The sequence below is a fragment of the Asaia astilbis JCM 15831 genome (assembly GCF_000613845.1).
GTDB lineage: Bacteria > Pseudomonadota > Alphaproteobacteria > Acetobacterales > Acetobacteraceae > Asaia > Asaia astilbis.
Map to the genome: position 1 here is coordinate 170,779 of NZ_BAJT01000002.1, position 57,671 is coordinate 228,449.

46 protein-coding genes and 4 pseudogenes (2 of these 50 only partly in view) are annotated in these 57,671 nt (G+C 57.5%); 21 read left to right on the top strand and 29 right to left on the bottom strand.

Annotated features, from left to right (window positions below):
• The 7 genes from JCM15831_RS02210 to JCM15831_RS02235 form a co-directional block, all read right to left on the bottom strand.
• Window positions 1-605, bottom strand: the 5' portion of a protein-coding gene (locus tag JCM15831_RS02210) for an MFS transporter (RefSeq protein WP_025822406.1). It extends 586 nt beyond the left edge of the window; 605 of the gene's 1,191 nt are visible here — the first part of the coding sequence; the start codon lies at window positions 603-605; its stop codon lies beyond the left edge, outside the window.
• A gap of 102 nt (window positions 606-707) precedes the next feature.
• Window positions 708-1,829: an amidohydrolase family protein gene (locus tag JCM15831_RS02215; protein WP_025822408.1), complete on the bottom strand. Its 1,122-nt coding sequence runs from the start codon at window positions 1,827-1,829 to the stop codon at window positions 708-710.
• Between the two features lie 21 nt (window positions 1,830-1,850).
• Window positions 1,851-3,158 carry a type I glutamate--ammonia ligase gene (locus tag JCM15831_RS02220; protein WP_035773705.1) on the bottom strand — a complete coding sequence of 436 codons (1,308 nt, stop codon included), beginning with the start codon at window positions 3,156-3,158 and terminating at the stop codon, window positions 1,851-1,853.
• A gap of 36 nt (window positions 3,159-3,194) precedes the next feature.
• The gene (locus JCM15831_RS15965; protein ID WP_232227944.1) at window positions 3,195-4,799 is read right to left on the bottom strand and encodes a TonB-dependent receptor; all 1,605 of its coding nucleotides are present in this window, start codon (window positions 4,797-4,799) and stop codon (window positions 3,195-3,197) included.
• A complete protein-coding gene (locus JCM15831_RS21795; protein WP_198024218.1) occupies window positions 4,744-5,232 on the bottom strand; it encodes a TonB-dependent receptor plug domain-containing protein in 489 nt (162 codons plus the stop codon). Before JCM15831_RS21795 ends, JCM15831_RS15965 begins: the two co-directional genes overlap by 56 nt.
• A gap of 1,007 nt (window positions 5,233-6,239) precedes the next feature.
• Entirely contained in the window at window positions 6,240-8,486 is a 2,247-nt protein-coding gene (locus JCM15831_RS02230) for a TonB-dependent receptor (RefSeq protein ID WP_025822412.1), read from the bottom strand.
• A 97-nt stretch (window positions 8,487-8,583) separates the two neighbouring features.
• Window positions 8,584-9,021 (bottom strand): hypothetical protein, encoded by a 438-nt coding sequence (locus JCM15831_RS02235; RefSeq protein ID WP_035773648.1) that lies wholly within the window; start codon window positions 9,019-9,021, stop codon window positions 8,584-8,586.
• A gap of 450 nt (window positions 9,022-9,471) precedes the next feature.
• On the opposite strand from JCM15831_RS02235, the gene JCM15831_RS02240 reads away from it, so the two are divergent.
• Window positions 9,472-11,685 (top strand): TonB-dependent receptor, encoded by a 2,214-nt coding sequence (locus JCM15831_RS02240; RefSeq protein WP_232227945.1) that lies wholly within the window; start codon window positions 9,472-9,474, stop codon window positions 11,683-11,685.
• 86 nt (window positions 11,686-11,771) lie between these two features.
• Here the strand turns inward: JCM15831_RS02240 and JCM15831_RS02245 are convergent, their stop codons facing one another.
• Window positions 11,772-13,526, bottom strand: a complete 1,755-nt coding sequence (locus tag JCM15831_RS02245) for a hypothetical protein (RefSeq protein ID WP_025822418.1) — start codon at window positions 13,524-13,526, stop codon at window positions 11,772-11,774.
• Window positions 13,527-13,896: 370 nt separating this feature from the next.
• Entirely contained in the window at window positions 13,897-14,676 is a 780-nt protein-coding gene (locus JCM15831_RS02250) for a GolD/DthD family dehydrogenase (RefSeq protein WP_025822420.1), read from the bottom strand.
• 168 nt (window positions 14,677-14,844) lie between these two features.
• Here JCM15831_RS02250 and JCM15831_RS15970 point away from each other — a divergent pair, with 168 nt between their 5' ends.
• From JCM15831_RS15970 to JCM15831_RS02275, 5 genes are all read left to right on the top strand, one after another.
• Window positions 14,845-15,441 (top strand): CreA family protein, encoded by a 597-nt coding sequence (locus JCM15831_RS15970; RefSeq protein WP_198024219.1) that lies wholly within the window; start codon window positions 14,845-14,847, stop codon window positions 15,439-15,441.
• Between the two features lie 137 nt (window positions 15,442-15,578).
• The gene (locus JCM15831_RS02260; RefSeq protein WP_025822424.1) at window positions 15,579-15,791 is read left to right on the top strand and encodes a CsbD family protein; all 213 of its coding nucleotides are present in this window, start codon (window positions 15,579-15,581) and stop codon (window positions 15,789-15,791) included.
• A 107-nt stretch (window positions 15,792-15,898) separates the two neighbouring features.
• Window positions 15,899-16,597 carry an SIMPL domain-containing protein gene (locus JCM15831_RS02265; protein ID WP_025822426.1) on the top strand — a complete coding sequence of 233 codons (699 nt, stop codon included), beginning with the start codon at window positions 15,899-15,901 and terminating at the stop codon, window positions 16,595-16,597.
• Between the two features lie 195 nt (window positions 16,598-16,792).
• Window positions 16,793-17,335 carry a hypothetical protein gene (locus JCM15831_RS02270; RefSeq protein WP_156938704.1) on the top strand — a complete coding sequence of 181 codons (543 nt, stop codon included), beginning with the start codon at window positions 16,793-16,795 and terminating at the stop codon, window positions 17,333-17,335.
• 620 nt (window positions 17,336-17,955) lie between these two features.
• Window positions 17,956-18,474 carry a hypothetical protein gene (locus JCM15831_RS02275; RefSeq protein WP_025822430.1) on the top strand — a complete coding sequence of 173 codons (519 nt, stop codon included), beginning with the start codon at window positions 17,956-17,958 and terminating at the stop codon, window positions 18,472-18,474.
• Window positions 18,475-18,546: 72 nt separating this feature from the next.
• Here the strand turns inward: JCM15831_RS02275 and JCM15831_RS02280 are convergent, their stop codons facing one another.
• Genes JCM15831_RS02280 through JCM15831_RS02295 form a run of 4 tightly spaced genes read right to left on the bottom strand, consistent with a single transcriptional unit; the run spans window position 18,547 to window position 23,183 of the window.
• Window positions 18,547-19,479, bottom strand: a complete 933-nt coding sequence (locus JCM15831_RS02280) for an ABC transporter permease (RefSeq protein WP_025822432.1) — start codon at window positions 19,477-19,479, stop codon at window positions 18,547-18,549.
• On the bottom strand, window positions 19,476-20,516 hold the full coding sequence (locus JCM15831_RS02285; RefSeq protein WP_025822434.1) for an ABC transporter permease: 1,041 nt from the start codon (window positions 20,514-20,516) through the stop codon (window positions 19,476-19,478). The genes JCM15831_RS02280 and JCM15831_RS02285 overlap by 4 nt, the downstream gene beginning before the upstream one ends.
• Window positions 20,516-22,093: an ABC transporter ATP-binding protein gene (locus tag JCM15831_RS02290; protein WP_025822436.1), complete on the bottom strand. Its 1,578-nt coding sequence runs from the start codon at window positions 22,091-22,093 to the stop codon at window positions 20,516-20,518. The genes JCM15831_RS02285 and JCM15831_RS02290 overlap by 1 nt, the downstream gene beginning before the upstream one ends.
• Window positions 22,086-23,183: a BMP family ABC transporter substrate-binding protein gene (locus tag JCM15831_RS02295; RefSeq protein WP_025822438.1), complete on the bottom strand. Its 1,098-nt coding sequence runs from the start codon at window positions 23,181-23,183 to the stop codon at window positions 22,086-22,088. Before JCM15831_RS02295 ends, JCM15831_RS02290 begins: the two co-directional genes overlap by 8 nt.
• Before the next feature lie 1,051 nt (window positions 23,184-24,234).
• Here JCM15831_RS02295 and JCM15831_RS23200 point away from each other — a divergent pair.
• The 5 genes and pseudogenes from JCM15831_RS23200 to JCM15831_RS02330 all read left to right on the top strand — a co-directional run.
• Window positions 24,235-24,705: pseudogene (locus tag JCM15831_RS23200) on the top strand (cation:proton antiporter domain-containing protein); the annotation flags it as partial.
• 98 nt (window positions 24,706-24,803) lie between these two features.
• A complete protein-coding gene (locus tag JCM15831_RS23205) occupies window positions 24,804-25,331 on the top strand; it encodes a cation:proton antiporter domain-containing protein (RefSeq protein ID WP_269530277.1) in 528 nt (175 codons plus the stop codon).
• Between the two features lie 98 nt (window positions 25,332-25,429).
• A complete protein-coding gene (locus JCM15831_RS22225) occupies window positions 25,430-25,933 on the top strand; it encodes an NAD-binding protein (RefSeq protein WP_025822448.1) in 504 nt (167 codons plus the stop codon).
• A gap of 281 nt (window positions 25,934-26,214) precedes the next feature.
• Window positions 26,215-28,722, top strand: coding sequence for a TonB-dependent receptor (locus JCM15831_RS02325; protein WP_025822450.1), 2,508 nt, complete (start codon window positions 26,215-26,217; stop codon window positions 28,720-28,722).
• A 231-nt stretch (window positions 28,723-28,953) separates the two neighbouring features.
• On the top strand, window positions 28,954-29,877 hold the full coding sequence (locus JCM15831_RS02330) for an aliphatic sulfonate ABC transporter substrate-binding protein (RefSeq protein ID WP_025822452.1): 924 nt from the start codon (window positions 28,954-28,956) through the stop codon (window positions 29,875-29,877).
• Between the two features lie 12 nt (window positions 29,878-29,889).
• On the opposite strand, the gene JCM15831_RS02335 is transcribed toward JCM15831_RS02330, so the two are convergent.
• Both JCM15831_RS02335 and JCM15831_RS02340 read right to left on the bottom strand, forming a co-directional pair.
• A complete protein-coding gene (locus JCM15831_RS02335; protein ID WP_025822454.1) occupies window positions 29,890-30,630 on the bottom strand; it encodes an ABC transporter ATP-binding protein in 741 nt (246 codons plus the stop codon).
• Window positions 30,630-31,430 carry an ABC transporter permease gene (locus JCM15831_RS02340; RefSeq protein ID WP_035773720.1) on the bottom strand — a complete coding sequence of 267 codons (801 nt, stop codon included), beginning with the start codon at window positions 31,428-31,430 and terminating at the stop codon, window positions 30,630-30,632. The genes JCM15831_RS02335 and JCM15831_RS02340 overlap by 1 nt, the downstream gene beginning before the upstream one ends.
• Window positions 31,431-31,603: 173 nt before the next feature.
• Between JCM15831_RS02340 and JCM15831_RS02345 the strand changes: the two genes are divergently transcribed.
• From JCM15831_RS02345 to JCM15831_RS02365, 5 genes are all read left to right on the top strand, one after another.
• Window positions 31,604-32,569: an aliphatic sulfonate ABC transporter substrate-binding protein gene (locus JCM15831_RS02345; RefSeq protein ID WP_025822458.1), complete on the top strand. Its 966-nt coding sequence runs from the start codon at window positions 31,604-31,606 to the stop codon at window positions 32,567-32,569.
• Window positions 32,566-34,146, top strand: coding sequence for an FAD-dependent oxidoreductase (locus tag JCM15831_RS02350; protein WP_025822460.1), 1,581 nt, complete (start codon window positions 32,566-32,568; stop codon window positions 34,144-34,146). Before JCM15831_RS02345 ends, JCM15831_RS02350 begins: the two co-directional genes overlap by 4 nt.
• Window positions 34,143-34,490: a 4Fe-4S dicluster domain-containing protein gene (locus JCM15831_RS15980; protein ID WP_232227946.1), complete on the top strand. Its 348-nt coding sequence runs from the start codon at window positions 34,143-34,145 to the stop codon at window positions 34,488-34,490. The genes JCM15831_RS02350 and JCM15831_RS15980 overlap by 4 nt, the downstream gene beginning before the upstream one ends.
• A gap of 80 nt (window positions 34,491-34,570) precedes the next feature.
• Window positions 34,571-35,614: an LLM class flavin-dependent oxidoreductase gene (locus JCM15831_RS15985; protein WP_456303421.1), complete on the top strand. Its 1,044-nt coding sequence runs from the start codon at window positions 34,571-34,573 to the stop codon at window positions 35,612-35,614.
• A gap of 74 nt (window positions 35,615-35,688) precedes the next feature.
• The gene (locus JCM15831_RS02365; protein ID WP_025822462.1) at window positions 35,689-37,905 is read left to right on the top strand and encodes a TonB-dependent siderophore receptor; all 2,217 of its coding nucleotides are present in this window, start codon (window positions 35,689-35,691) and stop codon (window positions 37,903-37,905) included.
• A 94-nt stretch (window positions 37,906-37,999) separates the two neighbouring features.
• Here the strand turns inward: JCM15831_RS02365 and JCM15831_RS02370 are convergent, their stop codons facing one another.
• A complete protein-coding gene (locus JCM15831_RS02370; RefSeq protein WP_051528251.1) occupies window positions 38,000-38,452 on the bottom strand; it encodes an SRPBCC domain-containing protein in 453 nt (150 codons plus the stop codon).
• A gap of 129 nt (window positions 38,453-38,581) precedes the next feature.
• Between JCM15831_RS02370 and JCM15831_RS02375 the strand changes: the two genes are divergently transcribed.
• Window positions 38,582-39,463: a LysR family transcriptional regulator gene (locus JCM15831_RS02375; RefSeq protein WP_025822466.1), complete on the top strand. Its 882-nt coding sequence runs from the start codon at window positions 38,582-38,584 to the stop codon at window positions 39,461-39,463.
• 160 nt (window positions 39,464-39,623) lie between these two features.
• Here JCM15831_RS02375 and JCM15831_RS22230 read toward each other — a convergent pair whose 3' ends face one another.
• The 8 genes and pseudogenes from JCM15831_RS22230 to JCM15831_RS16010 all read right to left on the bottom strand — a co-directional run bounded on the left by JCM15831_RS22230 (window position 39,624) and on the right by JCM15831_RS16010 (window position 49,466).
• A complete protein-coding gene (locus JCM15831_RS22230) occupies window positions 39,624-40,283 on the bottom strand; it encodes an LLM class flavin-dependent oxidoreductase (RefSeq protein ID WP_373277598.1) in 660 nt (219 codons plus the stop codon).
• 32 nt (window positions 40,284-40,315) lie between these two features.
• Window positions 40,316-40,927: an LLM class flavin-dependent oxidoreductase gene (locus JCM15831_RS22235; RefSeq protein ID WP_232227947.1), complete on the bottom strand. Its 612-nt coding sequence runs from the start codon at window positions 40,925-40,927 to the stop codon at window positions 40,316-40,318.
• A gap of 27 nt (window positions 40,928-40,954) precedes the next feature.
• Window positions 40,955-41,923, bottom strand: a complete 969-nt coding sequence (locus tag JCM15831_RS02390) for an aliphatic sulfonate ABC transporter substrate-binding protein (RefSeq protein ID WP_051528252.1) — start codon at window positions 41,921-41,923, stop codon at window positions 40,955-40,957.
• Window positions 41,898-42,911 (bottom strand): TonB-dependent receptor domain-containing protein, encoded by a 1,014-nt coding sequence (locus JCM15831_RS22240; RefSeq protein WP_306301806.1) that lies wholly within the window; start codon window positions 42,909-42,911, stop codon window positions 41,898-41,900. The genes JCM15831_RS02390 and JCM15831_RS22240 overlap by 26 nt, the downstream gene beginning before the upstream one ends.
• Before the next feature lie 1,067 nt (window positions 42,912-43,978).
• A pseudogene (locus tag JCM15831_RS22245) lies at window positions 43,979-44,269 on the bottom strand (TonB-dependent receptor plug domain-containing protein); the annotation flags it as partial.
• 978 nt (window positions 44,270-45,247) lie between these two features.
• Window positions 45,248-45,745 carry a cyanase gene (gene cynS, locus JCM15831_RS02400; protein ID WP_025822470.1) on the bottom strand — a complete coding sequence of 166 codons (498 nt, stop codon included), beginning with the start codon at window positions 45,743-45,745 and terminating at the stop codon, window positions 45,248-45,250.
• Between the two features lie 614 nt (window positions 45,746-46,359).
• Window positions 46,360-47,447 (bottom strand): annotated as a pseudogene (locus JCM15831_RS16005) (LLM class flavin-dependent oxidoreductase).
• Between the two features lie 105 nt (window positions 47,448-47,552).
• Window positions 47,553-49,466, bottom strand: coding sequence for a TonB-dependent receptor (locus JCM15831_RS16010; RefSeq protein ID WP_051528253.1), 1,914 nt, complete (start codon window positions 49,464-49,466; stop codon window positions 47,553-47,555).
• Window positions 49,467-50,130: 664 nt separating this feature from the next.
• Here JCM15831_RS16010 and JCM15831_RS02420 point away from each other — a divergent pair.
• The 4 genes from JCM15831_RS02420 to JCM15831_RS16020 all read left to right on the top strand — a co-directional run bounded on the left by JCM15831_RS02420 (window position 50,131) and on the right by JCM15831_RS16020 (window position 52,691).
• Window positions 50,131-51,270, top strand: a complete 1,140-nt coding sequence (locus tag JCM15831_RS02420) for an acyl-CoA dehydrogenase family protein (protein ID WP_025822474.1) — start codon at window positions 50,131-50,133, stop codon at window positions 51,268-51,270.
• The gene (locus JCM15831_RS22250) at window positions 51,267-51,755 is read left to right on the top strand and encodes an ABC transporter substrate-binding protein (protein ID WP_051528255.1); all 489 of its coding nucleotides are present in this window, start codon (window positions 51,267-51,269) and stop codon (window positions 51,753-51,755) included. The genes JCM15831_RS02420 and JCM15831_RS22250 overlap by 4 nt, the downstream gene beginning before the upstream one ends.
• 2 nt (window positions 51,756-51,757) lie before the next feature.
• The gene (locus JCM15831_RS22255; protein WP_051528256.1) at window positions 51,758-52,231 is read left to right on the top strand and encodes a type 2 periplasmic-binding domain-containing protein; all 474 of its coding nucleotides are present in this window, start codon (window positions 51,758-51,760) and stop codon (window positions 52,229-52,231) included.
• Between the two features lie 262 nt (window positions 52,232-52,493).
• The gene (locus tag JCM15831_RS16020; protein WP_025822477.1) at window positions 52,494-52,691 is read left to right on the top strand and encodes a hypothetical protein; all 198 of its coding nucleotides are present in this window, start codon (window positions 52,494-52,496) and stop codon (window positions 52,689-52,691) included.
• A gap of 664 nt (window positions 52,692-53,355) precedes the next feature.
• Here JCM15831_RS16020 and JCM15831_RS02435 read toward each other — a convergent pair.
• The 5 genes and pseudogenes from JCM15831_RS02435 to JCM15831_RS02455 form a co-directional block, all read right to left on the bottom strand.
• A complete protein-coding gene (locus JCM15831_RS02435; protein ID WP_025822478.1) occupies window positions 53,356-54,939 on the bottom strand; it encodes a rhodanese-like domain-containing protein in 1,584 nt (527 codons plus the stop codon).
• Complete coding sequence (locus JCM15831_RS02440) at window positions 54,917-55,519, bottom strand: cysteine dioxygenase family protein (protein ID WP_025822480.1); 603 nt, start codon at window positions 55,517-55,519, stop codon at window positions 54,917-54,919. Before JCM15831_RS02440 ends, JCM15831_RS02435 begins: the two co-directional genes overlap by 23 nt.
• Window positions 55,520-55,526: 7 nt before the next feature.
• Window positions 55,527-56,321 carry a class II aldolase/adducin family protein gene (locus tag JCM15831_RS02445; protein WP_025822482.1) on the bottom strand — a complete coding sequence of 265 codons (795 nt, stop codon included), beginning with the start codon at window positions 56,319-56,321 and terminating at the stop codon, window positions 55,527-55,529.
• A 39-nt stretch (window positions 56,322-56,360) separates the two neighbouring features.
• Window positions 56,361-57,394: pseudogene (locus tag JCM15831_RS22260) on the bottom strand (NAD(P)-dependent oxidoreductase).
• Window positions 57,351-57,671 carry the final stretch of an LLM class flavin-dependent oxidoreductase gene (locus tag JCM15831_RS02455; protein ID WP_025822483.1) on the bottom strand. 783 nt of this gene lie beyond the right edge of the window, so the window shows 321 of its 1,104 coding nt (coding positions 784-1,104); its start codon lies beyond the right edge, outside the window; it ends in the stop codon at window positions 57,351-57,353. Before JCM15831_RS02455 ends, JCM15831_RS22260 begins: the two are co-directional and overlap by 44 nt.

Sequence of the window (57,671 nt, forward strand, 5' to 3'; positions counted from 1 at the left end):
CCTGGGACATCCGGAAGAATCAGGGCGGACCAGAGCACCAGAAGGGTCGAGAGTCCCCCGAGCGCGGCGAAAGCTCCCCTCCATCCGATCATCTGCCCGAGGAAAGCACTCAATGGCGCGCCGAGCACAAGGGCGAGTGTTACCCCTGACCCTGCCATGGCAATCGCACGGCCCTTTTGCCCCTTCGGCGCGAGGCGTGTCGCATAACCAGCGAACATCGCCCAGATCAAACCACCACAACAGCCTGCCAGAAAGCGGATTATCAAAGAGAGGGTGAAATTGCTGACGAACGCATTGCCGAAATTAACCACCGCAAAGCCGACCAGCCCGGAAAGCAGCAGTTTTTTTCTCGCCATACGATGCGTGAAGGCCGCCGATGGGAGCGCTGCGAACAAGGCGCCAAGAGCAAACGCCGTGATAAACTGTCCCCCGACAGGCTGGGAAACCCGCAATCCATCCGAAATGGCAGAAAGCAGACCTGCGGGCATGATCTCAGTCAGCAACGTCACAAAGGCAGCCAGAGCGAGAAGCAACATTGCATGGACAGGCAGAAGCTGCGGGACAGCGTGATCGGATAGTGGCAGTTCGGCGGCTTGTTCAGTCATGAGGCGCTCATTAACGTTCACGGCTCCTGTCTCTCGCATCAATTTCTGTTGATCGAAAGAGCCGTGAAGCGGCTACCTACGCTCCGCGACGGATACGACCGATTACAGATTGTAGATCCGTTTGGCGTTGCCCGAGCATATGGCCGTGGCAATTTGTTCCGCCTTGTTCGCAGTAACATCGCCGGTCGATATCCAGCCATTGAGGACCTCAGCCATGCCCTTCCGGAAAAGGGCTGCCCCAAGATAATGCATCTCGGCAAGGCCGAATGCATCTGAACTATAAAGCTGTTTGTAGAACGGGGTTATCTCCATGGCTTCACCGATGATCTTCTTAGCAAAGGGGCCTGCGAAGCTCTGCATGACGCCGATATCCATGTAGACGTTTGAGAACACCTCGCTCAGCCATGCTGCTTCCCGGATAAAAGGATAGCAGTGCAGCAGGGTAATCGAGACGCCCCAATCCTCCATGTCCTTGATGAAAGGCGCAAATACGGTCGGGTCGCATTTCGGCATGAAAATATCACGATCACCAATACCGACATGCAATTGAAGGGGAAATTTATGCTTGCGGCAGAGCTCGCCCGCCTCCCAGAGAGCGAAACGAACAAGGGTTACATCTTCGAGCCGCTTACTGGTTCCGTCAGCAAGCTGCCGTAGCCATTCATCCGCAGCAAGAAACACCTCGGTTTCTGATGGGCGGCTCTGAGGAATGTCAAAACTCGTCCGATACGCCACGATCGACTTGAGTCCGCTTGCAAAGGCACTCCGGGCGCCCAGCGTCTCGACAAACGCCAGAGCCAGCTCGCGACCTGAGGTAATTCCCGACCGCGCAACTTCCTCCATCAGCGCCTCGATCCTGATAACCTCTTTGGTTTGAATGCCGGTCACCGCCTTCATTTCATTGCAGTCGTATAAGCGCTCCGCGAGAAAACCTGTGTCGATCAGCATCAGATTGACACCTGTCTGACCGGCCAGCCTTCGCGCAACCTCACGGGCCCCGAGAGCCTTCCGGGCGCTGAGATAGCTGTCCGGGTCTGCGTGAGGCGCCAACCCAAGGACAGGCGCGCACCATTTTCCCATCATTAAGCCGAGAGGCTTGTCGAATTGCGTGCATCCGGGAACGGCTCGATCGCCCTCGCTCATCAGGGATTCGAACGTCGCACGATCCAGATCCTGATTTGTGACGGCGTGACAGTGGTGATCGATGAGTTCGATCTGTTCCATAAACTTGTGCATTTGTGTCTCTCAATAGGCGTGCAGATAGCGTGTGTAGAGATCGGCATCAGCAAGTTTTGACGCCTCTGCAATTTCCCATTTCTTGATATCGACGTAGACATCGAGCAGTTCTTTAGAAAACCAGCTGCACACCACGTCGTTGGCCTGCAATGCGTCCAGAGCCGCCTCCAAAGAAACAGGGAGAGGCGTGATACCGCGTGCCTCTCTCTCAGTTTCCGACAAAGAAGCCGGGTCGTGATTGATGGGAGCAGGTAAGCTCAACTTGCGGCGTATCCCGTCCAGCCCCGCTCGTGTGATGGCGCCGAGCGTCAGATAGGGGGAAGCGCATCCGTCCGAAGCTCTAAATTCAACATTGTATCCGTTCCGCTGACGCTCGGGATCACTCGATGCTGAGGGCGCTATGCGCAGGGCTGCCTCGCGGTTTTGCACGCCAATGCATTTATAACCGCAACTCCAAGCTTGAGGTCGTAATCTGCTGTAAGAAACAGGCGTTGGCGACGAGAAAGCAACGAGTGCGTCCAGATGCTCTAGAACTCCCGCGCAGAAATGCGCTGCGATCTGGCTGAGCCCTGCGATCCCTGAGGGATCGTGTGTCACGTTTTTCCCCTCAGCATCAACGAGACTGAAATGGATATGCGCTCCATTGCCTACGGCGGTCGCCGTGGCCTTCGGCGTAAAACTCGCCCGCGTCCCAAGATCCGAGGCAACCGCCCTGATAATCTCACGCGCAATCACAATGTGATCGGCCCCAGTGATGCCAAGGCTCGGGCTACAGCTGATTTCAAATTGCCCCCGACCGTATTCCGGCTCAAGTGTTTCAGGGATAACACCTGCGTGCTGAAGGGCAATGTCGCAAGCTTCGAGGAATGCGTTTCTCTGCAATGCGGCGCCGAGCGTAAAACCGTGCAGCGGCTCCACCGTGTCATCGAGCACGAATTCATGTTCACATGCCACCGCCAAGGTAAGGCCGGTCTCGCTCTTCAAGTCGTCCAGGGCTTGCCGATAGAACGTGCGGGCACAACAGGCCCAATCGGTATCCGGTGAGAGTTTTGAGTCGCAGATCACTGCGCTCCACCGGACTTCGCCGGTGGCATTTTTGTAGGTAAAGGCTGTCTTCGGGTCGGGTATCTGCCGCGCCTCGTCGACCGGTCCCCATGGGTTAGAAACGATATGTCCGAAAGCTGTCAGAGCTTGTCCTGCACAGGCCCAGCCGAGACCAAGCTCGCCGTAACGGGAAGCTTTATTCGTGGGAACACCGCGCGTGCGTGTCGTTCCCGTAAGGTCGTTCCAGAGAAAATATGTAATGCCTTGAGACATGATGGTTACCTTGAGCATTCAGGAGATGATGGCGGACTAGAAATGATAGGTCATGCTCGCGGACCACCAGCGAGGACGCCCCCGGTAAATCTGCGCGAAGCCGAAAAAGCTCGCGAGGTCGAAGATTGCGGTCGCGTATTTCTGGCCCGTTACGTTTTCCACGCCTGTCACCAGATCCCACCGTCGGTCGGGCGAGGTGTAGAACAGCCTGAGGTTCATCAAGCCATAGGCTTTCTGTGCTGTGTCGGGCGCATTTGTCAGTGCGAAATACTGATGAGTGACAAAATTACCGTCGACCTGCTCGGTCACAGTCCCCCACCGCGTGGGGTCGATATGCGCTACAGTAAGATTACCACTTCCTCGCGGCGCATTGGCGGGCTGGTAATCCCGCTCCCCTGTGCCGTTCAGGTCGATTTTTTTCACTGTTCCATGATTATAGGCTGCGTTCGCGGTCACGCGCCAATGATCGCTGGGGATCCATCGGATCTCCGCCTCGGCGCCATAATACTCAGCCGGAGCGTTCGAGACCCTCTGTGTCGCGTTGCTCGTGCGCAGAGCCTGATAATTTTTATAGTCATAATAATAGCCGGACAAATTAACCCGAACGCGATGGTCTAAGAGCTCTGACTTCACCCCGATTTCATAGTCCCTGAGTTCTTCCGGCTTGAAGGGTATCTTGCTGTTATCGACATCCGACCCAGCGTCGAGGGGCGCGTTAAAGCTGCCAGCCTTCACGCCAACATTATAACTGGCATACCCCATGATTGCGGGAGTGAACTGATAGGTAAGCTCTGCCTTGCCGCTCCACATATTAGCATTGAGCTGGGCAAGGTTACCTACGGTTGCTCGGTTGAATGTGTAGCTGTACCCTGGATAGGCCTGATTAAACGAAAAGCCTTTCTCATCTCGGGTAAACCTGATTCCCCCTATCAGATGAACCTTGTTCGTGATCGCGTACTGCGTTTGCCCGAAACCCGCATAGGATCTCGTGTTGAGGTGATACTGATCGTAGAGTCCGCCATATAACGAACCTTCAGCACCCTGATAGTAGTCTCCAGAGATATCGAGGAAATAAAAGCCGCCAATCCATTGGAACCGACCGGTCTTACCATCCACGTGGGTGTCGAACGAAATTTGTCTGGAGGTATTTCCGTTGAAGAACTCGAAATAGTTCACCGGCGTCGTGTCAGAATCTTCTTGGTAAGACTTTTTGATGTGTTGATAATCGAACAGATTTGTCCAGGTCACCTTATCGCTCAGCGGCGTTGTGAGGCGCGCTGTCGCCTGATAAGTCCGGACACGCACGTGCTTGGCGCTCTCGTTACCATCTGTGAGATAACCGCTACTCGGGTAGCCCAGAAAATTGAGGTTACCGCCAATCGCACCATAGCCTGCATTCGGGCCATCAGGGATGACGTAAGCCGTCTTACTCTCCCAGCCTCCGCCCAGATTATTCATATCGCCAATTCTGCCTATGAGAAGAAGCTTTGACTCCCCTGGCAATTTGAAAAGCAACTGACCGCGTCCCGCCCGCGAATGATCGTTTTCCAGTCGCGGTCCACCATAGCGGTTCTTCATGATCGGATTATGATCCGACGTCACGAAAGAGAGACGGCCTTCGATCTTTTTGGAGGGGATCAATGGCCCCCCCGATTGCCGCTTCGCTTCGTATCTCCCGGTAGCTCCCCAAGCCGAAGCGTAGGTACCCGTCGAGCTTGTCCGTTGGCGCAGCTGAAATGAACTGAGCGAGACCGGCAGTTGCGTTCCGACCGTAAAGCGTTCCCTGAGGTCCACGTAGAACCTCGACCCGTTCAAGGTCAAAAATCTGGAACGCCAGTCCCGTCATCTGGCTGATGTAAGCACCATCGAGATAGATGGCTGCAGGCCCTTCCTCGTGATCTGCAAAGTCATTTTGGGTCACACCGCGGACCGACAGGGTGTACGCCCCTTGCCCGTTCGGTTGAGCCAGCTGCACGTTAGAGACCAAGGTCGCTATTTGAGATGGCGAGGTAATGTGAGCCTGCACGAGCTGCGTTCCCGAGACACTCGACATTGCGATCCCGACGCGTTGCATATTCTCGCGCCTGCGCTGTGCAGTGACGACAATATCTTCGACACGGGAACGGCCTGACTTCTTGGACGCGTGCTTGTCCCCTGACTGAATTACAGGCTTCAGTGCTTCGTTACCTGAAGCCGGTAAAGCGCTCAGGAAAACGCTGAAGCCTGCAATGGAGAGAAGTAGACTTTTCCGGGGTAGGTGCCGGTTATCCTGATCGTAAAAGCAAACGTTCCAGAATCGGCACAACTCAACCAGTGGGATTACCGCAATCAAGCCAGAACGAGGGCGGAACGATCGACTGTAACTGAACATTGGTATTCCTAGAGGTAGCGCGGAAATAAACCGCAAAGGCAACGAGCAGTCGATAGAATGGCACTTTGCCACATTCACGATCATGTTACGGTCAATATACATAAATTTAGGTTGGTCAATGCCAAACACCGATTTTTATCGTGGATAATTCTATTTCCCCGAAAATATCCTGCGTTGGGAGATAGAGTCGCGTTCGATATACGTTGGCTCTCTCCTTCTCCATGACGGGTTAGAGAAATATAGTGAATGATATCGGTAACTTATAATTTTTTCTTGAGAGTGCAGATCGCCACTGCCTCCTCTCAGACGGCTCACTGTGGAGGGAATCTCAGCTATTTAATGTACAAAAAATTATAGTTGTTTTAGGTGGAGGGCCGCTGGCTAGGCGCAGTCGTGATAGGCGGACGCCTACTGAAAGACCTTCGCTAGGCTGAGAATGAGCACGGCAAGGCCTCGATCATTTTTGCGATTTGCCCAGCTCACAAGAGTCAATAACCTCTGGCATTTCGCGGCTCGCAAGATCGTCGTCCGAGCACGGCTCACCCACAACACCATTCCTCAAAGAGGTATCCGGGTGTCCTACATTGGTTTTAACAGCGTGACCCAACTCCTGAACTGCAGCACCGGCTTTTTCTCGTACCTCAAAACGACGAAGCTTCCCCACTCTGGATCAATAATCGTGTCAAAGCGGGGGGGCAAAAAGCAACGTCTTAGAACGCTGCGGTCAGGCTGAGATTGAACGAGCGTCCAAGCCCGGCCAGCGGTCCCAGAACGCCGGTCTGGGTATAATCCCCGATCGCAAGACCACCCAAAGGAAGGTAGTATTTCTGGTTCATGACGTTTTCGATGCTCGCATCGAGCGTCAGTTTGCGCCAGCGATAGCTTCCTCCCAGCCCGAGCAGCGCATAACCCGGAGTGCGAGGCTCGCTGCGTATCCAGTCGACCGACGATTTTTTCTTGACCAGGGTAACATCCACGCGCCCGGTCCAGTTCTGCCAGGCCTCACGCAGCCCGATGGTGCCATTGACCGGCATCTGATGGTACAGCCCCGAATGTGTCACGAAGTCCTGACCCCGCACCCAGCTGAAGGTGCTGACCACCCTGCCCTGACCGAAACGCTCGGTGTTCCAGAGACGAACGCTGCCGGATCCGTTGACCCCGTAGCTCTGGGCGTTGTGATTGACGAATTGCAATTTCGACAATCCGCTCCCGAATTTAGCCAATGGGATGACATTAATGTAATGTTGGGTGTAAGTATAAAAGGGCTGAATCCTAACATTCCACCCCTCTCCTTTGGGGTCGTGCCAGGTCACCGTCACACTGGCTGTGTTGGCGATTTCGGGCCTCAGATTTAAATTACCGACATAGCCATTCCCGTCGCCGAACCAGCCAATCATACGCGTCGTCATGGCCCCCATGCCCCAGGCATAGCGCTCATACAGATTGGGAGAGCGCGTCTTTCTGGCATAACCGCCCTCGATCATGAGGCTGTCCAGCGCATGCCACCGACCGGTCGCCGTCACGTCGAAATTGACGTCAGTTCGACCGCGCGATGCCGCATTGAATTTCTTCGCGGCGACAATGTCGTCCATCTGCATCATGCCGGTCCACGCATAGGGAGCGACCTTACCCGTATTCATCATGACCAGATCGTTTCTCAGCCCGAGCTGGGTTGAAAAACGCGGCGTCCACTGGGCGTTCCACTCGATATAATGGCCCAGGCGATCTCGATGACCATTATTGACGTTGTGGAACGTGTTCGGCCCCATCATCATGCTTCCCATGAGGGGCGGCCACCAGTCATTGAGCCCGTTGTGATCGTATCCGCTCCCGATCTTGACGTTGTGCCGTGTTGAAAGCGGGATTTTCAGATCGATCGCATAGCCTGCCGTGCGGGCATCCGTGTTCATGGGCATACCGGTGGTTGCGCTGTGCCCTCCCTTGTCATTCATCATGTCCATGACGTGATCCACGCGCTGCCAGAAGCCGCGGACATCCAGCGTTGCCCAACTGAAGTCGCCGCGATACTTGCCATTGACGAAGGTCGAGCGGTTATTCGTCATGTCCATGTACTGGTTCGGAAATCCCTCATAAGGGATGTTCTGCTGGCCGAAGGTCAGGGCAAGAAGATGGTTATCCTTCTTCAATCCGGCTGTGACTGCATGATTGAAGGAGAGATAACTGGTCGAACGGACCTGTCGTCCTTCGCCCCCTGTGCGATAATTACTGGCATGACTATAGGACCCGGTATAGCGAATGCTGAGCAGGTCATTGGCAACAGTAACCGTGCCGGACGCACCTGAGCCTCCGCCATTGCTGCGATAATCTCCCCTCACATGACCCGTGACGAGAATTTTGCCGCTCTTTGCAAAAAGCGGGTCACGCCGTTCGATCTTGACCGTTCCACCAGTGCTGTCGCCACCGATACTCACCGGCGTCACGCCGGCGATCGCCTCAGCGGTCGCCACACTATCGGGATCGATATACGACATGGCGGGGTTCATGTGATTGGGGCAGGCTGCAGCCGTCCGCATGCCATCGACAAGTGTCGCGACACGGTCGTCTGCCATGCCGTTCAGCACCGGAAGCGCTGACACGCCTCCCGCCGAATACATGCTGTATCCCAGAGAGTTCTTGAGCAGCGACGCCGTATCTGCGGAATGGATCGCTGAGCGCCGTATTCCCTGCACCTGCAGATACTCGACCGGTACATCGTCTTCCGCTTCTGGCAGAGGCGTGGCCTGAGATGCCTGCACGGCTTTCCCACTGACGTCGCCGCGTCGGGATTCGCCGGGTTTACGCCCGTCAGAAGTGGATACAGTCCCATCGCGGGACATAGCGAGATCGGCGGCGTTTACCGCTCGAGCATCGAATGCGATGATGAGAGCAAGGAGTGAAGTGCAACCCAGCGCAAGGCGCGCGCGATCGCGCGTCCTGCCTGACAGGGGCTGTGTCATGTCGGTTATTCCTGACCGAAGAGCTCGAAATCTGCCTCTGCGCTCGCGCGCACCATGGACTAGGCGCAGCACACTCGCAAAGACGCTGTGAGATCGATCAGCTCAGCGGAGGAGCCTGGGCAGGCGGATGGAGCCATCTCAGCCCCGGCGGCGCTCGGCCTGGCGGCAGGATGACGCACTGCCCCAGCAGGACACGATGTGAGAAGGCTGCCAGCAGACACGAGGACAGAATGAAGAAGCCGAGCTGCAACAGAGGGCACAGCGCGCACGCCGCATCATGATGATGCCCCGCCTTCGGTGCGTGAGGCATCTGGGGCATGACCATCGTCATGTCCCCCTCGTCGGGGCACTCGGACACGGCAAGCGACGCCGCAATATCGATACCGGTCAGCCGTTCGATCTCGGCACGGGGCGTCTCGCCCGGCCTGCCGAGACTTTGCAACATCAACGAGACAAGAAACGCCGCAAGTACAACAAAGGACACAACAAGGCGGGTCGAGCTTGCGCCCGAACGCGTTCCCCCTCGATATGTCACTACCCTGCTAATCGCCCCGTCCCTTTACCTGTCCGGTTATGCCCGCAGAGGGTTACAACCAGATACAGAGCCCGTCCAGTGCCCGAATAATGGACCTGAATACTCCTCGTTCACCTGGATGACCTTCCTGTTAATTTCAGGACATAAAAATCTCCGGAAACGCCTTTTCAGGCCGGCAGACACACAGGCAGGCACCGCTCATTTTTTGTTATAATGTATCAATTTACACAGAACGTAAGATTTCTTATCCCTACGGCGCTTCCTTGCCGTACCGGACCCATTCCTTTGCCAAAAAAAATCCTTTTCCTCGCCTCGACGCTCCTGTGCACTTACGGTTTTCGCCCAGAGCACACCCTCGCAAAGACAGATCGGCAAAACCCTTCCGTAACGGGTCGGAACGTTACGTCGAAAAAATCAGGGGCCACGACCAGACCCCGCGAGGTGGTTACGGTGCGGCATCAGCGCATCAATGCAGACGGCTCTGGCGGGAATACCGCTGGTGGCGGCATGCTGCCTGAGCAGACCGCAGCGCGCTCGCAAAGTGGTCTGACACGTGACTTCATCGCGAGGCAGTCACCGACCCTCTCGCCCGTAGCGATGATCGCAGACCTTCCCGGCGTCATCTATTCCGGTAACGATCCATTGGGTACGAATGACGAGCAGCAAGGCCTCTCCGTGCGCGGCCTCGACCAGACGGAAATCGGATACGTCTTCGAGAATGTTCCGGCAGCGCCCCCTCTTTTTCTGGTGCCTTACGCATCGTCGACAGCCGATAACGAGAATATCGCTGGTATCACGCTCGCCCAGGGCGCCGCAGAGACCTCTGCCCCCCTCTATAATGCTGTAGGCGGCGTGCTGTCGGTCCGTATGCGCAAACCTTCGGATATCGCAGGCGGATTTATCGGTGGGTCATGGGGCTCATATAATCTCAACCGTGAGTTCCTACGGCTCGAGACGGGGCGCATCCGGGATACGGGGGTCAAAGGCTATGCCTCGTTTTCTTATCGCGGTGCCGATCAATGGCGTGGCGCTGGAACGTCGCGCCGGTTTCACACCGATATGCGGTTGACGAAGGAATGGCAGGACAACAATTCGGCCTCTCTGATTTTCTCGTTCAATCGTGAGCGCGGCTATTATCTCCTCCCGCCTACCCTCGCGCAGTGGCAGCGCCTCGGAACGGATGCCAATTACGCCGAGACCTTCAAGAACGGCGATAGCAGCTATTACAAATTTCAGGAAAACGCCCGGGCCCAGAGCTTCCTCTCCGCGCCGGTCTCCCTTCACCTCAATCGTCAGCTAAGCCTCGATCTCACGCCATACTTCATCTATGTCTGGGGTTACGACAGCTACGGTACTTCTTTGAACCGCACAGGAAGCTTTTACGGCAATCGCCCTGCCGGAACGCTACAGGTGCCTACCTCTCTCGGACGCAGCTTCACGGCTGTTGCGACTGATGTGTTTCATCAATCGCATCCCGGCCTGAACACTGCCCTGCATTATGAAGCAGGGTCGAACAGGCTCTCACTCGGCTACTGGTATTCCTATTACGACTTCTCGAGCGTGTCGCGCTATGTCCTGCCGGACGCACAGGGTGGGGTCTCCAACCAATGGGGCGCCTATCCGATCCTGACGGCTGACTCAGAACCTTTGTCATCTTACAACGCGCATCTCATGCAACAGGTCAACGCCCTGTCGCTGACAGACCGCCTCCATCTTCTGAACAAGCGCCTTACCTTGTCTGCTGGTGTTCGCGTCGTCATGACCTCTCGTTCTGTCACCAACCTTCTACCCGGAGCGCGTTATCGCAATGGCGCAAGCTACCTGACGCCCCTGCCCCAATTCTCCGCCTCCTATAAGCTGACGCCGCACGACCAACTCTATATCAACGGAACAACAGGATTCCGGGCCCCTTCAGGGATTTCGAGCTATCAGGATCGCTTCAGCATGGGCACGGGTCTGCAGACGCGTGTGGCGTCTTCAGACACAAAGCCCGAATATTCGATCGGCGAAGAAATCGGCTATCGCCATAATGGCAAGGTCACGCTCTCCGTTGCGCTTTTCAATTACAATTTCACCAATCGACAGGTTTCGACCACCACCGTTCTGAATGGGGTGACAACGACTGAATCGATCAATGGGGGTGGGCAGACGGCGCGAGGCGCGCAGTTCGAATTCGGCCTGCGTCCCTGGCACGGATTCAGTCCCTATCTTTCCGGGCAGTATATCCACGCCACCATCGACAACGATATTCAGTCAGGCGCCGATTATCTCCCGACCAAAGGCAAACGCCCCGTACGAACGCCCACTCTCTCGGGCTCGCTTGGGCTGTCTTATGATGACGGTCAGTTCTTCGGTCTTTTCAACGGTCATTACGTGGGGCCGACCTATGCGACCTTCATGAATGACGAAAAGATTTCCGGTTTCGCGACGGCCAATCTCTCGCTGGGCTATCGCCTGCAGAAAACAACCCGCCTGAAAACACCGCAGATCCAGCTCAATCTCATCAATCTCGGTCGCTCGGGCTATCTCTCCGGTGTGAGTGGCGTCACACTCAACCGCAATGCAACTCGCGGCGTTTTTGGAACAACGATTGCAGGTAAGGCCCCGACCTATTTTGTCGGTGGCGGCTTTGCAGGGGTTGTCTCGCTCTCTTCCGGCTTCTGAACACCTGAAATTGGTGCTGAACGACACAAAAAAGGCCAGGGTGACGTGCACCGTGGCCTTTTCTATTTCCGGTAACTTTTCTGCTTTTACTGGAAAGGCAGATAGCGCAACGACAGGAAAACCATGTTGTCGTTGGTGTGAGGCGTTCCGCCTACGCCACTGAAAGACGAGACATAGGTGTAGGAGTACTGGGCGCCCACACGCAATGTGCCGTAATCGCCATGCATATAGGTCCACCAGAAACCGGCGGTCCCCTGAACGACGCGATTGATGCTCGTCTGGCAGGTTGTGGACGACGCCCCTTCGATATCGCAGCCGCCGACGCTGTAGAGCGGATTGCCGTAACCGTAATGCTTGCCCCCGACATCGAAATAAGAGCGCGAGCGCAGCATTTCCATGCCGCCATAGGCGTAGAGCTGCACGGCCTTGGTCGCATTCCCATAAAGCCCGACAAGCACATTGGCGGCTGGCATGGGCTTGACCTGACCCTTCTGGTCGATGGTCACGTCAGGAATATTCGCTGTGCCGTAGCGGCCAATGCCCGTCCCGACGAGGCCTGAAGCCTGGAAAAATACCTTGTGCGACTTTTCGACTGGCAGAATAAGCCCGCCGCCGCCGCCGCCCGCAACCTTGGTGCTGCTCTGACCGGTGCCCGTATAGGAAACGCGGCTATGGGCAAAACGCAGAAGTCCGGTCAATTCATAATGGCCCCAGCCCGGATCGGCGGCGACCTTGCCGATAATATCGGGCGCAATATCCGTCGAGTAATTGGTCGACGGGTTATTCACGTTCACACCAGCGTTCTGATAGGTGCCAGACGTCGCCCCTGTGGGGAGATACTGACCGCCTGAGCCGACACCGATAACCTGTTGCGGGTTCTCGACCGAAACACCAACGTTATAACGTCCGTGGTCGAAGCCCTTGACCAGTCGAACCTGAGTATTACGCGTCCAGTTGAAGCCGGGAATATACTGGGCTTCGATCGAGAGCGGCACCTGCTCGTCACGGGCACGCATGCCGTGATTGAACATGGTTAGCAGAGACCAGTTCTGCCCCCCGAGAAGCGTCAGATCATCGACATCGTCGATCAGCTGACCATAGAACACGCGTTCACGCAGCACATAGGAATTCGACTGGCGGGAATTGGAAGACGATCCCGATCCCTGAAAATCGGTCTCGATATAGGCCTGAGCACGAAGGTTTTTGGTGATATCGCCCTCAACGAGTGCCGCAAGGCGGCTCTGACGGGCGGTCTCATGAAATTCGTTGATGTGATAATTGGGGCTGTTCGCGAAAGGAATGGAGCCGAAATTCGACGCAATATCAGACACGTTATTACGCGATCTGAAAACCGTCGCCGCCTCGACATAACCGCCCAGCGTGATCCGCACGCCGCCGATCTGGATCTGACCGCGATGCAGGGGACCGTAAAGGTCCGTCACGCGCCCCGTCGGTGTGCCAGTCAGCTGACCATAAGGCGTTGCCGCATTGACCGGAGGCAAGAGAGTATTACTGTTCGGGCCGGGAGCCGATGCCGTTACAAAACCAGCTGTCGCAGGAGTTCCCGACCCATGAGCCGGCATGCCACGATAGCCGTTGCGTGCGCCGTAGGGGTCGTTCTCTTCTGCTTGACGCTGTTGCGCCAGCTGGTCGTGGATGCGCTTCATTTCGCGCTGGTGTTCGCGCTTCATCTGAGCGAGCTGCGACTGCATGGCCTTGATCTGCGTCTCCATCAGACTCATCTGATCGAGGCTGGCAGCATGCACCGGGGTCGCTATGACGAGAGACGCCACAGACACCGATGCCAGCAACAGGCAGCAGACACGGGGAAGTAAAATCATTTCACGTTCATCTTCCGATGCTGCGGTGGGTGTGAGCTTCCCTTACCGACAGGCACTGGCCGTTTCCTGAGAAGGTTTCATGACTCTCGCGTGACGTTTTTATGACAAGAAATACAACCTATTGATTTTTTTCCCTTATTTCATTCCGTATTTTTTCGTTACATGGCTATTGTCTGACAAAGTATGACTATCTGTGGTTTTCAAACCACACCATTCTTTCCCAACGCACCCCGAAAGAGAAGAACTCCAAGTATAAAAATGGCGAGTGGCGCCTTTCAAAGACGCTCGCAGGCGATGGAGGCAAATGAGCGCTCGGGCATGGCTACAGAGCGCATCCAGCGACCTCTCCTGTGCCCTATCCGACCACTTGTCAGAGAATGGTGTACCCGCCATCGATCAGCAGATCGGCGCCATTGATCATTGCTGCGCTCGACGAGGCCAGGAAAACGGCTGCAGACGCGATTTCTTCTGGCAGAGCGAAACGTCCGGTCGGAATACGGCTAAGTGCCGCTGCGCCCTTCTCACCCGCCCACGCCTTTTTACCGAGCTCTGTCAGCACAATCGTCGGAGAGAGCGTATTGACGGTGATCCCGTATTTCCCCCACTCAGCGGCGAAGGTCTTGGACATGCCAATAACGCCGAATTTCGAGGCGCAATACGCCACGTGTTCTTCGATCGCGACGCTTCCTGCCTGCGAGGCAAGATTGATAATCCGCCCTCCCTCGCCAGCCGCGATCATTTGCGCCCCGACTGTTTGGGTGACCAGAAAACTCCCGGTCAGGTTGATGGCGATCGTCTTGTCCCAGTAGTCCTGTGGTAATGTTTCTGCGGGCGACAGAAAAACAACACCTGCGCAATTGACGAGAATATCGATGCGCCCAAACGCTGCCGTGACATCAGCAACCATAGTTTGAACAGAGCTGCATGATGAAACATCACATGAAAACGGGGTGGCCTGACGCCCCAGCTGAGCTGCCTTGCTGGCGGCGTTCTCTTGATTGACGTCAACGAGCGCTACTCTTGCATCCTTTCGCACGAAAGCTGCAGCAATAGCGGCTCCGATGCCTGAGGCGCCTCCAGTGACGAGAGCGACCTTGCCGCTCAGACCGAACTCCAGATCGACATCGTTTGCCGAGAACTCGTTTTTCATAATCACATACTCCCTGTGATAATTCACACATTGAGTAGATCAAGTGGGACGGCGCGGTAAGCTGTCCTCTCTCATTCTCACAGGGATGTCAGTGTTCTTCAGGCGTTAGTGATCAACAGACGGAATTTTACGGGAAAGCGTGAAAGGTCCATATCAATGATCACAATCATGCGTTCGACGATAACGCGTGAGCTCTTCACGGAAACACCCCTCAGCAACATGCAACTGAGGCTGACACCTGACACGCCTTGTTTGCACGAACGCCTCTTTCAGATTGGAAACTTCATGCGCGCTTTTTCTTCCTCAATCATGCGATTTTCAGTGTGTCTCCTCGCCATTGGAGGCATGATCGCGGGTGTCCGTCCCGCGCTAGCACAGGACGCGGGCAAGCTCGGGGGCGTCAACACCTCGTTCCACATCCTCGGTTCGCATGATGTCGAAGTATCCTACTTCACAGATCCCCAGCTTCCCGTGATCTGTTATCTTTCACGCGCTCAAACCGGTGGGCTGAAAGGCGCTGTAGGAATTGCGAAAAATCCAACGCGATTCTCTCTTTCCTGCGTGAAAACCGGTAGTGCGGCGCCTGATTTTGCCACCCTGCCCAAACAGCAGAACATCACGAAAATACGAAATTCTTTCGTCTTCACGAAGCTCGTGATCACCCGAATGTCCGACGCAGAACACAATGCGGTGGTCTATCTTGTAACAAGCCAGGGTCTGATCGACGGATCTCCCGCCAATACCATCGCTGCAATTTCCTGGTAACGGGGCAGTCCGCCTGTCTCCAATGACCTCATTTCTTCTTGCGACTTTAGGCAGGGTCACGCGTTAACTTAACCACCTCATCATTCTGTCGCTGTCAGATGCGTCTGTCAGGCGGAATGCAGACAAGGAGCAAGAGCATGAGTTCATTGACGGATAAGATCGGCGGAACCGTGAACAAGGTTGTCGGCACGATCAAGGAAGAAGCCGGAAAGCTGACCGACAACGAGAAGCTTCAGGCCGAAGGTGCCGCACAGCACCTGCAGGGTCAGGCAGAAACGGCCAAGGGTGACGTCAAAGACACCGTAAAAAATGGCATCGACAGTGTCAAAGAGGGCATCAACAAGCTCTGACAAAGTGAGCCCTGCTGGGAAGATGACAGTGTGTTCCCTTCCCAGCACACCTAGGAGCAGACCCAGCTCCAATTCGACCGGGTTTCGATGAAGAATAGAGAAACACGATGAAGCGTCTTCGCTATCTCGGCGTGCCACTTGCCGCCTTCTCCGCGCTGACGTGCCAGACGGCCTCTGCTGAGGCGCTGCCGCGAGAGACCGGATTGAATTTTTCCGTTTCCGGACAGGCGCAGTCAGCACCTGATCTCCTGACCATCCATCTTTACGGCCAGACCGAAGATGCATCATCCGTCGAAGCGCAGAATGCTCTGAATTCTCTGATCGCCAAAGCGCTGAAACTATCTGCGTCTGCAGGCAATGTGACAGCTCGGGCCGGAAGTTACTCGGTCTACGACAATTCGTCTAAGCACGAACCCACTCATTGGACAGCCCGTCAGACGCTCTCCCTGAGCAGCAAAGATGCTGTCCATCTTCTTGAAATCGCTGGCAAGCTCCAGAATATGGGACTGCTCATGGATCGCGTTGAGTGGTCCCTGGCGCCATCGACTCACGACAGGCTTCAGGAAGAAGCCAAAACGGAAGCGCTGAAGAAGGTGCAGCGGGAAGCCGATTTAAGCGCCAAGACCCTGAATCTTCACGTCTTGGGTCTCAAGCAGATCAGCATTGAAGCCGATGACTCGCGGCCGGTTGCCGTAATGATGGCAGCTGATTCCGCGTCCGCTGCCGTTCCACCTCAGGCAACACAGGAAACGCAGACGGTCTTCGTCACGGTCACTGTGCAAGCAATCCTCGGGTCCGGGCAGTGACTTTGATGCACTTGCCGGACGAAGTGGCGAATAACGGATCCCAAGGCCTTAGGCATCCGTTTGGCGACGCGATGCTACACTTTTAAATGGGCAGTCATTTATGAACTCAAGTTCGGAGTGTGGTCAAATCCGAACGATAAGGCATGCGAGCGGCGAAGCGTCAGTTATCGAAACACTGATCGCCTGCGTCGGCACTTGAAGGCTTCGGAGGAGCAATCCGTGAGCAATATCAAAATCTCTCCGAAAGAGAATTCAATCGACAGCTTTGATCTGTTCGATTTCATCATGACTGAGATCCGCTGCGAAAATGACGCCATAAATAGCAGACTTCAGGCCCTTCTCGGATCCCAGTCTTTTCTCGTCATTGCGTACGCGACAGCCCTGACAGGCTTTTACAGGGATGGCGCGACCAACCTTACGATATTGATCCCCTGCCTGTTCTGTCTACTGGGCTTTATGCTCGCGGTCATGGCGCTCGCCGGAATCCGGGCTGGATACGCCGCGATTTCGAAATGGGAGGGTCGCCAGCGGGAGCTGATTGCTCAAAACGCCATCTTCGGAAAGCTTACGCTGTTTTCAAACGAGGACGAGGCTTACGATACCGAGCGCAGGTCACAACGAGGCTCGATCTTCACGCACAAGGCCCCTCTCCTCTTCATGTTCGCCTGGACGGTTTTCTTTTCAATTCCGGCAATCCTTTTTGCCTTCAATTACTTAGATGGGCCGACTTTCAGGTAAAAAGCGATCACTACCCCCAAGGAGAACCTGATCGCCGGTCACCCTTTAGCAGGCGAGCGGGCTGATCAGATCTGCTCGCAAGAGTGAGCACCTAGAGCACGAGCGCTGGGAGATATCGGTACCGTCCCCGTAGAAGACACCAAGCGGACCACCCTAAAGGGCAGCAGCGATAGGGCTTAGAGACGTCGACGCTTCCTGTGTATCCTTAACGAGATAGGGCTCGGTCTTGCACGTTTGGAAGAAACGGCACCCCAGCGTCCCGGATCGGAACGGTAATTCGATTTACGCACTTTTGCCCTTCTCTTCTACGCGAATTTGATGGCAATCGTGCAGCTCTTCGTGACGCAACACTGCAAATCGGGCCAAATCCGTAGCCTCTGCGATTCAGAAAATATTAATTAGTTGGAATATCTAATCGGATCAGTATTTCACCCAATAAACCCGCTTATTTTTCCACCATTTACTCCAATGAATTCGTATCTAACGTAGTTTTAATTGTATGAAAATGATGTTTTTGTTCGATTGTCATCCTGGACTGTGTTAGCTCTCCCGAAAATCAAATTATCGTTACAAAGGTTAGCCACTCACTTCTGAGCCAAGCAGCATTCGGGATTTTCCTCATGAATTACGTCAGTGATCCGTCGTACGAAAAAACGATCGACTGCGTCGATTTGTTCGAGTTCTTCAGAGGTGAGGTCCGCTCAGAGAGCAATGCGATCAATTGCAGGCTTCAAGCGCTTCTTGGCTCACAATCCTTTCTCGTCATTGCTTACGCCACAGCGTTAACAGGCTTTCACAAGGATGGTGCGGTCGATCTTACGATCCTCGTTCCATGCCTGTTTTGTCTTCTCGGCTTCCTGCTTGCTCTTATGGCACTTCCGGGCATCCGAGCTGGTTATGCCTGCATTGAAAAATGGGAGAAAAAGCAAAGCGAGCTCATTTCTCGTAACGAACTTCTGGGAGATATGAGCCTCATCTCCACGAAAATTGAAGCTTACGATACAAGATGCAGAGCGCGACGCGCTGCCATGTTCACGCATCAGGCCCCGCTCCTTTTCCTTATCGCGTGGAGTATCTTTTTCCTTATCCCGTCGATTTTATTCGCTGGGCACCTATGGAGCTGCACGCGTGTTTACTGAATTTTCGATCTACGGATCCCCTGCCGTATGCCGCACGCTGCAAGATAACAAGCGGATCGTATCCGTCGAGGCTCAGCGCTCCTCTCTGAAATACGGCACGCCGAGTGCAGCCGGTGCAGCCATGACACGACGCAGGCCTGGTAGAAGCAATGCTGGGATGATCATGAACAGGATTGTGCCCAGATAAGGGGTCATGTTCAGGATCGGCGAAGGTACAGGCCATCCTTGCGCCTGACCGAAAAAGCTCAGTGACATGACCAGACCGAATAACAGCGATGATACCGCAGCGAGAACCGGACGATAGCCACAAAAAATAACCAGAGCGACCGCAATCCAGCCTCGTCCCGCAATCATCCCTTCTGACCAGACAGGCATCACCGAAAGGGTCATATCCGCTCCCGCGAGACCCGCCAGCGCTCCACCGGCAACCACCGCGCAAAGGCGGTATTTTTTTACCGGAATGCCAACCGCATCCGCCGCTCCCGGGTTCTCTCCAACAGCCCGAAGACTTAGACCGAGCCGCGTTCGAAACAGGATGACATGGCCTATCACCGGCAAGATCCCGAAGGCGAGATAGACGAACGGGCTCTGATTGAACAAAGCACCGATGACCGGCACCTGCGAGAGACCAGGGACAGGCCAGGAGGTGAATGTCGCTGACACAGGGAGGCCAGCGACGTCGTGACCGATCACAGCACTTAGCCCGAGACCGAGAAAGGTCAGGGCAATCCCGCACAGGGTCTGACTGGCTGACCCGCTTACGGTCGCCAACCCGAGAACCAGCGCGCCACCTGCACCAACGGCCAATGAGGCAAGGCAACCGAGCCAGGGCGAGGTTGACGCGTCCGCTGCCAGCACAGCTGTGACAGCACCCAGTGCCATCAAACCCTCGACACCGAGATTGATCACTCCGGCGCGTTCGGCAAGCACTTCGCCCTGCGCTGCCAATGCGAGGATGCTTCCATATGCGAGAGCATGGAGAACGAGAGAGATCCAGAGGGTCATTTCTGTGTCTCCAACTTCACATAAGCCGCAAGCTCGTCACTAACAGCAATCGCAAAAACAAGCAGACCCGTGATAGCGAGCACCGAGGAGGCGCTGACCTGAAGGGTTTGCAGCACGATCCCGGTATTCAGGATAACTGCCATCAAAAACGCGGCTGGAATAAGCGCGAACGCCGATTTTCGGGCCAGAAGCGCGACAACGATACCGAGATAGCCGTACCCATGCGCCAGCCCTCCCTGAAGGCGGTGCACCGTGCCGAGGACTTCCATCATGCCGCCAAGCCCTGCGAGGGCACCTGAAAACAACAGGGCCACAAAAATGCGCGGTGCGACGGATACACCTGCGTAATGGGCGGCCGTCGGGTTCGACCCACTCAAGGCGAGCTCATAGCCAAAGCGGCTGCGTCCGAGACTGAGACCCATCGCGACGACGATCACGAGACCGAGCACCCCGCCCCAGTGAACAACGCCATGAATGACGGGGAGCGCCACATGTAGCCGCTCGCTGGAAACCTGCGCGCCGGTTACACGATCCGCCCATGGTCCGGTGACCAGATAATAGACCATGAAAGAGGCGATGAAATTCAGCAGCAATGTCGTGATGATCTCACTGACCCCAAGCCAGGCACGACCCGCCGCAGGAACCGCACTCCATAAAGCTCCCGCAAGAAGACCCGCCAGTGCCGCAAGAGGGAGAGAAACGAGCGCTGACGCAGGAAGAAAAAGCCCGATAGCCGTTGCGGCTGTCGCTCCCGCGAGGAACTGCCCCTCTGCCCCGATATTCCACAACCCGGCACGCAATCCGAGCCAGACCGCGGCGCCGGTCATAAGCAGCGGTGTCATGTAAAGTGCCAGATCCTCAAGACCGAACTTGGTCCCGAAAGTGGAGGTGACCACGAGACGCGCCACCATACCCAGCTTCAGCCCGAGCATCGCAAGCACAACGGCAAGAACGACGAAAACAAAGCCCAGCGCCAGCAGACGCCCGATAAAAATACGCCTCGCGGGAACGACCGCAAGTCGGATACGTCGGCTCATCAGCCATGCTCCTTTTCACGACCGCTCATCAGCGCGCCGATACGGGCAAGATCAAAATCGTCTTTCTCCAGAACAGTCATCAATCTTCCGCCGCACAGCACGGCAATGCGGTCGCTCAGCGCCATCAGCTCATCGAGATCCTCCGAGATCAGCACGACTGCACGCCCTTCATCACGGATGTCGGCCAGTGTCTCCCGCATCACGGCGATCGCCCCGATATCGAGCCCCCGACTGGGATAGCTGGCAATGAGAGCACGATCACTGATCATGCGTTCTCTCGCGAGCACCAGTCGCTGTTGATTGCCTCCGGACAAGGCACGTATGGGCGTTGCCGGGTCAGACAGCGATACTTGCGCCCGTTCGAGCAGGGAACGGGTAAAACGCAGTGCTTCGGAGGCATGATAGACCAGCCGCCCGCCAATCGGGTGCTCGCGAAACACGCGCATCACAGTATTCTCTGTCACGCTCAGCGCCGGGGCCAACGCCTTGTGAAGGCGATCTTCCGGCACGTAACCGATGCCTGCCTCGCGGAAGGCTTTGGGGGACACTCCCCCCATTTCCTTACCGTCAACCAGGACGCGACCGCCCTGCGGCGCCTGCAGGCCTGCCAGGAGATCGGCCAGCTCGGACTGCCCATTTCCCGTCACGCCAGCCACACCAAGGATCTCTCCCACTCTGATATCAAGCGAAACGGGATGCAATCGCACTCTTCCCGCACCATCGCGACAGGAGACATTGTCGAGCCTGATGACGCAGGAATCTTTCTCCCGCGGGCTTTTGCGTGGATAAGCGCTCTTCTGTTCGACCGGACGGCCGATCATTTCGGTGACAAGTGTCGCCGGATCGATTGCGCTGACCTTATGTGTGCCCGCAACGCGACCATGACGTAGCACTGTCACCCGATCAGCCAGTGCCATGATTTCGTCCAGCTTGTGGCTGATCAGGATAACCGCTCCGCCACCATCACGAAAACGCCGCAAGGCAGCATAGAGCTCACCCACTTCCAGGGGACTGAGCACAGCCGTGGGTTCATCAAGGATCAGAAGGGAAGCGCCGCGCGACAGAACACGTAGAATTTCCACGCGCTGCTGCTCTCCCGCCGTCAGACTATCGATAGGTGCCGAAGCCTTGATGTCGAGCCCATAACGGGCGGCCTCAGCCTCGGCGCGACGCGCCATCTCGGAGGCTGAGAGCCACCGTCTTGTCTCTCGCCAGCCAAGTGCCAGATTTTCGGCCACCGTGAAGCGTGACACGAGCTTGAAATGCTGATGCACCATACCGATCCCTGCGGCGATCGCGGCCTCGGGACTATCGAACGAGACACCATATCCGTTCAGGATCAGCTCGCCCTCATCAGGTTGATAAAGCCCGGTCACGATATTCATCAGGGTCGATTTACCCGCCCCGTTTTCACCGAGAAGGGCATGGATTTCGCCGGGATAGAAATCGATCGAAACATCCTTGTTTGCGATCACGCCGGGAAAATATTTGGCGATCCCTGACAGGGTCAGAAGCGGAGGCGTGCCCGCAGGCAGATCAACAGGACGGCGATCGCCCGTAACAGACTGCTCAGACAAGACCGGACACTCCTTCGACCTGCCAGTTCCAGTGGTAGATGTCCCAGTCATTCATGGTCTGTCCGGCAGGGACACGGATTGTCCCGTTTGAATCCTTGATCGGCCCCGTGAAGGGAGACCAGCCTGCCAGCATCTTGTCTCGAACGGCGTCAGCTTCTCGCTGAATCGCAACAGGGACGCGTGCGCCCCAGCGGTCACGATCCACGCCGTTGCCGAGTGTCAGGAACGTGCCTTTGGGGCGCCATTGGCCCGCAAGCCGCGCTGCAATCGTCTCGCGGTAGTAGTTTTCGAAGTCGAGCACCACGGAACTCACATAGGCGTCAGGAGCGAACTGGCGCATATCCGTGTTCCACATCGCGGCCCAGACGCCACGCTCCTGCGCGACACGCAGATAGCCGGGATCGTCCATGATGCCGCACAGGAAATCGCAGCCACTATCGATCAAGGCCGCACCCGCCGAGGCGGCAGCCTGTGGATCGAACCAGGAATTGATTGAGATCACGCGCATCGTCGCTTGCGGATTGACCGAGCGCGCACCCAGCAAGGTCGCATTGGCGCTGGCGATGACGGAGGGCGTCGGGAATGACGCGACATACCCAAGACGCCCGTTACGACTAAGCCGAGCGGCCGCAACGCCGATGACATAGCTCGCATACCAATGGGTGATGTAATACCAGCCAAGATTACCGGAAACATTGGTCCCGTCGCATTCCAGAAACCCCACTTCAGGCGCCTGATCGGCAACGTCCTTGATGAAATCTCCGTAGGTCGAGGTGGAGATAACCATCTGCGCGCCCTCAGCGACGAATTGTCGGAAAAGACGCGTCGCATCGGCCGAGTAGGGAATACTCTCGACATAGAGCGAGCGCATTTTCGGGAAATGCTGCTTGAGCGCCCGTATCGCCTTGTCATGCATCTGCGTCCAGCCACCGTCATTGACAGGGCTGGTATGACCGAACGCGACAAGCAGATCCTGCTCTGCGATGGGCGCAAAACGTGATGCAGCACGTGCGACCGATGGCAGAGCCGCAAGCGGAGCTGATCTCAAAAGAGTGCGGCGGGTCAGGATCGCTGGAGACTTCAAGGACACAGGCGCAGCCCGGGTTTAAGAACCGTTTCGAGCAAGTCTATCCCTTTTCTGACGGAGAACCGGTTGCGGCATGACCAGCCCGAGACTTTCCCGATGTCGGATAAGCGCTGAGCCCACGAAAATGAAGCCTGGAGGTTATCTTCGCGCATCTGAAACGGATCCATAACGAAGGCAGATTTTTCGGCATGAAATCGTGCTTCATGACATGCCCCCTCTTCGAGTGGAGGCTCTTTAGCTTCAACGATTTCGACACGATGTGTGACACCCGCTGAGCTTATGAAACTGGCAACTCTCATGTTTGAAAGCTGACGGAGAGAGAGAAGACCATTCACGGCAGGAAACAGCCTTTTCCGAGAGACGAAGACAAGTCGCCCCTTGCCAAGCTTTGTGTGATGACATCGACCGGGATCAAACTGGTCATTCATTCTCCTTTCCGGTCACCACGACGACACCAATCCTGCCAGTAATAATTTTTTTGACAAGTGGACCTCGCTCATAAACACCATCACCATCGTAACGATCAGTCCAACGCGGCAAATTTCACTCTATTTACGCTGTTCAGATTTCGATAAAGTAATGGTTTTTATTCGAGACAACTCCCAGAAATCTGGTGCATAAAATTCCGCCGATCCCAAGATAACGAATAAACAGGAAATCCTGCTCTTCTGACGCTGATGATCGTCGCCTGCACACATCGCACGACAAAAACCGTTTCATGGCGCGCCCTTCACTATCGGGATCGTAGAGCGTCGTCCCGGGACTTGAATACTCGCCCCGTTCAGACCGAACAGAGGCTCAAGACGGACAAAAGATCACGAAGCCGAGAGGTCTCATCGCCGCCCCCTTGCGTAACGACCCTTGGCATCTCTGACACAGGGACGGTAGGGCGGACAGACGCTCTTGGATTGATATCAAATATCACCGAACGTCTGATTGCAAAGCTGCGGTCGATCGCAGAAGGTCTGGCAATCAACCATTTCTGTCTCCAGGTCGGGATACCGAGTTCCAATGAGTCACGACGCCCCCTTGATCGGTATCCTCGTCATTGGACTTGGCCTCGCTTCATTCTCGGTACGATCGCTCAGCGGATCCGCATCTCACCTCTGGTCGGCTATCTTCTTGCTGGGATTGCGTCGGGCCCTTCACCCCCGGCTTCGTCGCCGATCAGCCCCTCGCATCAGAGCTTTCGGAAATCGGCATCATTCTCCTGATGTTCGGCGTCGGACTGCATTTTTCTCTCAAAGATCTCATCTCTGTGCGTGCCATTGCCGTCCCGGGTGCCCTGCTTCAGGTCGTTGCCTCGGTCTCGATCGGAGCGGGTGTCGCCTGGATGCTCGGAATGTCGCTGGGCGCCTGCATCATCTTCGGCATCGCCCTGAGTGTCGCAAGTACCGTCGTTCTCTTGCGGACGCTACAGGAACAGCGCCTTATCGAGACTGAGCGCGGCCGACTCTCCGTGGGGTGGCTGGTCATTCAGGATCTGGTGACCGTTCTCGCGCTGGTTCTGCTTCCGCTTTTCACACCGCTCATGAAGAGTGGCGCGCATGAAGCGATCGACGTGCCGGGTCTCCTGCTCACCATTGCTCTCACCCTTGGCAAGGTCGCCGCTTCATGGCGCTTATGCTGGTCGTGGGGCGTCGCGTCATCCCAGCGGTTCTCCATTACGTGGCGCATACAGGCTCCCGCGAGCTTTTCCGGCTGGCCCTGCTTGCTCTGGCTCTGGGCGTCGCGTTTATCGCAACCGAGTGGTTCGATGTGTCCTTTGCGCTCGGTGCCTTCGTTGCCGGCATGGTGCTGAGTGAGTCCGAGCTCTCACACCGCGCTGCTGCTGAAACACTCCCGCTGCGTGACGCCTTTGCCGTGCTGTTCTTCATCTCCGTCGGCATGCTTTTTAACCCGCTTGTTCTGATCAGGCAGCCCTTCCCTCTCCTGCTCACGGTTCTGGTCATTCTCGTCGGAACACCGCTGGCCGTCATCATCATCCTGAGAACGCTCAGGCAGCCCTGGAACACCACTCTTTTCATTGCCAGTGGCCTTGCCCAGATCGGCGAGTTTTCCTTTATCCTTGCCGCACTGGGCATCAAGATGGGCGTTCTCGATGCCCGTGGGCAGGATCTGATTCTCGCGCCTCGATCCTCTCCATCCTGATCAACCCGTTCATTCTGATCGCAACCCAGAAGATCGAAGCCTGGATTACCCGCCACACCGTCACACCCCCCGTCTCGTGCAAGGAAGAAGCGGGCATTTTGCTTCCTCCCCCGGTTCCGACACAGCTCGTCGATCATGCCATCGTGGTCGGCTGCGGACGTGTAGGGCGGCTGGTGGTCGAGGGACTGACAAAAAGCGGCTGGCCTGTTCTGGTTGTCGAGACCGGTAAAATGGCTGATCCCTTCGCCTCCAGTGAAACAATAGAGCTTCTTCTCGGCAATGCCGCCGAAGCGCGAACGCTGAAAGCAATGAATCTCGACAAGGCAAGGCTGCTCATGGTCGCCATTCCCGAGCCCTTCGAGGCTGGTCAGATCATCGCTCAGGCCAGAGCAGCAAACCCGGACCTGACGATCATCGCGCGGGCGCATTTCGATAGCGCCGTCGAGCACCTGAAAGAACTGGGTGCCGATCATGTCATCATGGGAGAGCGCGAGATGGCACTCGCGATGCTTGCCATGAGCGCGGGAGATCTTCCCTTCGACACGCGTCCTCCCTTGGCCGATCCCTCCTCCGGCTTTGACGGTTCCGCGCAACCGGCATGAAAACCGGCCTCTTTGGCTGACCGGAACGGATCAGTTCAACGAACTGTGACCAAATGTGTCGATTGTGGCATTTTTGACATAGCCCGTGGCTGTGACGTTCCGACGCTTTTCATTTCACATTGCTGTCATATCTAAATCCGTAAACAGACCCTTAACAGTGACAAATGTCATGACGTCAAAGGCTGAAAACACGGGATCTCGCCCGTTTTTCGCTGAACTGGCGCCCGACATTGTAACCTTACGTTGCTGACCTTCGGTTTCTGGTTCGGAAGATCAACAGAATGTTTTCACGCACGGCGCTTCTCTTCGCCACCACGGCTTTGATGGCTTCGCTCCTCCCCGTCGCTCACGCTGAGACCCAGCCGGGCGGACACGCTTCTGGCAAGGCCAATGCTGCCGGTGCCGCACAGACCGGCAAGAAGAGCGCCGGGTCGAACGAGACCATTGCCCCTTCGATGCTGGGTGCCACGGCGCCTACTGACGAGCGCATTGAAGTAACAGGCCATACTTATGGTGATGGCGTGACCCGTCGCGCTTTCGGTGGCGGCCTCATGACGCCGTCTGACAGCCCGAAATCAGTGTCTGCCGTGACGCGTGATTACATTGCAAAGCAAAATCCGGCTCTTAACCCGATGCAGCTCATCGCGCTTCTTCCGGGCGCCAATGTGTCGGATACCGATCCGCTGGGCATGACAGGAGGCAATCTCTCGGTGCGCGGCCTGACTGAATCCCAGATGGGCTTCACGCTTGAAGGCTTCCCGATCAACGATATCGGTAATTTTGCGGTTTATCCGCAGGAAATCGTCGATGCCGAAAACCTGAAGACGATCCGCCTGGCCCAGGGCTCGGCCGATCTCGACAGCCCGCATATCAGCTCTTCTGGCGGCGTCGTCGACATGTACATGATCGACCCGAAGAACAAGATGGGAGGCATGGTCGACGTCACCTACGGGTCGTTCAACGCCACGCGTGGCTTCCTGCGTTTCGATACCGGCAAGATCGGTTCCACCAATCTGCGCGCTTATTTCTCCTACTCTCAGGGACGTCAGGATCATTGGCGCGGCCCGGGTTGGGACAACAAGAAGCACGGCGAAATGAAGATCGTGAACGACTGGGGCGACGGCAACCGCGTCTCGCTGGCCGTCGTTGGCAACAACATCCAGAACAACGCCTATCCCAATGTCTCCAAAGCGAGCTGGGACAAGTGGGGAACCGGCTTCAAGAACCCGATCGGCGGCAGCGGTCTCGCGTCAGGCGACCCGGTCAACACGGTCTATGACGCGAACTTCTACACGCCTGCGCGCGCTGGAGCGGTCAATTACTACAAGACGCGGCCGAACCCGTTCACCAATATCTATGCGTCAATGCCTTCGACGTTCAAGCTGAACGACCATCTCGTCCAGACAGAAACCCCGTATTTCTGGTACGGCTACGGTAATGGCGGTGGGGCCCAGTATACCGACATGTCCAAGTTTGTTTACGGCAAGCAGACGCTGGCCGGGACGGTCAACGGTGCTGGCAAGGGCATGCAGGTGCTTTACAACCCGTCTCTGACGGAGACCTACCGTCCGGGTGCGACCACCAAGCTGACACTAACGACTGGCATCAACCGTCTGATGATCGGTTACTGGTTCGAATACGCAAAGCAGCGGCAGTCTGCGCCGTACAGCTTTGTCGGAGCCGATGGAACGCCGCTCAGCCAGTGGGGTGATTCGAACAACGTTGTGCTCAGCAACGGTGAGAAGGCCCAGTACCGCAACACGCTGACGCAGACACAGGTTCACACGCCCTTTATCGGTGACAGCCTGTCCCTTCTGCATGGCAAGCTCACAATCGATGCGGGTCTGAAATATTCGATCGTCAAGCGTTCGGGAACGAACTATCTGCCGGACACACGCAATAAATACGTGTCGACCAATTACAACCAGGCCCTGCCAACGGCAGCCGTGCGCTACAAGATCGACAGCCATAATCAGATCTTTGTCTCGGTGGCGACGAATTTCCGTATGCCGCAGAACTATGCGCTTTACGACGCTGGCAGCTTCAACCAGAGAACCGGTCTTTATTCGACACAGGCCAATCCGGACCAGAAAGCCGAAATCTCGATCTCTGAAGAGGCCGGCTGGCGCTATCAGGACGATCTGATTTCGACCTCGCTCACCTACTTCCACTACAACTTCACGAACCGTCTCTACACGCAGTCCGTCCAGGACGGCATCTCCGGCTCGTTCTACACGACCAACATCAATGCGGGCGGCATGCATTCCGATGGCTTCGATGCGGAAATCGGCACGCGTCCGATCCACAATATCCGCCCGTATGTCTCGGTTGAGTATCTTCATGCGGTGACGGACAGCAACCTTCCTGCAGGGTCGGGTGCCGGTGCCGATTATGTGCGCAGCAAAGGCAAGAAGGCGCCGCAGGCTCCGGATTGGCAGGTCGGCTTTGGTCTCGATTACGACGACGGCACGCGTTTCGCCAATTTCAACCTGAAATACGTGGCGCGCCAGTATGCAACATTCATGAACGACCAGAGTATTCCCGGTTATGTGCGTATGAATGTCGGCCTCGGCTACCGTTTCCCGAAGGTCAGCATTTTCAAGAGCCCGGTTCTGCGTCTGAATCTTCAGAACATCAGCGACAACCGCTACCTGAACTGGATCCAGTCTCCGCAGGCGAACGCTCAGGCAACAACGGGTGTCTTCGGCAAGACGGTTTCCGGATCGGTCCCGACCTACAAGATCGCCTCGCCCTTCGCGGCACTCGCAACCCTGTCGAGCGACTTCTAAGCTGCTCGAAATCCCCTCCCGGTCAGCGGGAGGGGAAGCCGCTACCGAGGCGACGAGGCCCGGGGTGTACGCCAGCCGATCAGGTTCTCTATCTCGCAAAATGTGCTCGCAGTTTCACCCATTCATGATCGCGAATTTGTAAAACAACCCACAAATCTCGTGATATAGCTATCCCACACCAATCGTGACGGGGTATCGACTCCCTGACACGTAACAGGGAGTCCTGAACGAATGAACCTGACGAGAAGAACCGCTTTGGCGGCGATTGGCGCGGCTGCACTCTTGCCACGCTCCCCTCGGGCCGCATCGGTAATCAGAATTGGTTACCAGCGATACAGCACGCTTATTCTGACGAAGCATCTCGGGCTTCTGGAAAAAGCGCTTGCGTCTAAGGGTGTCACCGTGAGCTGGGCAGAGTTTGTGGCTGGCCCCCAGCTTCTTCAGGCTCTCGCTGCAGGGGCAATCGATCTCGGGCAGACAGGCGATGCCCCTCCCGTCTTTGCAGAAGCATCCCAACCCGGCGGACTGGTCTATCTCGGCTATGAGCCACCGGCTCCGGACGCCGAGGCAATCCTCGTTCTCAAAGACAGCGCGATCCAGAAGGTTTCCGACCTCAAGGGCAAACATGTCGCGCTCAACCGCGGGTCAAATGTCCACTGGTTTTTACTTGAGGCCTTGCGCAAAGCCGGTCTCAGCATCCACGATATTCATGTCAGCTATCTGACACCGCCTGCCGCGCGCGCGGCGTTCGAGAACGGCCATCTCGATGCGTGGGCGATCTGGGATCCCTATCTCTCAAGCGCCCTGAACGACGAGACACGCATCCTCACAACGGCTGAGGACATTGTCCCCAATCGCGAGTTTTTCCTCCTCAGCAAACCCTTCGCCGAGCAGAGAAAGGATATGATCCCGGTTCTATCCGATGCCATCGCGCAGACGGATGTCTGGGCCATGGCGAACAAGGATGCCGTTGCCCAGATCTTTGCCAAGGAAACAGGTCTTGCGCTGGACGCTGTCAGACACGCTCTGTCCACGCGTCATTTCGGTTTTCATCCGATGGATTCCGGCATGGTGGCGGAGCAGACCCACCTCGCTGACAGCCTTCAGAAGGCGGGCCTGATCCCGAATGCACCAGCCGTGAGCACGCTCCTTTAAGGGAGCGTTGCGTCAGACCGAGACGCCAAGCGCGCCGAGGAGGCGCTCACGCAGCGCCTCGAAGGCAGGATCTGCGTGACGCCGCGGGCGGGCCATCGGGATTTCGACTTCTGTACGGATTTCACCGCGCTCAAGCACCAGAGCGCGGTCTGCGAGAGCAAGTGCCTCGTCGACGTCATGCGTCACGAGAAGAACCGCGCAATTGTGCTTTTTCCAGAGATCGAGCACCAGTTTCTGCATGCGCAGACGCGTCAGTGCATCCAGAGCGGCAAAAGGCTCGTCCAGCATCAGGAGCTGGGGCTCACGAATGAGCGCACGCGCCAGAGCTGCGCGCTGCGCCTCACCGCCAGAAAGAGTCAGAGGCCATGCTTCCGTGCGGTGACCGAGACCCACTTCCTGCAGAATGGTGCCTGCCTGCTGATCCCATTCTTTCCCGTCGAGCCCGAGCGTGACATTGTCTCGCACGCTCTTCCAGGGGAGCAGGCGATGCTCCTGAAACACGACCGAGACGTTTTTGGGACGCTGGATCTGCCCTTCGTCAACTGGGTCGAGCCCTGCAAGCGCTCTGAGTAGAGTCGATTTACCCGAGCCGCTATGGCCCAGAAGAGCGACGAATTCACCCGGAGCAATATCGAGGTTCAGGTTGCGAAGAACCGTCGACTCCCCGAAACGGCGCGTAAAGTGACGGATGCTGACCGCGTTATCTGCAATCGCAGTATCAACGTCAGGGCGCAGCGCTGAAGCAACGGCCATTAGCGTGTTCCCCCATTCGGCAGGCGACGGCCGCGCCAGACAAGAAGGCGTCCTTCCGCAAGGCGCACGAGCTGGTCCGAGAGCAGACCAAGAACCGCATAAACCGCAAGGCCGACCAGAATGATGTCTGTCCGAAGGAAGTCTTCAGCATCCATCATCATGTGCCCGATGCCGCTCTCTGCATTGACCTGCTCGGCAACGACAAGCATCAGCCATGAAATGCCCACGGCAAAACGAATGCCGACCAGCAGATCCGGCAATGCGCCGGGGATGACGATATCTCGGATGGTCTTCCAGCGTGACAGACCCAGCGTCTTGGCGAGTTCCAGAAGCTTGGGGTCGATCCCCCGGATGCCCTTGTAAAGATTGAGGTAAACAGGAAACTTCACACCGAGCGCGACGAGCAGGATCTTGGGCAGCTCGCCAATGCCGAACCAGAGAATAAACAAAGGAACGAGCGCAAGGGCTGGCAACGTGCGTGCCATCTGCATCGGCGCATCGACCAGATCCTCACCAAGACGCGAAAGCCCTGCGATGAGAGCCAGAACGACACCAATGCCAATACCCAGAGCAAGCCCGGCAGCGGCCCGACCGAGCGACACCAGCAAATTCTGAGGCAGTGTCTTGTCGAGTGTCAGAGACCAGGCAGTCTCAAGAATCTGGATCGGCGATGCGAGCAGACGCGTGGGGATTAATCCCGCCTGCGCCCCGATCTGCCACAAGACAAGAAGAACGATCACCGACAGGTAGCGACGGCAGAGCGACAGGAACCCGCCAAATCGGAGCCCCGTCGGGCGCATCGACGCGCGTGCGGGAAACAGGTTCATGACCAGCTCGACCATTCCACATTCCTTAAAAGTGATATATACTGAGGTTAGATAAAAATATCGCTCTCGTCAGTTAAATTTTTCATATATCGACCTTAAGCGTTATTTGCTTCCCTCATCGTCCGCGTATGTCTCAGAAATTCTTCATGATTTCAGACCTTTTCCGCCTTCGAGCCAGATTCCCGCAGCGCGTCACGCGTGCATTTCTCGCGACTTTTGCGGCTTTGAGCTGTGGAATTGGCCCTGCTTATGCCTCTGATCCCCTGATTGTGGCCGATCAACGCGGGGTGCTCAGAGCCCTTCTACAGGCTGCGCATGTGGATCAGGATATCGGTTTCGATCTGCATTGGGTCGAGTTCGATGCGGCCGCCCCGCTGCTTCAGGCAATGGGTGCCGGGGCTGTCGATATCGGCATTGCAGGGGATGGTCCCTATCTATTTGCATGGGCCGCAGGGATCCCGGCACGGGCGGTTTTGCTGCTTCCGCCGCGCGGCGGCGGCCATATGACGGCGATCGTCGTCCCGAAAGACAGCCCGATCCACAACCTCAAGGATCTGGCAGGAAAGAAAATCGCCACGGGCCGTGGCTCTATCGGTCATCTTCTGGCGCTGAGTCTGCTGCAGGACGGGACGGCTCTCCGACCTGCCTACGTCTTTCTCCCCCCGTCCCAGGCCAAAACGGCACTGGATTCAGGCGCGGTGGAGGCCTGGGCAACCTGGGAGCCTTACATCACGCTCGCGGCAGCCCAGACCGGCGCTCGCGTTGTGGCGGACGGACAGGGTGTGATGCCCAATAATGGTTTGATGGTTGCGAGCAACGCGGCAATCGCGGGCAAGAAGGCCCAGATACAGGCGCTGCTCAAGCGTATTACCCAGGCCTACGGGTGGAGCAGCTCACACCCGGACGAGTTTGCCGCGCTTCTCTCTCGTCAGACCGGTCTGCCCGTGGGTGTTGCAACCAAGGTCGCGCGCGAACAGATCACGATACCCGCTGCCATCACCCCGGCGACCATCGCCGAAGAGGCGCATGTCATCGACACCTATAAACAGGCCCATCTGATCGACGTAAAAGCGCCTCTCGCTCAGGCGTTCGACACCGGCTTCACCCCATGAACCAAAAGGCGCTGCCTCACGCCTTACACGACCATGCCGCTGATCTTGTCGTTCTGGGTGGAGGGCTCTCCGGCTGCTGGGCTGCGCTGACGGCAGCGCGCTCGGGCGCGAAGGTCAGTCTTTTTGAAAAAGGCTATTGCGGCACATCGGGCGTGGCCGCCCCTGCTGGTCCAGGCCATTGGTGGGTCCCTCCTTTGCCTGGCGCCAGAGAAGACGCCGTCGCCGCCCGCCTCTCCAAAGCAAAAGGTCTCGGCGACGGTCAGTGGATGCATCGCATCATCGAGCGCACCTGGCAGAATTTGCCCGATATCGGCCGCTATTACGCTTACGAACCTGACGATGATAACAGAATACGTCTGAACGCCCTGCGTGGCCCTGAATATCTCAACGCCTTGCGCCGCTATTGCCTTGCAATGGGGGTGACAATCTTCGACCACAGCCCCGTCCTGTCATTGCTGCGGGATTCAACAGGCCGCGTAGCCGGTGCCTTCGGTGCCCATCTGCAGGGTACTCAGGGCCTTTATCGAGCCCGGGCGAACGCCGTTATTCTCGCTTCAGGCGGCTGCGCCTTTCAGTCGCGCCTGCTCGGCGCCGCCAATAACACAGGCGACGGCCATTTTATGGCTGCGGAACTCGGTGCGCAGTTCTCCGGCATGGAATTCTCCTCGATCTTCAGCGTCGTACCCAAGAACACCACCATGTCCCGTTCCATGATCTACAGCTTTGCCCGCTATTTCGACACGCATGGCCGCGAGATTGCACCAGATGCTCAGGGTCAGGCCTCTCTTGGCCTCGCCGAAGCTCTGGCAGCCGGACCGGTCTATTGCGATCTGAGCCGTGTCCCTCAGGACATCAGGGCGCAACTCCCTCTCATTTCACCCAATGTGATGCTGCCGTTCAGACGTCAGGGCATCGATCCATTCAAGGATCGTTTCGAAATTGATCTTGTCGGCGAGGGAACGATCCGCGGTGTGGGCGGCATCAAACTGGCCGGCCCCAACTGCGAGAGCGGTCTTGAGGGGCTCTTCGCCACAGGTGACATCGCCTCGCGCGAGGCCGTCACAGGGCCGATCAGTGGTGGCGGCGCCGTCAACGCCGCATGGGCGCTGGCCTCCGGGTGCCTCGCGGCGGAGGCTGCTCTTTCTACCGATCGCAGGACGCCCCGAAGGCTGGACCTGCCTGGCAGGGCCAAGCCCAAAACTTCAGCCGCCTTTTCTTCTGAGAGCCACCGCGCGATCCGCACAGGCGTGCAGCGTGAGATGCTGGACGCGTCTCGTCAGCTTTCCAGAAGGGCATCGCATCTGAAGCGCTCTCTCACGACACTCGATACGCTGTGGAGTCAGAGTGCCCCCTCGCCTGCTGACGCAAGCCTGCAAAATCTGAAGCGTGACCGCGAAACGCAGGCAATGCTTGCCGTAGCACGGTGGTGCACCTCGAGCGCGCTGGAGCGAACAGAGAGCCTCGGCATGCATCGCCGTGCCGATGAGCCCGAGCTGAAAGAGCCCGTCAAACCCTATCACGTTCTGAGCGGAGGACTGAACGAGGTCCGTAGCTGGCGAGAAGAGGCGTTCTCATGATCGAGCTCATCTTGGCGGAGCGTTGCACAGGATGCGGCACCTGCATTTCGATCTGCCCAAGTAACGTCTTCGAGCCGTCATCGGGGGCAGTCCCGATGATCGTGCGACAGGAGGACTGCCAGACCTGCTTTTTGTGCGAACTTTATTGCGAGACAGACGCCCTCTACGTGCATCCTGATGCGACTGGCCATGTCCCTTCGCCCGACACTCTCACGCCGCCCGGGGATTATCGTCGCGACTCAGGCTGGGGAAGCTGGCTGAAGACCCCCGTTACCGCAACGAGCACTGGCGCATGGGCGATGTATTCGCACGCGCAAGAAAACCCTCTTGAAGAACAGTTATGAGACTATTGAGCAATACTCGCTAAAACCCCAAGCGAAAACACGACATGGTTTGACATCTAAAAACTGATGTCGGAAAATCAATGTCTGTCGAATTCATCGGCTACGTGTCGGCGCGTGAGCAAAGCGAAACCATTTCTCCCTCCGGGCCGGAAGTCGATACCGGATATATTGCCGCAACAGCCCTGCTGCACGAGCGCGCGGGCTTCGACCGCGCTCTGGTCGCCTTCCATTCGAGTTCGCCCGAAAGCCTTCTGATCGCCCAGCATGCGGCCTCTGTCACGACGCAACTCGGGTTGTTGATCGCCCATAGGCCCGGTTTCACCGCCCCTACCCTCGCCGCGCGGCAATTCGCCACCCTCGATCATCTGAGCAAGGGCCGCGTTGCCGTGCATGTCATCACGGGCGGCAACGATCAGGAGCTCAAGGCCGATGGCGATTACCTGACCAAGACAGAGCGCTACGCCCGAACGGCTGAATATCTCGAAGTGCTACGCCGGGAATGGACATCCAATAAGCCCTTCGACCATAGCGGCGCTCACTATCATCTCGAGGGAGCGCATTCCGACGTCAAACCCTATCGTCAAGAAGGCATACCCATCTATTTCGGCGGGGCGTCCGACGAGGCGATAGAGGTCGCAGCGCGACAGGCCGATGCTTATGCACTTTGGGGCGAAACCCTTGAAGGGACGAAGGAACTCATCCAGCGCGTGCGCAATGCCGCCGCTCTTCACCACCGATTCCCTCGTTTTTCAATCTCGTTTAGTCCCATCATCGCCGAGACGGAATCCCAGGCATGGGAGCGGGCAGCGGCAATTGAAGAAGAGATTCTGAAGCGTCAGAAACAGATCGATCAGCTTCCGACACCGAGCGCCCTCGACACAGCTGGCGTCTCACCCGAGCTGAAGGGCCTGCCGACCAATGAGGGCTCCAGACGTCTGCAGGCGCTCTCCGCTCGGGGAGACCGTCATGATTCGCGTCTCTGGACCGGCGTGACTCGGGCAACGGGTGGTCGCTGGAATTCGACGTCACTCGTCGGCACCGCCTCTCAGGTCGCTGAATCCCTTCTCGCCTATTACCGGCTCGGCATTGGCACTTTTCTCATTCGAGCTTCGACCGTTGCGTGACGCCCAGACCTACGGGCACGATCTTATCCCGATTGTCAGAGAACTTGTCGCGAAAGAGAAGGCGCACTCCCCCCATGGCTGAGCGACCTGACACCCCTCGCGGCACCGCTTCAACTCGTGCACGTCGCGGCAAGACTGCATCGCTTGTGGTCCTTGCCCTTGGATCTCCTGCATTTGCTTATGCCGCGCCCGTCCACAAGGCGGCACCGGATCGAAAGGCGCATGACAGGACGCAATCACACGGCAAGGACGAAAGCCGGAAAAAACCTGTTCTTGCCAAGACAGGCACAGAGACGGTCACAGTCCATGCCAACGCCCGAACGCCAAGGCTGGCCGGCAAAGTCTCGCTTGGAATTCTGGGAACGCGCTCCGAGCTCGACACGCCCTTTGCCGTCGCCTCGGCATCCGCTGCGCAAATCCAGAAGCTTCAGGCCGCCGACATCAACGATGTTTTCCGCTACGAACCCGGCATTCAGGAAAATTCGAATGGCGGCTCGACGGCGTCAGGGTCGAGTTTTCGTGTGCGCGGGCTGAATCTCGACTGGACCAATGGCTACAAGATCGACGGTCTCGCGATCCCTTACTGGTATATCGATATTCCGTTGGCGAATATCGACCGTTTGCAGCTCGTCAAAGGCGCGTCGGCCTTCATGTACGGGTTCGGCTCGCCGGGCGGCGTTCTCGATTACCAGCTCAAGGCCCCGGTTGAGGACCGCCAGATTGCAGCCGAGGCAGGATATCGATCCGACGCCGTCTTTCGTCAGATGCTCGATCTCGGCGGATCACTCGATCACGCCCATGCCATCCAGACCCGGTTTTCGTTTGGGAGCGAAGTTGGAGATCAGTATAATCAGAGCTTCGTCCGCAATCTGTCGCTTTCCTTTACGACACGCGTGCGCCTGGCGGACTCCCTGCACTGGAATTTCAGCAGTTTTTACATGAATACCCTGCAAAAAGGCATGGTGAACGGTGTCGCCGTTGCAAACGGCTTGACGTCGCTGGAAACGATCAGTGGCAGGGCGCCTTTCGGAGCCGCAGGGTCATGGAAGACGAACGATCTGAAACGCTTCAGCACGGGTCTGGACTGGGATATCGCCCCAAACTGGAAAGCATCCATCGTCTACGGCTTTACGCATCTGGATGAGCGTTTTCCCTCCAATCAGGTCACTTTCACCAGCCCGACCGGGAATTACTACAACCAGAGTTTCCAGCAGACGCGCGTGCTGACCTATCATCAGGTCAATGCTTCGGTAGATGGTCATTTCACAACCGGCCCCTTCAGACATGACGTCACAATTGGTCTGACCTGGCTGCGACAGCTTTTTGACGCCGATGCAGCGTCCGGCACTGCGCCTTTGAAGGAATACGGCAATATCCATGTCAACCGCCCCACGCTGACCAACGCAACGGCTTACAACCCCCGGCTTTATCGCTATGTTGATTACCTTCAGCTCGCGCCTTTCTGGATGGATACGATAAGCTGGCATCGCTGGTCGTTGATGGCCGGCGCCCGATATACCGATTATCATGAGAATGATTACCTGCCTTCGGGGAGCACGACCGCTGCGCATCGCAACAATCCGGTGACGCCCCTGGTCTCGCTTTCCTACAAGCCTGAACCGGACATCAATCTCTATTTCAGCGATGTCGAGGCCATGCAGGCAGGCGGTCAGGCAGGCTCGACCAACGTCAATTACATGCAGGTTTTTGGCCCGATCCGCAGTGAGGAATATGAGCTTGGCCTGAAGATCCAGAAAAAACGATGGAGCGGCACGCTCGCAGTTTACCGTCTCGACACCGGGGCAGCCTACACCAACGCGCAGAACTATTACGTGCAGGACGGTATCTCTCGCTATCAGGGTGTTGAGGCATCGGCAGGCTGGCAGGCCACGAGAGATCTGACGATGGGTGGAAGCCTGACTTACCTCGATGCACGCTATGTGAAGGCCGCCGCCGGTTATGCCGGGCGCAAACTTGAAGCGGTTGCGCCTTTTCAGGCTGCATTCAGCGCAGATTATGCGCCACCTTTCATCAAGTCTTTCGTCTTCTCGGCAGGGTTTAACTACGTTTCATCGAGCTGGCTCGACGCCGCCAATACGTTCCGGCTTCCCTCCTACATCGTCGGCAATGTCGGAGCGAGCTACGTCGCCCATCTGAGCGGGCACAAGCTGACCTTGCGAGCAGGAACGCAGAATATCGGCAATGTTCAATACTGGGTCAGCCGCGGTAATCGTGGCCTCTTCCCCGGTGCGCCCAGAACGGCAACGCTGAGCGCGCGTCTCGAACTGTGAGGCGCCAAAACTCCCTTGGCTGAAACCGGGGGAGCGCATTTTATCTTCTCAGCGCTTCAGCGTCTCGCAACAAAAAGACGGCTTTCGCTCTCGATCACTGCAAACTCTCGGCACGGGTTTTGAGTGCTTCGTTCATTTCTATAAACCCCGACCGAACCGTCTCAACATCGAAGAACCAGAGCATGATGCCGAAAAAGGCCTCGCTCTGGCGAAACAATGTTCCCATATCGGTGGGAATAAGCTCGAATTCATGAGTTCCTGTGAAGAGCCCGGGGAGCCCCAGTAGCTTGCCGACCCATATCAGACGTCGTTCGGGCACGACCGAGAGAATTTTCGGGTGAAAAGCCATCCCGCGCCTATTCCCGTTACCCCGCAATCGCACAGTCAGTGTCTGATCGATTTTCAGCGAGCCGGTCAGTTCGCAGAAAAGAGGGTTCCAGTTGGGGAATGACGATGTTTCCGTAAGCGCCCTCCATACATGCGCGGGGGAAGCCTTGATCTCAATATGTGTTGCAATATCACGGCTCGGAATAAGAAATCTGACCAAGTAAGTTTCTCCTGAAGAGCCCAGAACACGCATTCGAGGCGTATTTTAAGGCATCGAAGAGCCAGAAATTAAGGTGTTCTCCAGAGCTTACCCATTGCGAAACAGGGAAGAGTTTCTCTACATTTTTGTATGGATCAGATCGATTTGCATCTTTGGCGGAGCTTTGCCGCCGCGTGTCGTGCAGGCTCCCTTTCCGGGGCCGCGCGCGCCCTGAGCTCAACGCAGCCAACGGTGAGCCGTCAGATCGCTCAGCTGGAAGCCCAGATCGGTCACACCCTGTTTTCCCGATCCCGATCCGGCCTCATCCCGACGGAGCATGCGAGGTCTCTCATGACCCTTGCCGCCTCCATGATCGATCAGGCCGAAACGCTCGAACGACTGGCAAGGTCGGGCAGCTCAACCGAGACGACCGCCCTCACGCTCACAGCGAGCCAGATTACTGGCACCGCTATTTTGCCGCCTCTCCTCTCGGCCTTTTACAACTCTCATCCTGCCCTCCGACTGACGCTCTCACTGAGCGAGACCACTGAGAACGTGCTCGAGCGCGAGGCCGATATCGCAATACGCCACACAGCGCCAATGCAGCAGGAACTTTGGGGCCGCAGGATCGGCACGGTACCGATCAAGCTTTTCGCCCATCGTGAGTATCTGGAGAAACATGGTCCGCCCTCCTCTCTGGCAGACCTGCCACGACACCGCCTGATCGCCTCGACGGCTCATTTGCGCGACATCCCCGAACTGGCTGCACTCGGATTGACGCCCGCGTTCAGCTGTCGCGACGATATCGGTCTGCTCGCAGCACTAAGGGCGGGTGTCGGGATTGGCTATTCTCAGGCGCCCCTCGCCTCCGGCTATCCGGAGCTCCTTCCAGTTCTGCCGGATTATGTTCCGGCCACTCTTCCTTTCTGGGTCGTCACCCATCGGGATCTTCGAAATGTCCCGAGCATCCGCACACTGATGCAGTTTCTTGCGGAGGCCTTGGGCGCCTATTGCCGCCAAGCTGGATCATGACCCCTGAGCGGCCCTTTCACCTGCGACGGCGCGAATGAAGCGAAAGAGCGACGCGCTCATGGTCAAGCGATGCGCCTGCATCGGAAACGCTCAAACGCTTCCGGCTTTGACCGAAGGTACGAAAGGGCTGAGTGTAATTTTCCGAAGCACCGGACCGCTATCATGCAAGCCCGAGAGTCTCGCGCAGGCTCCCTCCCTCATAGCCCTCTGGCAGCAGGCCTCGCCTTTGCAGCTCGGGGCATAAAAGAGAGACGACATCGCGTATGCCATCGGGCGCGGAGGTGAACATGATGTTGAAACCGTCTGCCGCGCCGGACCTGAACCAGCCTTCCATATCATCCGCTACGCTTCTGGGCGTGCCGACGATGATCCGGTGTCCGCCTCTGGTAAATGTCCGCAAAACGTCGCGCACATAGGGTTTTTGACGGCGGATCCAGTCGACGATCAACGATTGCCTGCTTTTATGGGAATTCGTGCCCGCAACCTCCCCGATCACGATCGGCTTGTTCTCGGGCCAGACGGAGAGATCGATCCCGAGACTGGCGTAACGTGACAGGGCCCGCAGCGTCTCCGCCTGGTCGAGGTGGCCGAGATAAGCCTCGAAAGCGGCCCGCGCGTCCGCCTCCGTAGGGCGGATAAAAGGAGCAAGACCGGGCAGGATCCGCAGATGCTCCGGGCCACGCCCAAAACCAGCCGCTTTTTCGAGAAGCAGAGAACGGTAGTCACGGGCTGCGTCCACATCCCAGGCTGCGGTGTAGATCACTTCGCCGATCCGTGCCGCCAGAGCGACACCGGGGCCTGAGGCCCCTGCCTGTGCCAAAACGGGGCGTCTCTGGACTGTCGGCGGCGTATTCAGCGGACCTGCAACACGGAAATGTGGACCGGAATGATTGAGAGGCCGTAATCCTGATGGATCGAGCCACTGCCCCGTCTCGCGGTCTCGTGGATAGCGTCGGGTGAGACACTATCCCATAGCCCTGTGACGACATCGACGAACTCTTCTGCCCGCACGTAGCGATCAGCATGAGCGACATGCGCGTCATGGCCGAAATTTTCGCCACCGCCCGTGCCCGTCACGACATTCCAGCCCGCACGGCCCTTGCTCAACCTGTCAAGCGATGCCACCCGACGGGCCAGATTGTAAGGCTCGTTATAGGTCGTGTTGGCCGTGCCGATCAGCCCGATATGCCGTGACGTGACTGCAAGTGCTGCCAGCAGCATGAACGTGTCCCAACGCGGAATACCCGGGTCACGCTCAAACGTCGCCGGGTCGGGCAAGGTCCCTACCGTGTCGAACAGAAAGATGGCGTCGAACCGGCCCTTTTCCAGAAGAGCCACATAGTCACGGTACCGCTCGAAGACGAGATCGGCGTCGATATCCGCACTGGGGTCACGCCACGCATCGCCGTTGACAGCGCCGCCTGAGAGATAAGCTCCTAAGGTAAAGCGACGCTTGAATGCCACGGCTCTGTCCTCTCTTGCCGAAGATCGTCAGAAACGGAAACTGGTGTCCATCGCCGCCTGCACATCGAGATGCGAGGGGATCATGCGCGTCGCAGCCATGAAATCGGCCACATGCTGCTGGGCGGTAACAACTTCAGGTGTCAGCGGGACGATGCTGCCCCGCATTCCCCGGACGACCTCCCGCGCAACCGGAACGGACAACCCTACCTCACCCGCCCATGTTGCTGCATAGAGATCCTCATGCGCGCCCATCCAGCGATAACCGGCCGATAGGGCTCTCAGATAGGCCGCCACCGCGTCCGGTCTGGCCGCGATGGTGTCCTGTCTGGCGACGATGTAGCTTAGTCCGCTCATCAATTTGCCGCCGTTGACAATCTCGCGGGCCCCGTCGCTGATCTTGGCATCGGCGATATAAGGGCCCCATGTCGCCCAGGCGTCGACCGCCCCGGTCTGCAAGGCAAGCTTTGCCGAAGTAGGCGGAATGAAGACGAAATTTACTGCATCATCGGGCAAGCCCGCTTCTCTCAAGGCTGCGAGCGTCAGGTAGTGCCCGGTCTGTGCCCGAAGGGTTGCAACGCGCTTGCCTTTCAGATCCGCAATGCTCCGGATGGCGCTGTCCCGCTGCACGACGAGTGCGGTTGTGGTTCCGTCCGTGCGTAGACCCGCTACTGCCCGGATGGGCGATCCCCCAGCCTGAGCAAAGACCAGGGGCGCATCGCCGATGGCCCCGACTTCAACCGCGCCCGCCGTCATCGCCTGAATAAGCATTGGCGCACCGGCAAACAGCACCCAGTTGATCGACGTGGCCGGTACAGCCGCCCCGGCAGCCGAGAGAAGCGAGCGCACACCGCCTTTCTGGTCTCCGACAAGGAGAGGTTGTCCCGCAGCCGCACGCGCGCGCGACGATGAAAGTGCGAGCGCACCCAGCGTTGTGCCGAGAAGCGCCCGTCGGCCGAGCATCAGGCGATAATCACCAGGACCAGGCGAGCTTTCCATAGAAATAACCTCCTTCTGCGCCGTAGATTGCGGCGGAGCTGTAATTGGGATTGACCTGCAGGAGTGACGTTGCGCTCTGCGCCAGAGGACTGAGCGTCTGAGGCCGGTGGTTGAAGACGTTGGTACCTCCGATCGACGCAGCCAGACCGTGGGAGAACCGATAAGTCAGGTCAAAATCGACAAGCCACGCCGGAGCCACGGTTTCGTCATAGGCTGCCCCTCTGTCACTCAATGCTTTGGTCGCAGAATAGCGCGACAGGCGCAGCGTCGTCGTCCAGCGATGGTAATTCCAGTTCACGATCGCACGGAGCGTGTTGCGCGGATAGAGCGTCGTGATGTTTCCGATCTGACTACGAAACAGGCCGCTCACCCCCGAGCCGAGATTGACGTTCAGCGGGTTGATGCGAAGCACCGAATGCTGCTGCTGGTTCATCATCACTGTCCAAGAAACATTACCGTAACGCCCAAAATCGGACAGGTAATGCGCCTGCAGATCGAGCCCGAGTGCTCTCGTATGAGCGGCATTACGCTCATAGGTGTAGCCGTAATAGCGCCCGTCATTGGGAACGACCCCGGCATCGTGCAACAATTGGAGGACACGAGGCCCTGCGACACCGGAGCCCGCGACGGAAATCGGCACGATCTGATTGAAGATATCGATCCGGTAGGCATCGAGCGAGATATCGAGATGACGCAAGGGTGTTGCGACCGCACCGACGCTGAAATTATGCGACGTCTCCGGCTTGAGCGCGGTCGCACCAAGTGCGCGCGCACCGGGATTATCGACAGAGGCATAATTTGTGTAGGATTGCACCAGCTGGTTCGTGCTCGGCAGGATACTGTAATACAGCGCCGTGCTCTGGAAATGTTCCTGCTGGAGCGTCGGCGCATGAAAGCCGTTACTGGCCGAGCCACGTAGGGCCAGCCAGCGCGTCGCCTGATAGCGGGTTGAGACCTTGCCTGCCAGGCATTGCCAAAATCGCTGTATTGCTCGTCACGGCCTGACAGCGCCACCGTCCAGTCCCGCGTGATTGCCTGTGACAGGTCGAGGTAAAAAGCCCCGTTCATGCGAGAATAGGATCCGGCCTGAGACTGTGATGTTGCCCCGAGGCCCGATGCTCCCGGCAATGCGACACTCGCTTGAGGAAACACATAGCTGGCAGGATAGACATAACCGCCATCGGCGTAGGAGGCGCTGTCTCCGGCGGCAACGTCATAGCCATTATACCGATATTCAAGACCAGCGGCGACCTGCAACGGCCTCGAGAACACACCGGTGTTGAAACCGCGTCTGATGTCGAAATCAGCGGTCAGCTCCGAATTCGTGAGCGTCTGAAGGTGGAAATTATGCGGGCTGGTCGGGCCAAGGGAATTGTTGAGCGTGTTCTGGATACCCACCGAGGCCGCATCACGCCCGTAATTAACGCTTCCATCCCAGTGCCATCCGAAGAAATTGTCGCCCTTGATCCCCGTCGTGAACTGGAAGTCCTGATCGTCGGTCGTGTCCGTCGGCAGATATCCATCGGGATAAACCGATAGGATATTCTGTTGGGAGTTGGACGGACGATACCACGCGGAAGCGAAAATACTCCGATGGCTATAGGTCGCGAAGGAATACAGCGTCGCCGCTGAGGACAGAGGAAGCTCGAGATTATAAGCCACGCTCTGACGCTGGCTCTCCGGCTGGCCAGAAATCTGGCGATAACGATCCCCTTTCTCGCGAGGATCCTGACTACCATTGGCCAGCAAGGGATAGAGCAGCACAGGCTTGCCGCCTTGAGTATACGGAACGTAGCCCGCGTTATTCGTCGCCTGATTGCCGACGAATTCAGCCGTCACGTTGACGAACCCTTTCGGCCCGAGATGGAAACCCTGATTATAGGACAGGTTACCGCCCCGCCCGTAATCGCCGAGAGGCCCGACGGTCCAGCCGTATTGATTATAACCCAGCTCTGCACGGCCACCATGATCGGCAGTCTTGAGGATGATGTTGACCACGCCTGCAATGGCGTCAGAGCCGTATTGCGCGGCAGCACCGTCTTTTAGAATTTCGATATGATCGATGGCCGCCATGGGAATGAGATCGAGATCGACGGGCGACTGCCCCTGCATGGCGCCACCGTAGAAAACCGATGCCATCGTATGGCGGCGCTTGCCGTTGACGAGGACGAGCGTCTCATTGGCTGGCAGCCCCCTCAGCGAAGCCGTCTTGGTGGTAAAACCAAGCTGACCCGGATAGCCCGGTGTGTTGTTGATCGAAGGGTCGAGCGCTGCAAGCGCCGTGCGCAAACTTGTCTGCCCTGTTCGCCGCAGGTCGGTCGCGCTGTAGATCGCAATCGGTGCCATGCTTTTTGCAGCACGCACGGCAGTCCGGGTGCCGGTGACAACAACCTGCTCGGCTGAAAGAGAGGGATCTTCGGAGGCCAGTGCAGGCACTGCGAAGGCGCCGAGAACGACGCTTGAACTTGCAAAAATAAAAGGGGATCGCACCGGTCTCTCGTCTTTCTCGCCATGTTACACAGCGGAAATAATCATTTCGAATACAGAACCGTAAAACGAGTTAAATCAATGCGGAGTATAACGAAACGTCAACAATGTGGCACTGGGTGCTGTCACGTTAACTGTGGCGTGTCAGAGGCGAGCGATGAGAGCGTCATTTGCGCGCTACAAATGACGCCGATTTCCTCGTGAGTTTTCATTGCCTATGCGATTTGGCTGCATTTCCGCTTCCCGCTGAGCTTTCGTCTTGTCAAAAATATGCCGCAGACCGGTCGGGGCACCTAGGAAGCCGAACGTTTACTGGTCAGACTTTCAAAACCGTAGGGTTTTCGGCCCATGCGCATGATCACAGACAAGCTCAAAACCTACGGAGCAGCGAGACGCAAGATACGTCTCTCTAACCAGCATCTCTCGCACGAGGGGCTGAACAATCGAGCAGAGAACAGTCATCTTCCCCTGCGAAACGCGGATGTATCATGCCGCACTCCCACTCAATGGACGGATGTCAGCGCTTCATCCCCACCTTCTCCGCTATCAGAACTCACTTCGTTCCGTCCGCGTCCGTCACCAGCCCTCTTTCCCGGCACATCCACCGTCTCAGGGCTTTCGCCCAATGGAACAGTGCGACCAGTCTCGGCGCCTGAATACCCGTTTCCCGGGCTTCGTTTACCTTACTTCAGCTGACGTGGCAGCACCCCCAGCGCTTGCAGCACATAACAGAGCCGACGGCAGAGGTAATTCTTGACCGCCTGTCCGCTGTTGGCCGGACGCCGGGATGCGCATGGCGTGAGACCTGCCGATCAAGTTGCATTCCGGCTCATACCATCAGGCCTCATCGTCTTCCTTAAAGCCATATTCCTGTACGCCTTGCTGGTGACCATAATACCGGTAGGGCAGAAACTTACCCGACATCGAGATGCGGACGCGGTCACCTTTCGGATTGGCTTCCCGTTTGAAATCGAAATCGAAGTCGATCGCGGACATGATCCCGTCTCCGAATTCCTCCTGGATCAATTCCTTCCAGGCTGGACCGTTGACCATGACCATTTCATAGAACCGGTAGAGCAGCGGATCGGTTGGCGGCATCGGCGTCCCTGTGCCGCGATAGGGCACTTCGTTGAGCATGTTTTGCTCGGCCTTGGTCAGGCCGAACAGCGCGGCTGCCCTGGCGGCCTGCGGCTTGACGAGCTTCATTTGTCCCAGAAGGGCCCCGACGATCAGCACGTCGGACATGCCTCCGATCTCGTCGCAGATGTGACGCCACGACCAGCTGTTTTCACGTTTGACATCGAGTATTTTCTCAGTCAGCTCTTCACGTTTCATCGCACGATTCCTTTTATGTGAGAACGGCCAGGCCACCCAGTGCATATGGTAGGACTGTTTACCCGAGGATCATGGCTCCCACATTTCACAGACATTGCACAATCCGTGAAGCAGCATCCTGCGCATAATTCCGTCGTCGCGCGCCGTCGTCCGGATCGTCCAACGTCGCTTCCGCTCGCGCTACATGAAGCTCCGCAATACCCACCATGCGCGCCCATAGCTGCAGGTAAAGCACCTGCTGGTCATGGATGTCCGATGGAAAATCCGGTCTCAGCACGACGCCACGCGCGGCACAGACGGCACTGTTGCAAAGTTTTCCCTCTTGTTTGAAACCGCTTTCCGTTTTGGTGTGAGGCGGTGCGGTTAGAGGTTTTCAGAGTCTTCGAGGTCATGCTTGCCTTGAAGAAAGGGCAGGCCAGACCCTGACAGCAGGCAAAGGGCATCATAGGAGAGATGCACCTGATCGAAAGGCAGTTCGGGATGTGCACCGTCTGAAAACCCGGAACATTGGGCCCACTTCAACCTTTGCCAGACCTTGCAACAGGGCCCGATCACCAGATTTTACTCCGGTGATCGGCTGAAACTCATCGCCTCGGGTCACGCCCTGTTCAGTGTCAGCTGGCTTCCGCACGATTCAGCGCGTCATACGCCGCGATCTTTTCGCGAACGACCGGCAAGAGATCACGGCCGTAGATCTCTGCATCACCTAGAGGGTCGAACCCACGGATCAGGAAATGATCGACGCCGAGGCGATAATATTCGAGCATGGCATCGGCCACTTGTTCCGGCGTACCGACCAGCCCGGTCGAATTCCCCGCTGCGCCCGTCAGCTGTGCCACACCTGTCCAGAGACGCTCATCCTGACGTAGCGAAGACGCCGTCTCCAGCAAACGCCGCGATCCGTCATTCGGTGGCGCATGATCCTTGATCGGTAATCCCAGACGCAGCCGGGCTTCGCGAACCTGCTCGACAATATCAGCGGCTTTTTTCCACGCCTCGGCCTCGGTCGCAGCGATGACCGGCCTCAGAGAAAGCGAAAAGCCGGGCGAACGGCCATAACGTGCCGCAGAAGCCCGCACCCGCGTAATGGTGTCGCGCGTTGCCGCCAGCGTTTCGCCCCATGTGGCGTACACATCGGCATGGCGCCCAGCGACTTCGATGGCTTCCGGGGACGTTCCTCCGAAGAAGACCGGCAGGTTATCGGGCTTGATGGCGCTCTGCGCTTTCCTGATGCGATAAAAGGCGCTTCGTGATCGAAGGGTGCCGTCGCAGTCCATTCCTGTCGCAGAATACCGAGATACTCATCCGAACGCGCGTAACGCTCTGACTTGGTCGTTCCGACATCGCCATCACGCGCCATGTCGTCATCCGCCCCCCCAGTGATGATATGCACGGCAACCCTGCCGCCCGAGAGCTGGTCGAGCGTGGCCAGCTGGCGCGCAGCGACCGTCGGCTGCGTAAATCCGGGTCTGTGGGCGACGAGAAAGCCAAGTCTGGTTGTCAGGGCGGCGCCATAGGCAGCAACGATCTGGCTCTCAGGTGTGTTGGAGCCGAACGGGATCAGAACACGGTCGAAGCCGCCCTCTTCCTGCACCCGCAGGGCGGAGCGGACATAGTCGAGATCAAGAGCGCGGTCGCGCTCCCCATGGATGGTTTCAGAGCTGTTATTGAAGCCGATATAGCCGATGAATTTGACGGGCATTGAGCCTTACTCCGTGATGACATTCTTCATCATCGGAGCGGCTATTCATCGGCAGCACAAACGAGTTTAAATGTTGGCTGACTTCAGCTTTCCCAATCAATGGGGTTAGAGACGGAATTCGACCGATCCGTAAATGGTGCGCGGATCGTTGAATGACGCTGCGTAATAAACCGGGACACCCGCACCCTGCACGAAGCTCAAAGTCTGAGGATAGCGGTGGTCGAGCAGGTTTCTGCCATTGACCGACACGGTCCAGCGACGATTGGCACTGGTCCAGGCGGCAATTGCATTGACATAGGTCTGGGCTGGCAGACGGGTCTGGGCATTGGTCAATGCATCGGTGAAGAGGCTGGACTGATAGGCGATGTCGGCCCCGACGCGCCAGTTACCGGGCACATGAGGCACGGCGAAGCTGTAGCTCGTCTCGGCATGCATCTGGAACCGTGGCGAATACGGCAAGGGTCCGCCTGCCCGAGCTGCGCCGTTCAGCGTCTGCCCATTGGCCAACCTCACCTGACTGAACGTGCCTGAGAAGCGATCGAGCTGGGCAAAAAGCCACGATGCGGTTCCGTTTACTTCCCAGCCCTTCGTCAGCTGTGCGCTGGTTTCCAACTCGGCCCCGACGGAGTGCCCCTTGCCCGCATTATAGCGTCTGGTGAGGCTAGTTGCGGGATCGAGCGTCGTGACCTGGATATCCTGAAAATCGTTGTAGAAGAAATCTCCGTTGACGGTCAGGACATCGGGGATCGGCTTCGTCTTCGCACCGATTTCGTATGTTGTAAGGATCTCAGGCTTGTACGGAAGCAGAGCCTGCAACCGGCCAAGGGCTGTTGGCGTCTGCGCGCGATAATCGAACCCGCCCGATTTGCTGCCCTGTGAAATAGAGACGTAAGGCATCAGTCGCGACGTTGCCTGCCAGGTCAGCGCTCCCTTGGGAAGGATTTGCGTCCAGCTCTTCGTCGCACTTGCGGTCCAGGCCTGTTTGCCCGGCACGGCTGAATAAAGTGTCGCCAGATTATTGGCGACGCCCTGTGTATAAGGCGCCGTCCCCACGAGATAAGAGAGCTGCTCGGAGTTCGAATGGTTCTCCCAGTTAAAGCGTAGCCCGGCTGTGGCCGTGAGCGTCGGCGTGATGCGATAATGGGCCTCTCCATAGACGGCCCAATTTCTCGTCAACTGGTCGATCCCGGCATAAACGGGCTGATATCGGATCAAGCTCGCGTTGTTGGTCTGCGCACCTGCGGTGTTATTGGCCCGCCGCTGTGTAAGCCAGTCTTCGTAGAAAAAGAACGCCCCGGTTGTGAAAGAAAGCCGCCCGTAATCGCCCTTGAGATGCACATCCTGCGAGTAGGCACGATCACGATAGGAGAGGAGCTGGGAGGAGCGAATATAGTAATCGCCAAAATTATCGTAAGCGCCTTTGGTATCGTAGCCCCTGATGCCGGTCGTACCATGCACCGACAGATGGGAGTTGATGATATAATTCACGTTTCCGGTGAAACCGGCTTCGTTATAGCTGTTTTTTGGATAGACCCGCGAATAGAGCCCATAGCGATAGGGGTTCAGCAAATTGCCATACCCACGGTTCTGGCTGTTATCGATGGTGCCATCGAAAGCGAGCGTAATGTCGAGGCGCTCATTGGGCGTAAAGCGCAGCTTGCCCCGCCCCTGGCTGTAATCGATATTATTCTCACCACGATTGAGCGTGTAATTGTGGTCCAGCGTGCCCCGGCCATGATGGTTCAGGGCAATGCTGGCATAGATCTTGTCTTTCAGAAGCGCCCCGCTCGCTGCGACACTCAGACGGTACTCATTATAGCTGCCATACCCGGCCAGTGCAGCAACATGGGTACGATTGGTCGGGGTTTCTGTCGTGATCCGCACCGCACCTCCCTCAGCCTGATGCCCTTCTGTAAAGCCCACCGGTCCGCGACTGATGGAGATCGCCTCGACGTCGAGAAGCTCCTGCATCGTTCCCAGATTTCGTGGCAGGTAGACACCGTCGATATAGGTGCCCACTGAAGGCTCACCCTGCGGGTCGAGTTCACCGATACCCCGGATAAAGTAATTGGTGGCTGAGTATCCGACAGACGCACGAGCTGGTAGAGGTTAGGCGTCAGATTGCTGATCTGGCGCATATCCGTCACGCCAAGGGCGCGAAGGCGGTCGCCCGTCAGGACAGAAATCGATTGCGGCGTTTTCTGCGCCTGAGCCACCAGATGGTCGGCCCGGGGCGCCGCACTGACGGTCAGAGTCTCCGTTTGTCCGGCAACGGGTTTGGCAGAGTGTCGGGCACGAGCGTTCTGCGCTCCTGAGGGAAGAGCCGTATGCTTTGCCCCAGCTGCTTTGCCTCGCTGACCGGACGACGCTTTCGCTATGCCCACCTGCGCGTCGGACGCGAGCGCAATCGGGGCGAGCCCGCAGACAAGGACCGCCGATGTGCTTGCGCAAAGCAGGAAGCGGAAGGGTGTCGCCATGCCTTTCTGCGCAATGATGGAAACGGCGTGTCGTGGAAGCGGAATCATTGAGGCTCTCCAGTGGGATATGCCTCGTATTTATTTCGCAACGATTGTATATTTCAACAAACAACTGCATTCAATAGTGAAATATGATCCATGATCGTTCCTCATTATCCCTTGAGGGAGGTGGATCGTAAAAAGGCCCGATAAAGGAGAAAAGACGGATGACGGTGCCCGCCCCCACGCTCGACCGACTGGTCGCGACCTTCGCCAAGCGCGCTGGCGCTCATGATGCGTCAGGCGAGATCTGCACGGCCAATCTGGCCGATCTGCGTGAGGCCGGCCTCCTCGCTTTGACAGTGCGACCTGAATTCGGGGGCGCGGGCGCAGGACTACGTGAGGTCACCAAGGTTATTGCTGCCATCGCCAAGGGCGATCCCTCAACGGCACTGATCGTGTCGATGCAGTATCTGCAACATGCCGGAGCAGCAGCGTCTCCCTGGCCTGAAGCCACACTCAAACTTGTCTCCGAAGAGGCCGTCAAATCGGGCGCGCTGATCAATGCCCTGCGCGTGGAACCGGCTCTGGGTACGCCCGCCCGTGGTGGCGTTCCGGCCACCACGCTCAGTCGAGAAGAAACGGGCTGGCGTCTGAACGGGAGCAAGATCTATTCGACCGGGTCGATCGCCCTGCGCTGGGGACTGGTCTGGGCTGCGACGAATGAAGAAGCACCCCGTATCGGCTATGTCCTCGTTCCTCTCGATCAGGAAGGCGTCAGCATCGATGCCAGCTGGAACCATCTCGGTATGCGCGCCACAGGCAGCCATACCGTGACGTTCAGCAATGTCCCGATTGCCGATGACCATGTCGTCGATATGCGCCTTCCCGCTGACTGGAAAGGCCATGGCGACGATCTCATGGCGTGGCATGGGGTGCTGATCGCGGCGCTCTACGATGGCGTGGCGCGCGCGGCGCGTGACTGGTTCCTCAGCTTCTTGAAAGACCGCGTACCGGCCAATCTGGGACAGCCCCTCGCCTCCCTGCCCCGCTTTCACGAGATTGCCGGCGAAATCGAGGCCCTGCTTTTGTCCAATGAGGCACTGATCGAGCACCAGATTACCCAGCAGGAGCGCCGCGAAGCGAACGCGACACAGGCCAATCTGGTCAAGCAGATCGTGACCGAAAACGCCATCAAGGCGGTCGAACGCGCCGTATCGGCCATCGGAAACCCCGCTTTGAGCCGGGACAACCCGCTGGAGCGCCATTATCGCAACGTTCTCTGCGCCCGCATTCACACCCCCCAGGCCGACATAGCGCTCTCCGCCGCAGGACGCGCAGCCCTGACAGAGGAGTTTTCCGCATGAATTTGACCCGTCGCAGCCTTCTGGCATCGCTCCCTGTCGCCGCCATGACGCTTCCCCATCAGGCGCGCAGCGCCGATCTTTCCGGGGTTACGTTGCGCGTTGCCGCTTTTCGTGGCGTCGATCAGCCGATCCTCAAAGCAACAGGCCTCGATCATTTTCCCTATAAGGTTGAGTACAGCGAGTTCAATTCCGGCAATCTGATCGCACGCGCCATCGACGCCGATGCCATCGACCTCGGTGCATGGAGCGAAATTCCGATGGTCTTCGCCGCCGCCAGCGGCGCCCGCGTTGCCATCGCCGCAACGCTGGACGGTCCCACGACCAATCAGGCGGTTCTTGTGCCGACGCGCTCGACTGCCAAAAGCATCGCCGATCTGCGCGGCAAGCGTGTCGGTTATATTCGCTCGACCACAACGCAGTATTTCCTGCTCAAGATGCTGAAGGCGCATAACCTGTCTTTCAGCGACATCATCCAGTTGCTCTAGGCATGAGTGAGGGTCTGACTGCGCTGAAATCCGGTAGTCTGGATGCCTGGGCGACCTACGGATATGCGATCGAAATTCTTGAAGCCGATTCAAGCGCCCGCACGCTTGAAAGCGCCGAAAACATTCTCTCAGGGCATTACTTTATCGGGATCAACCCCAAGCGTCTTCCTGACCCCATCTTCAGGGAAGCTGCAGCCGACTACATCAACCGTATCGGCAAGGCCTATAGCATACTCGACGCAGACAAGCCTCTCTGGGCACGCGCCGTTGCGCCTGATGTGCATGTCCCTGAACCACTCGTCCTGTCTTATCTGAATCACATGAACCGGCCCTATCACACCCGCCCCTGGAGGCAGTCGGATATCGAAACTGCCTCAGAGGTCGCCGCAACGCTGGGAGCGGCCGGTGTTCTGCCGCTCAACCCGAACCTGGCCGCTGTGTTTTCACCAGTCCTGAACAATCTGCTGAATTCATGACGTCCGCACCTGCCCGGGCGCTTACGCTCCGGCAGGTGCACTGAAGACAGACGGAACGGCTTCGTGCCCAAACAACCTCTACAGGGGGCGTCAAAGCCAGATCTGACGACCAGCCATCGCCATGTACCGAACCGAAAACCGGCGTTTGGTACAAGCGCGCCTTGATTGTAAAAGACACAACAATGCCACGTTTTGTAAATTCATGTTTACAGTTTGTAATTCCGATATCGAATCATTTTGCGGTGATGTATCGGACCAGCCCATGACGAAAAAACGCACTCTTTTCGCCTCGATGATTGCTGTCTGGGCGCTCTCACTCCTGCTCAACGCGCTGCCTTTCGGCGGCTTGGGCAACCTGTCCGACAACCTTGCTATCATTGCCCAGGCATTGTTCGTATTCTGGGGGACGCGCATTTTCGCCTCGCTTGTGATGAGAAGCAGCAAGGCTCAGACCATCTGAGTTCCAAACGCGGTGAGAGACAGGGTCTTTTACCGCTTACGCATTCATGTCCTCAACTCACCCAAGCCGAGACGGGGCACCCTCCTTCACCATGACATCGGCGCTGCACTTTGACCTCACAGCTTCCGAGGACAGACATTTTGCTATCTCGAGACTATCGCCTGGGCTCGTGAGACGACCGTCGTGCATCTTCTTAAGAGCAGCATCGGGGCAGCTCTTAAGAAGATGCATCAACAATCACATGCATTCGGCTACCTGATAATTGCCTTGAGCTGATCCGGATGTTCGATACCATTTGCGGCTTGCGGCAGACTCAGCGTCCGGCACACTATCGACCACACATCCCGTAGAGAGGGTTCACGCTGCATTGGTTTGAATGTCTACCGGTGAACATCCACTAAGCCGTATTGTTACAGACGATCCGCTGACAACATCTGACAGTTGACCCCGAGATTGGGGTTTTTCACGTGCCTTGTTTCGGAGCATTTAGACGAAGAAGAAGACGCCTCGCAGAGCGATAACGTGTCGCTCGAAAAACCTCCGCTACAGGTCGAGGCAAAACAAACTCGAAACCTCCCGGGACCTCAGACCTCTGGTCCCGGGGGGACTTTTCTCTGCTGTTCCCAGCGTCGTCCCGGATCCTGAAGGCTTTGAGGTAGCCCGGTCAAACAGGACCGAGCACGCGGAAATTATGCGTGCCATCGCGCTCCAGCTGCGCGATGAGGCCGAATTCCCAATCGAGGTAAGCTTGCATGGCAGCAGCTGCGTTGTCGGTGCCTTCATAGGGGCGCTTATAGACGTCATCGGTCGAGGTAAGAGCCGCTCCCTCCTCAAGGCCCGAGGCAAGCGGAAGGCCCTGTTGCCGCCATGCGTCCGTGCCCCCCTCGAGCACCTGCACAGCAATACCAGCAACTGCAAGTTCAGGAGCCGCCAATGCGGCAAGACGTCCGTCGGGAGAGGTCAGCACAACTTCCCTGACCTCCCTCGCCCTGAGCTGCGTCGCCAGCTCGGCGCGGCTGGCGAAGACCGCGCCCTCGACATGGCCCTTGCGATGGATCGGAGACGGAGCAAGATCAACGATGAGACGCTTGCCGCCCGATCCGGCGAGATCCTTAGGCGAAATCAACCGGACGCTCGGTGAGTTCGGAGGGAGACGATCCTGTTCCGAGCCGGTCTCCCGAGCCAGATCATCCCACTCAGGCAGGATATAGACCTCGTTCCAGCCGAGTTGACGCAGCCAATGGCCAGCCATACGCGCTCTGACGCCGTCATCATCGGTCAACACGATGGTGCCATGCCGCACGGCAATCCATTCTTCCGTCGCCTGAATCAGCTGACCGCCGGGCGCCGAGCGAAAACCGCTCAGATGCCCTGCAGCGAATTCTTCTGGCAGACGCACATCGAGACGATAAAGCGTGCGCTCAGGGTCCGCCTGAAGCGCCAGAAATTCGGCACTTGTCAGGCTTCTGACGCCAGAAGCCTCGGCAAGCTGGATCGCCCGATTTTTGGCGAGCGCTGCGTTCTCTGAGCTTGCCTTGGCTCCCTCCGCCAACTGCCCCCGCGCCACATCGAAGCCAGCGAGCGTCCAGCCAATCGTTCCGTTACGCAGCGCATAAACAGGATTAGGAAGTGCTGCGTTGACCAGCGATTGTGCACCGATGATAGAGCGCGTGCGTCCGGCGCAATTCACCACGATCGTCGTGTCAGGAGACGGCGCGTTATCACGCGCACGGTAGGCCAAATCGCCACCCGGTACGCTGCGGCCTTGCGGGATGGACATCACCTCATATTCGCTGAACCGCCTCGCATCGAGAATGACAATATTCTCACCCGCTGCAATCCGCCTCTCCAGCTCCTCAGCAGGGAGCGAGGGCGTCTGGCGCTCATGCTCGACCAGCTCACCGAACGCCTTGGAGGGCACATTAACGTCGATGAAAATCTCGCCGCCGCTCGCACGCCAGCCTTCCAGTCCGCCTTCGAGGACCGAAACATCACCATAACCAAGTGCTGCCAGCAAGGGCAAGGCACGTGACGCATATCCCTCGCCATCATCATACACGACGATCGGCGCGTTTCCGCGGGGAATCAAAGCGCCGATATACAGATCGAGACGGCTCAGAGGGATATTGACCGCAAATAGCGGATGCGCGCGAGAAAAAGGTCCTTCTTCCCGCAGATCGATCAGGGCGATCTCCCGCCCTTCGCGCAGCGCAGCACGGACGGCTTCAGAAGTCGTGGTTCGTGTCATTTCGTAAGATCCCACAGATTGGCACAACATCGGACGAATAGCCGGAGATGAATTGCTTTTCCTCCCCGGTTTCGATGTCGTAGGTCGCGCGTGTCACCGCGCCGATATTGGCGCCATAGACATGGATCGACACCGAAGGGGCGTCGTCGAGGGCATTGGAGACGCGGTGATAATCTGCGTCACCGGGCCGCAAGGGCCCGACATGCCCGACCCCGAGGACCTCCTCTTCCTCCAGTCGGAAGCCACCTCCCTCAGAGCGCGTAAAGCGCTCTTCGCGCTCCTTGCCCCGAAGGATCCCGATGAGGCCCCACACACGGTGATCGTGCAAAGGGGTGGTCTGTCCGGGTCCCCAGACAAAGCTCACGACCGAAAATCGTCCATAAGGGTCGGCATGCAGCAGATACTGGCTGTAGCGCTCGGGGTTCGGCTTCGCGAAACAATCGGGGAGCCAGTCATCTCCGGAGATCAGCTCCTTGAGAAGCCGGCCTCCTTCTTCAAGGACGGTTTCCTGATCCTCCGTGCGATCGAGCACAGCGGTCAGGCTCTGAACGAAGACGCGCAATGGCGCGATGTCAGTCATGAACGCACTACTCCAGCAACTCGGGTTCTGCGGCAGTGATCCAGTCCCACAGAGGCTGAAAGGAATAATACCCCCCCTGCTCGGTTCCGACCTGACTGGCCGTGAGTTTGGCAACATCATGCGCGATCGGACGGGTTGTTCCAGCCGCCTGCGCCAAAAGCTGGGTCTGGGCCGCGTTATCCATGGCGAGGAACCACCAGGCGGCAGATTCTACCGTGTTTCCGACGGTAAGAAGCCCGTGGTTCTGCAGGATGAGCGCCTTGCGCTGACCGAGTGTTCTGGCCAAGCGATCCCCCTCATCGTCATTGAGGACGACGCCAGAGAAAGGATCGAAAACAGCGTGATCCTCGTAGAATGCGCAGGCATCCTGCGTGAGCGGCGCAAGCTCGATCCCCAGTGTTGAAAACGCCTTGCCATAGGTCGAATGGGTATGAGCTGCAGCGATCACATCGGGGCGCTCACGGTGAATCGCAGAGTGAATGGTAAATCCTGCCTGATTGATCGGCTTGTCCCCGATCAGGATATTCCCTTCATGGTCCACGAGCTGCAGATCGGACACCTTGATCTGGGAGAAATGAACCGCGAGCGGATTGATCCAGAATCGGTCCGGAAATTCGGGGTCGCGCGCCGTGACATGCCCAGCCAGCCCCTGATCGTAGCCGTAGCGACCGAAAAGGCGAAAGGTTGCCGCGAGACGCTGCTTGCGATGAAGCCGCTCCTCCTCAAAGCTTTGGGGCTCGGGACGCGGGTTCAGTCGGATAACACGGGCTGGACGAACCAGATCTTCTGCAAGAGCGCTCATTGAAAAATTCCAAATGCCGAAAGGGTCGATACGCTGGGGTCAGCGGCGTTTGTGTTGCTGGTTCAGCAGGGGTTCCCCTGCGAGATAACGATGATAATTCGTGCCGATCAGGGCCGTCAGACGCTCTTTGCTGCGCCCGCCGGACCAGGAAATGTGAGGCGTCAGACGCACCGACGGGTGCGTGTAGAGCCAATGACCTGAAGGAAGAGGTTCGGGATCGGTGACGTCGAGGCTTGCGAGGCGCACACGTCCCGTATCGAGCGCATCGCGCAGGGCGTTCTGATCGATCAATCCACCCCGTGCGACATTGATCAGATGGAGCCCCTGCTTGGTCTGCTCAAGCGTGCGACGATCCACGCAATGATGCGTCTCTTCATTATGGGGCAGAGCAAGGACGACGATGTCGCTCGCTGCGAAAAGCTCTGCAACAGTCGACGCCGACCGTACGCCCGAGGGATTAGACTCTGGGTTCTGGCGGTAAACCAGAGGCACGAGCCGAAGGCGATTGCCCGCTTGGCAACAGCCTCTCCAATCGCGCCGAACCCGGCAAGACCGAGCGTCTTGCCCTCAAGCGTTCCGAGCGGCGTCAGAACGTCGGGAGCACGATAGTCCGCGGGACCATGAGCCTGACGCGCTGCGAGATTTTTCAGGTCGTCGAAAATGGCCGCGAAGACATATTCGGCGATGGCACCAGCCGTGAGCCCACGACCGGTCGTGACATTCGGCACATCGAAAAGCCAGTCGGGAAAGCCATCCGTGCCTGACGACGCGATCTGCACCCAGCGCAAATCGTGAGGCCATCCCTCTGGCGGCTGCGCCGGAGCAGCACGCCATCCGGCAGAAGGACCCGTCAAAAGCACCTCGGCATCTCCGACCTGCCAAGGGGCTCCGTCGCGTGAAGCCGCCTCGATCTGACCATCCGGGAGCTGCGCCAGAGACCCGGCAATCACGTCCCCGATCTGGTTGACGATGCGCAGTTTCTGTCTTGGTAGAAACTCGGCTGCGAGAAGGCTCCGGCTCTCCGCCATGTCAGGCAGCCTTGCTGGAAAGTTCACTTGCCTGACGGCGCTCATCCTGTGCGATCAGCTCTCTCACCCGGGGCAGGAGATCCGTACCATAAGCCAGGGCATCCGGCAGTGGATCGAAACCACGGATCAGGAAAGTGGAAATGCCGAGACAATGATAGTCCAGCAGGGCATCGGCGACCTGATCCGGCGTCCCAACCAGAGATGTTGTATTACCCTTTGCTCCGGTGAGCGCCGCAATTCCCGTCCAGAGCCGCTTATCGGCGCGATGATCCGATCCGGCTGCCGCCAGAAGGCGACGCGATCCTTCTGAGTGGATCTGATC

Bases quoted from the DNA above. Each gene is read 5' to 3' on its own strand.
- JCM15831_RS02215 (WP_025822408.1), bottom strand. From the start codon at position 1,829: ATGGAACAGATCGAACTCATCGATCACCACTGTCACGCCGTCACAAAT.
- JCM15831_RS02220 (WP_035773705.1), bottom strand. From the start codon at position 3,158: ATGTCTCAAGGCATTACATATTTTCTCTGGAACGACCTTACGGGAACG.
- JCM15831_RS21795 (WP_198024218.1), bottom strand. From the start codon at position 5,232: ATGCAACGCGTCGGGATCGCAATGTCGAGTGTCTCGGGAACGCAGCTC.
- JCM15831_RS02230 (WP_025822412.1), bottom strand. From the start codon at position 8,486: ATGACACAGCCCCTGTCAGGCAGGACGCGCGATCGCGCGCGCCTTGCG.
- JCM15831_RS02245 (WP_025822418.1), bottom strand. From the start codon at position 13,526: ATGATTTTACTTCCCCGTGTCTGCTGCCTGTTGCTGGCATCGGTGTCT.
- JCM15831_RS02250 (WP_025822420.1), bottom strand. From the start codon at position 14,676: ATGAAAAACGAGTTCTCGGCAAACGATGTCGATCTGGAGTTCGGTCTG.
- JCM15831_RS15970 (WP_198024219.1), top strand. From the start codon at position 14,845: ATGCGTTCGACGATAACGCGTGAGCTCTTCACGGAAACACCCCTCAGC.
- JCM15831_RS02260 (WP_025822424.1), top strand. From the start codon at position 15,579: ATGAGTTCATTGACGGATAAGATCGGCGGAACCGTGAACAAGGTTGTC.
- JCM15831_RS02265 (WP_025822426.1), top strand. From the start codon at position 15,899: ATGAAGCGTCTTCGCTATCTCGGCGTGCCACTTGCCGCCTTCTCCGCG.
- JCM15831_RS02275 (WP_025822430.1), top strand. From the start codon at position 17,956: ATGAATTACGTCAGTGATCCGTCGTACGAAAAAACGATCGACTGCGTC.
- JCM15831_RS02280 (WP_025822432.1), bottom strand. From the start codon at position 19,479: ATGACCCTCTGGATCTCTCTCGTTCTCCATGCTCTCGCATATGGAAGC.
- JCM15831_RS02285 (WP_025822434.1), bottom strand. From the start codon at position 20,516: ATGAGCCGACGTATCCGACTTGCGGTCGTTCCCGCGAGGCGTATTTTT.
- JCM15831_RS23205 (WP_269530277.1), top strand. From the start codon at position 24,804: ATGCTGGTCGTGGGGCGTCGCGTCATCCCAGCGGTTCTCCATTACGTG.
- JCM15831_RS02325 (WP_025822450.1), top strand. From the start codon at position 26,215: ATGTTTTCACGCACGGCGCTTCTCTTCGCCACCACGGCTTTGATGGCT.
- JCM15831_RS02330 (WP_025822452.1), top strand. From the start codon at position 28,954: ATGAACCTGACGAGAAGAACCGCTTTGGCGGCGATTGGCGCGGCTGCA.
- JCM15831_RS02335 (WP_025822454.1), bottom strand. From the start codon at position 30,630: ATGGCCGTTGCTTCAGCGCTGCGCCCTGACGTTGATACTGCGATTGCA.
- JCM15831_RS02340 (WP_035773720.1), bottom strand. From the start codon at position 31,430: ATGCGCCCGACGGGGCTCCGATTTGGCGGGTTCCTGTCGCTCTGCCGT.
- JCM15831_RS02345 (WP_025822458.1), top strand. From the start codon at position 31,604: ATGATTTCAGACCTTTTCCGCCTTCGAGCCAGATTCCCGCAGCGCGTC.
- JCM15831_RS02350 (WP_025822460.1), top strand. From the start codon at position 32,566: ATGAACCAAAAGGCGCTGCCTCACGCCTTACACGACCATGCCGCTGAT.
- JCM15831_RS15980 (WP_232227946.1), top strand. From the start codon at position 34,143: ATGATCGAGCTCATCTTGGCGGAGCGTTGCACAGGATGCGGCACCTGC.
- JCM15831_RS15985 (WP_456303421.1), top strand. From the start codon at position 34,571: ATGTCTGTCGAATTCATCGGCTACGTGTCGGCGCGTGAGCAAAGCGAA.
- JCM15831_RS02365 (WP_025822462.1), top strand. From the start codon at position 35,689: ATGGCTGAGCGACCTGACACCCCTCGCGGCACCGCTTCAACTCGTGCA.
- JCM15831_RS02375 (WP_025822466.1), top strand. From the start codon at position 38,582: ATGGATCAGATCGATTTGCATCTTTGGCGGAGCTTTGCCGCCGCGTGT.
- JCM15831_RS02390 (WP_051528252.1), bottom strand. From the start codon at position 41,923: ATGGAAAGCTCGCCTGGTCCTGGTGATTATCGCCTGATGCTCGGCCGA.
- cynS (WP_025822470.1), bottom strand. From the start codon at position 45,745: ATGAAACGTGAAGAGCTGACTGAGAAAATACTCGATGTCAAACGTGAA.
- JCM15831_RS02420 (WP_025822474.1), top strand. From the start codon at position 50,131: ATGACGGTGCCCGCCCCCACGCTCGACCGACTGGTCGCGACCTTCGCC.
- JCM15831_RS22250 (WP_051528255.1), top strand. From the start codon at position 51,267: ATGAATTTGACCCGTCGCAGCCTTCTGGCATCGCTCCCTGTCGCCGCC.
- JCM15831_RS22255 (WP_051528256.1), top strand. From the start codon at position 51,758: ATGAGTGAGGGTCTGACTGCGCTGAAATCCGGTAGTCTGGATGCCTGG.
- JCM15831_RS16020 (WP_025822477.1), top strand. From the start codon at position 52,494: ATGACGAAAAAACGCACTCTTTTCGCCTCGATGATTGCTGTCTGGGCG.
- JCM15831_RS02435 (WP_025822478.1), bottom strand. From the start codon at position 54,939: ATGACACGAACCACGACTTCTGAAGCCGTCCGTGCTGCGCTGCGCGAA.
- JCM15831_RS02440 (WP_025822480.1), bottom strand. From the start codon at position 55,519: ATGACTGACATCGCGCCATTGCGCGTCTTCGTTCAGAGCCTGACCGCT.
- JCM15831_RS02445 (WP_025822482.1), bottom strand. From the start codon at position 56,321: ATGAGCGCTCTTGCAGAAGATCTGGTTCGTCCAGCCCGTGTTATCCGA.